Here is a 56,381-nt window from a genome sequence, read left to right as displayed (position 1 = left end):
CGTGCTGTTCGTGTCCGCCGGCCTGGACCACGCCGCCCTGACCGCACCCGCGCGCAGGTCCCTGGACGCCTTCCTCGACGCCCACGGCCTGGTCGGCCGGGGCGCGAGGGGAGCGGCCCTGAACGCGGCGGCGGACCGGCTGGCCGTCAAGCCGGTCGAGGGCAACACGGACGCGAACGGCGTCGTACGAACGGAGAACACCGGCCGCGTCACGCACGACGCTCCCGCGCACGCCTTCGTCTACACCCCGCTGTGGTTCACCGGCCTCGGACCCGGTGTGCGGGTGGAGCAGTCGTACGCGACCGGGAATCCGCTCGTCTCCGGGCACTGGCGTCCGCTCCGGGACGGCACCGGCGGTCCCGCGGCGGCAGCGGGACAGGCCTCGGTGGTCAGCGGCGGCCGGACGGTCCTGTTCGGCACCGAACCACTTTTCCGAGACCACCCCAAGGGGGAATTCCCGCAGGTGGCGAGGGCATTGTTCACAGTGGCACACAGCGGTTCAGTTGAGGAGAGCGGATGACGCAGGAGATCCACGGCACCGTAGCCGACGGCTTCGAGGGAGTGCGCGAGGAGTTCGCCGCGTTCGTGGCCGCGGAGCGCCCCGACTACGAGGGCCAGCTGTGCGCCTACGTTCACGGCCGCAAGGTGGTCGACCTGTGGGCGGGGACGGAAGCGGACGCCCTCTACGGCGTGTTCTCGTCCACCAAGGGAGCCGCCTACCTGGTCGTGGCCCTCCTCGTTCAGGACGGCACGCTCGAACTGGACCGCAAAGTGACGTACTACTGGCCGGAGTTCGCGGCCGAGGGCAAGGGCACGCTGACCCTGCGCGATCTGCTCGCCCACCGGGCGGGCGTGGTCGGCACGGACAGCGGCTTCACCCTCGCGGAGCTGGCCGACGACCGTCAGCTCGCCGAACGCCTCGCCGACCAGCGGCCGTTCTGGCGTCCCGGTACGGCGTTCGGCTATCACGCGATGGTCAGCGGGGCGCTGGTGGGCGAGGTCGTACGCCGCGCCACGGGCCGCACGCTCCAGGAGGTCTACCAAGAGCGGATCCGCGCCCCGTACGCCCTGGACTTCCACCTGGGCCTGCCCGCGCCCCAGGAGCCCCGCTTCCGCACCACCCAGCCGATGGCGCCGACGCCGGCCCAGCAGGCCCTCCTCGACGCCACGCCCACGGGTCCCCACACGCTCGCCTCGATCGCCTTCAACCGCAACGCCGCGGAGCCGACCGACCTCGCCTCGCTCCCCAACATGCCGCTGATCCGCGCCAAGGGCCCGGCCTCGGTGGGCGGGGTGGCGTCCGCGCGGGGCCTGGCCGGGATGTACGCGGCGGCGATCAGCGAGGTGGGCGGGCAGGCGCCGCTGCTGAAGCCGGACACGGTGGCGGAGTTCGGCCAGATCCACTCGGTCGGCTACGACCTGGTGTCACGTGCCCACCGGTCGTTCGGACTCGGCTTCCAGATGACGGCCGACGTGGCGCACCCGTTCCTCGGTGCCGGGACGATCGGGCACAGCGGCGCGAGCGGCTCACAGGCCTTCGCGGACCCGTGGAGCGGCCTCGCGTACGGCTACACGCGCCGCCGTTTCGCCTTCCCGGGCGGCGCGGCCCCGGAGAACGACCGCCTGGCGCAGGCGGTCCACGGGGCGGCGCTCGCCCTCTGACGGACGGCACGGGCTGGCGCCCGGCACGGGCGGAGGCCGCACCCCACGTCCAAGGGTGCGGCCTCCGCGTACGCAACGACGGCGGTCAGGCCAGCGTCACGGTGATGTTCCCGCGGGTCGCCTTCGAGTAGGGACACACGTCATGGGCCTTCTCGACGAGCGACCGCGCCGTCCCCCGGTCCACCTTGGGAATGTCGGCGGCGATCTCGACGATGATCCCGAACCCGTCGCCGTTCTTGCCGAGGCCGACCTTCGCGGTGACGCTCGCCCCGGTGAGGTCGGCCCCCTCCTGGCGTGCGACGACGCCGAGGGCGCCCTGGAAGCAGGCGCTGTAGCCGGCGGCGAACAGCTGCTCCGGATTGGTCCCGGCGCCGCTGCCGCCCATCTCCTTCGGCGGGTTGACCACGACGTCGAGCTTGCCGTCATCGGTGGCGACCCGCCCGTCGCGGCCGCCCTCGGCGGTGGCGACGGCGGTGTACAGGACGTCGGACTGCTGGATGGGCATGCGGTGGTGTTCCTTCTGTCGTCCGCCGCGGCTCGCGCCCGGGCCGAGCGGATTCGGAAAAAACTTACCGCATGCCGGAAACCAGCAGAAGGTGTCAGAGCTTGACGATCATCTTGCCGGTGTTGTCACCGCGCAGGACGCCCAGGAACGCCTCGAGGTTGTTCTCGATGCCCTCGACGACGGTCTCCCGGTACTTCAGCTCGCCGGAGGCGACCCAGGGGGCGACCTCGCGCACGAACTCCGGCTGGAGGTCGTAGTGGTCCCCGACCAGGAAGCCCTCGATACGGCCGCGGGTCTGGATCAGGCGGGCGAGGTTCCTCGGGCCGGGGGCGGGCTCGGTGTTGTTGTACACGGAGATCATCCCGCAGACGGCGATCCGCCCGCCCTCGTTGAGGGACCCGATGGCCGCCTCCAGGTGGTCACCACCGACATTGTCGAAGTAGACGTCGATCCCGTCGGGAGCCGCGGCCCGCAGCTGCTCGCTCACCGGACCGTCCTTGTAGTTGAAGGCGGCGTCGAAGCCGTACTCGTCGACGAGCAGCTTCACCTTCTCGGCCGACCCGGCGGACCCGATGACCCGCGAGGCGCCCTTCAGCTTGGCGATCTGCCCGACCTGGCCGCCCACGGCACCGGCGGCACCGGACACGAAGACGGTGTCGCCCTCCTTGAAGGCGGCGGTGCGCAGCAGCCCCGCGTAGGCGGTGAGGCCGGTCATGCCCAGCACACCGAGGTACGTCGACAGCGGCGCGGCGTCCGGGTCCACCTTGACGGCGGTCTTCGCGGCCACGACGGCGTACTCGCGCCATCCGAGGAAGTGCAGCACGTGGTCGCCCACGGCCAGCCCCTCGGCGTTGGAGGCCACGACCTCGCCGACGGCACCGCCCTGCATGGCCTTGCCGAGCTCGAACGGGGCGATGTAGGACTTCGCGTCGCTCATCCGGCCACGCATGTACGGGTCCACGGAGAGGTACTTGTTCCGCACGAGGACCTGCCCCTCACCCGGCTGCGGAACCTCCGCCTCGACGAAGGCGAAGTCCTCGGGCTTCGGCCAGCCGACGGGGCGGCTGGACAGGTGCCATTCGCGGCTGACGGCGGGGAGGGTGGGGGTGTCGGTCATGATTCGCCTTTCCTCGGTGGTTCAGAGCAAATATTTCAGTACCTGAAACAACCATGCTCCTGAAAATTTCAGGTTGTCAAATAACCGGTACCCTCGATTCCATGGCCTCCACCACATCCGCCCCCCAGAACAGCCACCGCCCCGACCCGCTGGCCCTTGAGGTCATGGAGCTCATCGGGGAGGTCGTGGCGCGGTTCCACCAGGACTACGAGGAGGCGGCGGCGGAGCATGCGCTGACCGGGGCGCAGGCGCGGCTGCTGAGTCTGCTGTGCCTCGAGCCGCTGCCGATGCGCAGACTTGCCCAGCGGTTGAAGTGCGAGCCGTCGAACGTCACGGGGATCGTGGACCGGCTGGAGGCGCGGGGGCTGGTGGAGCGGCGGCCGGATCCCGCGGACCGGAGGGTGAAGGTGGCGGCGGCGACGAGTGAGGGGCGGCGGGTGGCCCGGAGTCTGCGGGACTCGCTGCGATTCGCCCGGGAGCCGTTGGCCGGGCTCTCCGAGGGGGAGAGGGTGGCGCTGCGGGATGCGTTGCGGGGGATGCTGGCGTGAGGCCGGGGTGGTGCCGGGCGTTTCCCGGTGCTGCGGGTTGGTGCTGAGGCCGGGCGTCGCGCAGCTCGGCGCGACGAGGTGCCGCTTCGGTGGGACGGGTGCCGCCCTCAGCGGCACGATGGTTCGCAGCTGACCCGCACGTGCTACGTGCACCACCACAGGAAGCGGTTGCAGGTCTCCGAGGGGGACGGTTCCGGTCTGGGGGGTGCGGTCGTCGGGGCCGCGGTCCGGGTCGGGGCCGGAGCCGGCCGGGCAGCCGTCGGGGCCGAGGTCGGGCGGCTGGTGGGCGGGGCCGCCGAGGCCGGGTCGGAGTCCTTCGGCTTCTCGTCGTCCTTCGCGTCCTCGGACTTGTCGGCCTTCGGGGACTTGGAAGGCGACGGGGAGGCGGATGCCGTGGACGAAGGGGCCACTGATGCTCCCTCAGCCCGGGCACCCTCGATTGGGCCGCCCGTCTCGCCCGCCTCCACCGACGCGTCGCCGTCCGCCGACTCACCCCCGGCCGCCGCCGGCTTCGGTGTCGACTTGGGCGAGTCCAGGCCGAGCTCCGCGAGGCTCAGCCCACCCGCCGCCAGCACGAACCCCGCCGCGACGAACAGCGTCCGGCGCCGCCGGCGGCGGTGCGCCGCGGCCTTCCGGTCCCGCCGGCTCGTCCCGCCACCCGGGCCATCGGCGACCGGCCCGTGCCCGCGCCCACGCCGTCGGGCAGCCCGCCCCGACGGTTCGCCGTCAGCGTCGTGCTCACTGTCCGGCCCGTCCGCCCCGTCCGACCCGTCCGAGTCGTCGTGAACGCCCTCCGGGCCCTCGTGAACGCCCTCCGGGCCTTCGGGAACGGCCTCGTACCCGCCGTACTCCGGCTCACGCCAGCGCAGCGCATCGGCTGAGGTGCCACACCCGGGGCAGGCGAGCGCGCCGTTGAGGTGCCGTCGGCACGGGTCGCAGTAGTCCATGACGCGGGAAGATTAAGTTCCGCGCCGGTCACGTTCCTAGATCCAGCTGTGAAGGTTCTGTAGGGACACGCCGCCCCCCATGGTTTCGAAACTGTCGAAACCGTTATGCGCGCGACCCATTGACACTCACACCGCCCCGTCTTTACTGTCACGCCAGCATTTCGAACGTGTGCCGAAATCTCGAACACGTCGAACTGAATGACAGACGGAACTGAGCCGACGAAGCTGCGAGGGAAAACCGCCGTGCGCATCACCGGAATCAGCACACACGTGGTCGGGACGCCGTGGCGCAACCTGACGTACGTCCAGGTGCACACCGACGAGGGCATCACCGGAGTCGGCGAGACCCGGATGCTGGGACACACCGACGCCCTTCTCGGTTACCTGAAGGAGGCCGAGGCCAATCACATTCTCGGCTCCGACCCCTTCGCTGTCGAGGACCTCGTCAAGCGGATGAAGTACGGCGACTACGGCCGTGCGGGCGAGATCGTGATGTCCGGTATCGCCGTGATCGAGATGGCCTGCTGGGACATCAAGGGCAAGGCCCTCGGCGTCCCCGTCTGGCAGCTGCTGGGCGGCAAGGTCACCGACAAGGTCAAGGCGTACGCCAACGGCTGGTACACCACGGAACGCACCCCGGAGGCGTACCACAAGGCGGCCCAGGGGGTCATGGAGCGCGGTTACCGGGCGCTCAAGATCGACCCGTTCGGCACCGGCCACTTCGAGCTGGACCACAAGGAGACCCTGTACGCCGTCTCCCTGATCGAGGCGGTCCGGGACGCCATCGGCCCCGAGGCCGAGCTGATGCTGGAGATGCACGGCCGCTTCTCCCCCGCCACGGCCGTACGCCTGGCCAAGGAGCTGGCGCCGTTCAAGCCGGCGTGGCTGGAGGAGCCGGTGCCGCCGGAGAACCTCAAGGCCCTGGAGAAGGTCGCCGCCAAGGTCGACATGCCGGTCGCCACCGGCGAGCGCATCCACGACCGGATCGAGTTCCGCGAGCTGTTCGAGAGCCAGGCCGTGGACATCATCCAGCCGGACGTCGGCCATATCGGTGGTATCTGGGAGACCCGGAAGCTCGCGGCGACGGCCGAGACCCACTACATGCTGGTGGCCCCTCACAACGTCGGCGGCCCGGTGCTGACCGCCGCCTCGCTCCAGGTCGGCTTCACCTCCCCGAACTTCAAGATCCTCGAGCACTTCAACGACTTCGCGGACGCGGAGATCAAGAAGGTCGTGAAGGGCGCGCCGCAGGTGAACCCGGAGGACGGCTGCTTCCACCTGTCCGACGCCCCGGGTCTCGGCGTGGAGCTGGACGTCGACGCCGCCGCCGAGTTCCCGCAGCAGCAGGCCCGCTTCGACCTGTGGGCGGACGGCTGGGAGCAGCGCAAGCCCAAGGGCAGCCAGTGACCGTCCGGCCCCCGGAAACCCGGAACCGGCAACCGAAAGCTTCGAAACTCCCAGGAGCGACGTGAGCACCGCCGTAGTGATCGACGCCCCGGGCGAGCACCGTCTCGTCCCGCACGAGCCCCGGCAGCCCGAGGCCGGCGAGGCACTCGTCCGTGTCCACGCCTCCGGCATCTGCGGCAGCGACCGCGAGGTCTACCAGGGCAACCGTCCCGAGGGCTACGTGCGCTACCCGCTCACCCCGGGCCACGAGTGGTCCGGGACGGTCGAGGCCGTGGGTGCCGGTGTCCCGGGGTCCCTCGTGGGCCGCAAGGTCGTCGGTGAGGGCTTCCGCAACTGCCAGGTCTGCGACCGCTGCCACGCGGGCGACACGACCCTGTGCACGGCCGGCTACGAGGAGACCGGGTTCACCCAGCCGGGCGCGATGGCGGCCACGCTGACGCTCCCCGCCCGTCTCCTGCACGCCCTCCCGGACGACTGCGACCTCACGGCCGCGGCCCTCCTGGAGCCGGCCGCGTGCATCGCGGCGGCCGCGCTGAAGGGGAACGCCCAGCCCGGCGAGCGCGTCGCCGTGGTCGGCACCGGCACGCTCGGCATGTTCGCCGTGCAGTTCCTCAGGGCGAACTCGCCGGGCGAGCTGCTGGTCGTCGGCACCCGCCGGGACCGGGAGGCGCTGTCGCGGCAGTACGGCGCGACGGACTTCCGGACGAAGGACCAGGAGCTCCCGGACGACTTCGACGTGGTGATCGAGACGGCCGGGTCCGCGGACGCCGCGAGGATCTCCGCCGCCCTGCTCCGGCGCGGCGGCCGGCTGGTCCTGACCGGCATCCCGGCACCGGGGGCCGACGGCCTCGACCCGACCGATCTCGTCGTACGGCAGCTGGAGGTGCACACCGTCTTCGGTGCTCCGCCGGACGCCTGGGCGCACACGGTGCGGGTGTTCGCCGCCGGTCTGCTCGACCCGCTGCCGCTGGTGACGCACGAGCTGCCGCTCTCCGAGTTCCCTCAGGCCATCGAGCTGGTGGGAGCCGGTGATCCGAAGGTGGGCAAGGTATTGCTCCGCCCCTAGACGTACGCCGGTACGGGGGCAACCTGACGGCTCCCGTACCGGCGTACACCCAGCCTTGCCGTACCCAGAGCCGCGAACCTCGTCCGAAATATCGAACCGAAGGACATTCCTGTGACCGACGCTTCCGCCACGGCAGCCCGCAGGCCCGGTGAGCAGGTGCTCACCACACTGGGCCTGAACGCGCCCGCCCCCGACCCCGCCGACACCTCGCCGCACTCTTTCCCCGGCGGCGGCCGCTGGCGCACCGAGATCCCCTCGTGCGAGGGTCCCGAGGCACTGGCGGTGGTCCTGAAGGAGGCCTCGCGGCTGGACGTGCCGATCCACCGGATCAGCCAGGGCAGCGGCGTGTGGATGCTGACCGACGCCGAGATCACCGAGATGGTCGAGTCGACCGGCGAGCGCGACATCGAGCTCTGCCTGTTCACCGGCCCGCGCGGCACGTGGGACATCGGCGGGTCCACGCGCACCGACTCGCGAGGGGGCGGACTGCGCGCCCGCGGCCACGACGCCGTCGCCGGATGTGTCGAAGACGCCGTCCGGGCAACCGAGTTGGGCGTCAAGTGCCTGCTCGTCGCCGACGAGGGCGTGCTGTGGACGCTGCACCGGGCGAGAGCCGCCGGCATCATCCCGGCCGACACGACCCTCAAGGTGAGCGCGCTCATCGGGCCGGTCAACCCGGCGGCGTACGCGGTGTACGAGCGGCTCGGTGCCGACTCGGTCAACGTGCCGAGTGATCTGACGCTCGATCACCTCACCGAGATCCGCCGGGTGTCGGGCGCTCCGATGGACATGTACATCGAGGCCCCGGACGACCTCGGTGGCTACGTCCGGATGTACGAGGTCGCCGAGCTCATCCGCCGCGGCGCACCGCTCTACCTGAAGTTCGGCCTGTCCAAGGCGCCCGGGATCTACCCCTACGGGCACCACATGCGGGAGCTGACCCTGGCCACGGCCAAGGAGCGCGTACGGCGCGGCCGGCTCGCCCTGGACCTTCTGGCCCGCCACGGAGCCGACGGCGACATGGCGCCGCTCGGGTCGCGGCTGCCTGGCGATCTGCAACGGTTCGAAATCTCGTCATAACGTTCCGGCTACTCGCCTTCACAAAAGAAGACACAGCCGACCACAATCCGACACATCTCTTCTCGGTCTTTCCGGCCCGACCCTCCGGAGCGACTTCGCGCCTCCCAGACCGAGCCCTGCACACACATCAAGGATGATGATCATGCGTAACCGCAGAGCCGCCCTCGCCGCCATAGCCGGAGCCGCGTCCCTCGCCCTGACCCTGTCCGCCTGCGGGCAGAACAGCGAGGGCGGCAGCGAGGAGAGCGGGGACAGCGCCAAGGGCGGCACCATCGGCATCGCGATGCCGACCAAGTCCTCCGAGCGCTGGATCGCCGACGGAAACAACGTCAAGAAGGACCTGGAGTCCAAGGGCTACAAGACCCAGCTGGTCTACGGCGAGGACGACCCGGACCAGCAGGTCTCACAGGTCGAGAACCTGATCACCCAGGGCGTCAAGGCGCTGATCATCGCGGCCATCGACAACAAGTCGATGAACAACGTGCTCCAGCAGGCCAAGGACGCCAACATCCCGGTCATCTCCTACGACCGCCTGATCCTCGGCACGCAGAACGTCGACTACTACGCGTCGTTCGACAACGAGAAGGTCGGCGAGCTCCAGGGCACCTACATCGTCGACAAGCTCGGCCTGAAGGACGGCTCCAAGAAGGGCCCCTTCAACATCGAGCTGTTCGCCGGCTCCAACGACGACAACAACACGCGCTACTTCTTCCAGGGCGCGATGAACGTCCTCCAGCCCTACATCAACAAGAAGCAGCTCGTCGTCCGCTCCGGCCAGACCAAGCTCAACCAGGTCACCACCCTGCGCTGGGACGGCGGCACCGCCCAGAAGCGCATGGACGACATCCTGACCTCGGCCTACAAGCGCGAGCGGGTCGACGCGGTCCTCTCCCCCTACGACGGCATCTCCATCGGCATCCTCTCGGCGCTGAAGTCGGACGACTACGGCTCCAAGAGCAAGCCGCTGCCGATCGTCACCGGCCAGGACGCCGAGCTCGCCTCGGTGAAGTCGATCATCGCCAACCAGCAGTCGATGACCGTCTACAAGGACACCCGCCAGCTCGCCAAGGTCGCCTCGAACATGGTCGACGCGCTCCTGAACGACAAGAAGCCCGAGGTCAACGACAGCAAGACCTACGACAACGGCTCGAAGGTCGTCCCGGCCTACCTGCTGGAGCCGGTCGCCGTCGACAAGACCAACTACCAGAAGGAAGTCGTCGACTCCGGCTACATCAAGGCAAGCGACCTCTAAAAACCGCCGGCACACTCTGATTGGAAGGCACGACCATGGCGGGACCCGTCCTGGAAATGCGCTCGATCGTCAAGACCTTTCCCGGCGTCAAGGCGCTGTCGGACGTCACGCTGACCGTCCAGCAGGGCGAGGTCCACGCCATCTGCGGGGAGAACGGCGCCGGTAAGTCGACCCTGATGAAGGTCCTCTCCGGCGTCCACCCGCACGGCACCTACGAGGGGGACATCCTCTTCGAGGGCGAGGTCTGTGAGTTCAAGGACATCCGGGCGAGCGAGCAGCGCGGCATCGTCATCATCCACCAGGAACTGGCGCTGTCGCCGTACCTCTCCCTCGCGGAGAACATCTTCCTCGGCAACGAGCACGCCAAGGGCGGGTTCATCGACTGGAGGGAGACGCTGCGGCACGCCACCGAGCTGCTGCGGCGGGTCGGGCTAAGCGACCACCCCGACACCCGCGTCGCCGACATCGGCGTGGGCAAGCAGCAGCTCGTGGAGATCGCCAAGGCCCTGTCGAAGAAGGTGAAGCTGCTCATCCTGGATGAGCCGACCGCGGCCCTGAACGACGAGGACAGCGACAAGCTCCTGGATCTCATCCTGGAGCTGAAGAAGCAGGGCATCACCTCGATCATCATCTCCCACAAGCTCAACGAGATCCGCAAGGTCGCCGACTCGGTGACGATCCTCCGCGACGGCCAGACCATCGAGACCCTTGATGTGAAGGCCCCGGAGACCACCGAGGACCGGATCATCAGCGGCATGGTCGGCCGCGACCTGGAGCACCGCTTCCCGGAGCGGTCGCCGCACCAGCCCGAGGAGGGCGTGGCGCCCGCCCTGGAGATCCGGGGCTGGACCGTGTTCCACCCGATCGACCAGCAGCGCAAGGTCGTCGACGACGTGTCCCTGACGGTGCGGCGCGGCGAGATCGTCGGCATCGCGGGCCTGATGGGCGCCGGCCGCACCGAGCTCGCGATGAGCGTCTTCGGGCGGACCTACGGCCGGTACGCCGGCGGCTCGGTCCTCAAGGACGGCACGGAGATCCGTACGAAGTCCGTCCCCGAGGCGGTCAAGCACGGGATCGCGTACGTCACCGAGGACCGCAAGCACTACGGCCTCAACCTCATCGACACCATCAACCGCAACATCTCGCTGACCGCCCTGGGCAAGGTCGCCAAGCGCGGTGTGGTCGACGAGCACGAGGAGCGGCAGGTCGCCGAGGGCTTCCGCAAGTCCATGAACATCAAGGCGCCGACCGTCTTCGAGCCGGTGGGCAAGCTGTCCGGCGGCAACCAGCAGAAGGTCGTCCTCAGCAAGTGGATCTTCTCGGGTCCGGACGTGCTGATCCTGGACGAGCCGACGCGCGGGATCGACGTCGGTGCCAAGTACGAGATCTACACGGTCATCGACCAGCTGGCCGCCCAGGGCAAGGCGGTCGTCTTCATCTCCTCCGAGCTGCCCGAACTGCTCGGAATGTGCGACCGCATCTACACGATGGCCGCGGGGCGGCTGACCGGTGAGTTCTCGCGGGCCGAGGCCTCACAGGAATCGCTGATGCGTCAGATGACGAAGGACAAAGAGGTATCCCGATGAGCACGGACGTGACCGCCAAGACGCCGGCCCCCGCGCCGCCCGGCAAGGGAGGGGCGGCCACCGGCGACGGACTCCTGCAACTGGTGCTGGACGGCATGCGCCGCAACATGCGGCAGTACGGCATGCTGATCGCGCTGGGTCTGATCGTGGTGCTGTTCGCCGTGTGGACCGACGGCGACCTGCTGCTGCCGCGCAACGTCTCCAACCTGGTCCTCCAGAACAGCTACATCCTGATCCTCGCGATCGGCATGATGCTGGTCATCATCGCGGGCCACATCGACCTGTCGGTCGGCTCGCTGACGGCGTTCGTCGGGTCGATGGCCGCCGTGTTCATGGTCAAACAGGACATACCCTGGCCCCTGGCCGTGGTGCTGTGTCTGGCGGTGGGCGCGGCCGCGGGTGCCGTCCAAGGGTTCTTCATCGCGTACGGCGGCATACCGTCGTTCATCGTGACCCTGGCGGGCATGCTGATCTTCCGCGGTCTGACCGAGATCTTCCTGGAGGGCCAGACCCTCGGCCCCTTCCCGGAGGGCCTCCAGAAGGCCGCCAACGGCTTCCTGCCCGAGGTCGGCCCGAACACCAACTACCACAACCTCACGCTGCTGCTGGGCTTCGCGATGATCGCTCTGGTGATCTTCCAGGAGGTCCGTGACCGCAGGCGGCAGCAGGAGTTCAACCTGGACGTCCCGCCCGCCAAGCTGTTCCTGCTGAAGCTGGTCGCGATCTCCGCCGCGGTGCTGACGCTGACCATGCTGCTGGCCAGCTACAAGGGCGCCCCGATCGTGCTGCTCGTGCTGGGCGTGCTGCTCGTCGGCTTCGGCTACGTGATGCGCAACGCCATCGTCGGCCGCCACATCTACGCCATCGGCGGCAACCTCCCGGCGGCCAAGCTGTCGGGTGTGAAGGACAAGAAGGTCACCTTCCTGGTCTTCCTGAACATGGGCATGCTCGCGGCCCTGGCGGGTCTGGTCTTCGCCGCCCGCTTCAACGCGGCCTCTCCCAAGGCCGGCCTCAACTTCGAGCTGGAGGCCATCGCGGCCTCGTTCATCGGCGGCGCGTCGATGAGCGGCGGTGTCGGCACCGTCCTCGGCGCGATCATCGGTGGCCTGGTCCTGGGCGTGCTGAACAACGGTATGAACCTCGTCGGCATCGGCACCGACTGGCAGCAGGTCATCAAGGGCCTGGTGCTCCTGGCGGCGGTCGGGTTCGACGTGTGGAACAAGCGCAAGGTCGGTTCGTAAGTCGGACCGGGGCCCCGTCGGAAGGCGGGGCCCGGTTCTTTCCCACGCAGTTTCTCAATGAAGCGGAGCCGCACATGGAACTGAACAGACGCACGGTCATCGCGGGAGCGGCGGCTGCGGGCTTAGGAGCCACCACGCTCGGCGGCACGGCACACGCCACGGGAGGAAGGAAGCCGGTGAAGACGCTCTTCGGCAAGCTCGCCGACGGCACCAAGATATACAGCTGGTCGCTGGAGAACGGCGGCACCCGCCTGAAGGTGCTCTCCTACGGCGGCATCGTCCAGTCGCTGGAGATCCCCGACCGCCGCGGCCGCTACGCCAACGTCTCCGCGGGCTTCGACAACATCGAGGACTACGTCGCCGAGAGCCCGTACTTCGGCGCGCTGATCGGCCGCTACGGCAACCGCATCGGCCAGGGCAAGTTCACCCTCGACGGCAAGAACTACCAGCTCTCCGTCAACGACGGCGAGCAGAGCCTGCACGGCGGCGCCAAGGGCTTCGACAAGCGCGTGTGGGACGTCGAGCCGTTCACCAAGGGCTCCGACGTCGGCCTGCGCCTGTACTACACGAGCGTCGACGGCGAGATGGGCTACCCGGGCACGCTCAAGACGAAGGTGACGTACACGCTCACCAAGCACGGCGAGTGGCGCATCGACTACGCGGCCACCACGGACAAGGCCACCGTCGTCAACCTCACCAGCCACGTCTACTTCAACCTGGCCGGCGAGGGCAGCGGCACGATCGAGGACCACGAGCTCCAGATCGCGGCCTCCCGCTACACACCCACCGACTCGGGCCTGATCCCGACGGGCGAGCTGGCCAAGGTCGCGGGCACCCCCTTCGACTTCCGCAAGGCCAAGCCGATCGGCCGGGACATCCGCGTCTCCCACCCGCAGCTGGTGACCGCCAAGGGCTTCGACCACAACTGGGTCCTCGACAAGGGCATCACCGCCCGCCCCGAGCACGTCGCCACCCTGCGCGACCCGGCCTCCGGCCGCACGATGAAGATCGCCACGAACGAGCCGGGCCTGCAGTTCTACTCCGGCAACTTCCTCGACGGCACGCTGACCGGCCCGTCCGGCCGCACCTACCGGCAGGGCGACGCGCTCTGCCTGGAGACGCAGCACTTCCCGGACTCCCCGAACAAGCCGTCGTTCCCGTCGACCGTGCTGCGGCCCGGGCAGACGTACCGCACGACGACGGTCCACACGTTCGGCTGCTGACCCACTGCCGACCGGCCGCTGACCGTCTTCACAGGTGGCACACAATTTTCTGAGGGAAGCCTCAGTGGTTGAACAGCGTCACCGAAGCCTCCGTATGTAAGGGCGGCCCGCGCTCCCCCGCGCGGGCCGCCCTTAAACGTCGGGTCCGGCCGTCCCCAACGGGCCCGCCCTATACGGAGGTTCCATGGCCGACAACGTCACGTCGCTGTTCCGCAGCACCGCGGCGCACAGCCCGTCGATGGCGGCGTTGACACGTGAGGGCGGCGACGGCGCCGGGCCGGTGGACTTCTGTATCCCGTGCAACCCGTACTTCCCCACCCCGGCCATGTTCGACGACATGTCAGCCAGACTGCGCGACATCATCACGTACTACCCGAGCAGCGCCGACACCATCACGGCCGAGCTGTGCAGCCTGCTCCAGCTGCCGCCGCAGTGCGTGGCGATGGGCAACGGCTCCACCGAGCTCATCACCTGGATCGACCACCTGCTCGTCCGCGAGTCCCTGGCCATCCCCGTCCCCACCTTCGGCCGCTGGACCGACCAGCCCATGGAGACCGGCAAGCGGGTCGACATGTTCCCGCTCCAGGAGTCCAGCGGCTTCGCCCTCGACCTCGCGCAGTACGCCGAGTTCATCCGCGCCCGGGGCACGCGCGTCGCCGTCATCTGCAACCCGAACAACCCCGACGGCGGCTTCCTGCACAAGCACGCCATCGTCCAGTTCATGGACGCGATGGCCGACCTCGACCTGATCGTCATCGACGAGTCGTTCCTGGAGTTCGCGGACGCCGAGGCCGAACCGTCCGTCGTCCAGGAGGCGATGCTGCGGCCCAACGTCATCGTGCTGCGCAGCCTCGGCAAGAACTTCGGCCTGCACGGCATCCGCTTCGGCTATCTGGTCGCCAACCCGGCGCTCGCCGGGCGCGTCCGCTCCATGCTCCCGAAGTGGAACCTCAACTCCTTCGCCGAGCACGTCGTCTTCATGCTCAAGGAGCACGGCTCCGAGTACGCGCAGAGTCTCCAGCAGGTGCGGCGCGACCGCCTCGACATGGCCAGCCAGCTCTCCTCCCTGCCCGGGCTCACGGTCTACCCGTCGCAGGGCAACTTCCTCTTCGTGCGCCTCCCCGTGGGTGCCGAGGGCACCGTGGTCCGGGACCGGATGCTCACCGAGCACCGGATCCTGGTCCGCGAGTGCGGCAACAAGATCGGTTCGTCCAGTCGCTTCCTGCGTCTCGTGGTGCGCCCCCAGGTGGACGTGCGTCGCCTGGTGTCCGGCCTGGAACAGGTGCTCTACGGGACGTCCAGGAGGGGAGCCGCCGTACCCGAGCTGGGCAATGGGACCAGCTACAGCTCGGGTACGGCGGCAGTGGACCGTCTGGTGAGCGAGACGAACGGATCCGGCATGCGGGGCCTTGCCGCTCAGGCCGTCGGTGCGGGGGGCCCGGGGCTATCGGCCCCGGGCACCGGTACCGGCATGCCGATGCCGGCGGCTGCGCAGGTCGGGCAGGTTGGGCAGGTCGGGCCGATGGGTCACGTCGGACAGATGGGGCAGCAGCAGATGCCGCAGGCTGTACCCCAGCCGGTGCCTCAGCCGGTGCCTCAGCCGGTGCCGCAGGCCGTGCCGCAGCCGGCGCCCCAGCCCATGCCGCAGCCGGCGCCGCAGCCCATGGCCGCGCCGTCGCCGCCGCTGGTGCCTGCGGCGCAGGCACCGGTTCCGACCCCGGCCCCCATGCCCACGCCTGTGCCCGTGCCTGCCGCTACCGGGCCCACCCCGCCGGGTGTTCCCGCGCGGGGTGGGTTGACCGCCGCGCAGGTCAGGGGGACGAACGGGCTGTCGCCCGCGCCGGCTACGGGGTGGCCGGGGGCGCAGGCCTGGCCCAACGCGGCGGGAATGGGGCAGGCCGGGTAGCGCCTTCTCGCCGTAGGTGGTGTCCGGGCGCGGCGGGTGCGGGTCCGTTGTGGCTTGTCGCGCCCACGCGGCGGAGCCGCAGATCAAACACGGCCCCGCGCCCCTGGGGACGTCGTACTAAGCCGGGTTCAGCCTCCACTGTTGGCAGGCGTTGCTGAGCCACGACCACTGGCGTACGTCTGCGCTGTCCGCCGTCGAGCAGTCGGCCACGTCGGCCACCTTGCCGGTGGCCTGGTTGGTGATCCGGACGTAGCCGCTGTCGGTGGCTATGAACCGGAATCGCTGGCAGGTGTTGTTCAGCCAGGACCACTGGCGCAGGTCGGCGCCGTCGGCGGTCGAGCAGTCGGCGGTGTCGAGGGCTTTGCCGGTGGCGACGTTCACGAGCCGGTGGGTGTCGTCGCCCAGGTCCTCCAGGCGCCAGCGCTGGTTGGTTCCGCCGTTGCAGGTGTACTGCACGACGTTGGCGCCGTCGGCCGACGAACTGCCCGCGACGTCCAGGCACTTGCCGCTGTTGCGGTTGGAGACGGTGTAGGTCGTGGCGGCGGACGCCGGTTCGCCGGACGGGCCGGGCATGCTCGCCCCGAGCCGGACGGGCGTGCCGAGGTTCGGGGTGCCGTCGGAGTTCCAGGTGAACTTCTGGGCCCGGGCCGTACGGCCGTTGTCGCAGCCCTCGGAGGCGGAGTCGTTGGCGTGGTAGACGATCCAGTTCTCGCGGCCGTCCGGTGAGGTGAAGAAGCCGTTGTGGCCGGGCCCGTACACCCCGTTCGCGTCACTGCGCTGGAAGACGGGCGTGGACTTCTTCGTCCAGGAGGAGGCGGACAGCGGGTTGGAGCCGGTGAGTTCCAGTTGCCCGAGTTTGTAGTCGGGCGTCCAGCAGCCGCTCGCCGAGTAGATCAGGAAGGTCCGGCCGCCGCGTTGCAGCACCTCCGCGCCCTCGTTGACGGTGCCGCCCTGCCGTTCCCAGGCGTGCGTCGGCGTCGAGATCGTCGAGTAGGAGCCGCTGACGGTGTACGGGTTGGACATCGGCGCGATGACGAGGTTCTGCGTCCCGCCCGTGATCGCACTGCCCAGCATGTACAGCCGGCCGCCCACGTTCATCAGGCTCGGGTCCAGCATCCAGGCGGAGTTGAGCTGGCCCTTGTAGGTGTAGGGGCCCATGGGATCGGACCCGGCGCTCTCCAGCACATGGCTGCGCTGCGTGGGGTTGTAGTCGGACACGTTCTGCCCGGCGACGTAGTACAGGTACCAGCGGCCGCCCACGAAGTGCAGCTCCGGTGCCCAGATGTTGCAGCACCGCGAGGCGGCGTCGCCCTTCCACACCTGCACGCTGGGCGCGGTGGCGAGCCCGGCGAGGGTGGCGGACTTGCGGATGGTGATGACGTCGGTCCAACTCGTCGTCACCAGGTAGTAGTTGCCGTCGTGGTACGAGATCCAGGGATCGGCGCCCTTGACGGACTTGACCGGGTTGGCGAACGAGGCGGCGCTCGCGGTGGGCTGGCCGATGCTGAGGGCGAGCAGCAGTGCGGCCAGCAGGGTCAGTAGGCGACGGGCCATCCGCTGCTCCAGTTCAGGAGGTTCACGCCGAGCTTGGGCGTGCCGTTGTCGTTGCCGTCGTAGTAGTGGTAGACGATCAGATCGCCGTCGGCGTCGTTCATGATCGACTGGCCGCCCGGGCCGATGACGCTGCCGTGCGACTCCAGGACGGGCGTACCGCCGTTGTTCCGCAGGTCGACGCCGTTCTTGTCGCGGTACGGCCCCGTGACACTGGACGCGCGGCCGACCTTGACCTTGTACGTCGAGCTGGTGCCGTTGCAGCAGGTGTCGTACGAGGCGAAGAGGTAGTAGTACCCGTTCCGTTTGACGATGAAGGGCGCTTCGACGGCCTTGGTCCCGGTGGGGCGGGAGGCGAGCGAGTACCGGGTGGTGTTGGAGGAGAGCTGCTTCCCGGTGGAGGGGTTGATCTGGATCATCTTGATTCCCGTCCACCAACTTCCGAAGGACAGCCACCACTTGCCGTCGTCGTTCACGAAGAGGTTCGGGTCGATGGCGTTGAAGTCGCTGGAGGAGTTCGACGTGTAGACCGTGCCCTGGTCGGTCCAGCTGCCCGGCCGGCCGGTGCTGGAGGTCGCGAGGCCGATGGCGGAGGTGTTCGAGCCGAACTTCGAGACGGAGTAGTACATCAGGTACTTGCCGCCGTGGTACGAGATGTCCGGCGCCCAGGCCTCCGGCACGGAGGAGTAGTTCCGCCACCAGCCGGGCCTGCTGGAGAAGGCGTCGCCGCCGTTCCGGAAGGCCGTACGGTCACCGGACGTCTTGCTGGCGATGCCGCCGCCGGTGGCGTAGAGCAGGTACTCACCGGACGAGGTGCGGATCATCGACGGGTCGTGCGTGACGATGTCCCCGGTGACCCGGCCGGGGTTGGGGTACGCCGACGCCGCGCTCGGCATCAGGGCGAGCAGTACGGCGGTGGGAAGGGCGAGCAGGGCGGTTCTCTTGCGCAGGATGGAGCGGCTCATACGGTCCTCCTTGCGGTGGGGGTGTCAGTGCCGACCGATGCCTTCGAGATGACCGGCATATCGAACAGCGCTCGCAAGTTCGAACGGAACCTAGAATCGAACCACTTGCGCGTCAATGGTCTGCGCAGCATCAGCACTCGCACCGCCCCGCCGCCCGACCCGCACCTCACCGGACGGGCGTGGCCGCCTACAGGACGCGCAAGGCCTGGACGGCATCACGTTCGCGCCTGGCCAGCGCGTGCAGCACCGCCTGATCGCCGTGCCGGTCGCGGGCGGCCGCGACGAGCACGTCCACCGCGATGGCGAGTGCGGCTTCAGGCGCCTGGCAACGAACACCCACACTCAAGGCCAGGTCATCGAGATGAACCGCCAGTTCGACACAACGGGTCTGGAGATAGCCGTCGAGCAGCATTTCCTCTCCTGGCCGGTGGAGGACGGCCACCCGCCGATCGGCCGGCTCCTCGTCCAGCCGCCGCGCCAGCCGCCGCCACGCAGCCTGCGCCTGCTCAGCCACGACGGCGGGACCGGCTGCGGCCGTCTCCTCGCTCCGCGCCCGCACGCCGACGTTGAGCGCGGAGTCGGGCACGGACGTGCCGACGAGCCTGGCGTAGTAGCGCACCGGGGACACCGGTGCCGCGCCGACCACCTCACCGTCGAGGAACCACTCGACCTGCAGAACGCTGCGCGCGAGGTGACCGGCCAGTCCGCCCACCGACATCCCCGGCAGCACGGACTCGCCTTCCCAGCAGCGCGCCACCTCTTCCGTCGCCAGCAGCTGCACACCCCGTTCGGCGGCCAGTAGGTACGCCTGCCGTATCTCCGTAGTCATGCCGGACATCTTGGCCGCGCGAAGATCACAGCGGACAGGGCTGTCCGCATGGTGAACAGAAAGATCAACATGTGGACTGTCGCTCCGTAAGCTGGTCCCGCTCGTCACCGCCGCCCCCCGAACTCCCACGCATGCACCTCGACCCCGGCATACCGCCCCCGCGTCAGGACACCGCGCGCCGTCTCCCCGTCCGGGGCCCGGACCAGCGCTGCCGTGCCCAGCCAGGCGGAGCCGTCGTCGGACAGCAGGGGGCCGTAGGCGATCAGGTCGTTCGAGTCGGGTGGCGTGTCGAGGTCGGGCGTCGCCGGGGCCGGGCCCAGTCCGAGAACGAGGTAGCGGTTGCCGGTCGTCGGGCCGCCTGGGAAGTCCCCCATGGTGCGGCCCAGGAGGTTGTGCCAGCGGCGCAGCAGGACGCCCCGGTACACGCCCGCCTGGTAGTTGGGCTCGTCGAAGGCGAAGGCACGGGCGCCGGCGGGGTCGGGCAGGTCGAGGATGTGGACGCTGCCGGTGGGCGTTTCGCCGTCATCGGCGAAGGTCGGGCCGCGGGCGATCATCTCGGCCGCGTACTGGTCCATGTAGGACCAGTGCCGCTCCAGCAGCTCGCTGCGCAGCGGCAGTGAGCCGGGACGATCGCGGTGGCAGCAGAAGAACTCCATGCACAAGGACCCTTCCCAAGGTCCGGCAGCAGCTCAAGCGGTTTCTGGCTTGGGTGTCGGCGTAAAGTCGGTCCGGCAGCAGCGCCGGTTCGATTCGGGGGGATCATGACGGCAGTTGACGGGACGCCCGTCGTCTTCGTGCACGGGACGCGGTTCAGCTCGGGGCAGTGGAGTCCCCAACTGGCCGCGCTGCGGGACGAGTTCCCCGTGGCCGCGGTCGATCTGCCGGGGCACGGGTCCCGTTCCGCCGAGGCCTGGAGCCTGAAGGCGGCCGTGGAGGTCATCGCCGACGCCGTGGAGTCGCTCGGGTGCGGGCCGGCCCTGGTCGTGGGGCACTCGCTCGGCGGTTACGCCTCGCTGGAGTTCGCGCGGGTTCGCCCGGAGCGGTTGCGCGGGCTGGTGCTCGCTGGGGCCAGCGCCTCGACTCGTGGGGCGTGGGCGGCGCCGTACCGGTGGGTCGCCGGGCTCGTGCCGCGGCTGCCCGCGGACCGGCTGGCCGAGTGGAACGACTGGTTGCTGCGCAGGACGTATCCGGCCGAGGTGGTCGAGGCCACGATCCGGTCCGGTTACGCCTTTCACGCCCTGCCCGCCGCCTGGGGCGAGGTGCTGGGGCGTTTCGACGCGGGTGCGATGCGTCATGTGGCGGCTCCGGTGCTCATTCTGAACGGCGAGAAGGACAGCGTCTTCCGGTCCGGCGAGGCGGAGTTCGCCCGGGCGCATCCGCGCGCCCGCGTCGAGCTGGTCCCGAGAGCCGGGCATCTGGCGAACTTCGACGATCCGGACGCCTTCAGCGACGCGGTTCGCCGGTTCGCCCGACAGCTGGGCACCAGCACGTGAACGGGGCGGCCCACCGGCCCGGTGGGCCGCCCCTCATCCCGTCAGGACTTCCCCGGGCACTCCTTCCACGCCATGTGGTACACCGTGCTGATGTCCCCGTCCGTCGAGTCCATCGTCATGAAGCTGACCTTGTCGGCCGACTGTGTACCGGCGTTGACCCGGATCTCGGTGTTGATGTTGAAGTTGCGCTGGACACCGCAGGGCGCGTAGACGAGCTGGGCCCAGTCCGTTTCGTCGGTGGCCTGCCAGTTGTCGTTGTACGGGCCGCTGAAGGGGTGGCTCCGGTGCGCCGTGCTCGGGGAGCCCTGGAAGTAGTACGAGGCCCGCTGGGTGGCGCTCGCTCCGCGCTGGAGTGAGGCGAAGCCCCGGTAGTCGGCGCTGGCGATGGCGTACGTGAAGCCCTGAGGCACGTGGACGATCAGGCTGAGCTGGCAGTTCTTGCGGAACGCGGTCGGGTCGGAGCCTCCGCCGGCCTGAGCGAGGTAGTCGCTGTAGGTCACCGTGAAGGCCGTGTTGTCCTCGGAGACGGCGACCGCCGCCGTGCCCTGCGGACAGCCGGAGCCGTTCACCGTGGCGACCTTGATGACGATCTTGTCCGGGGGCGGGTCGACGAACCCGGAGGACGGGGATTGTGCGGGGAGTGCGCTGGTGAGGAGCGCGGCGATCGCGCCGCTCAGAAGCAGGCCACCGGCCATGGTTCTCCCATCCGTTCGTGGGGGGTGGAGCGTGGAGTGGACATGGGCATGTCAAGACGACAGCGCATGCGCACCCGGCCTGTGACCATTCCATGGAGGAGCTGTGAAGGCCGGGAGCGGTCGCATCGTACGCAGGGCGGGAGGGGTCGGCCAGGGCGGTCTCCGGCCATTCACAGTGGCGGGATCACACCAGGGGAAGGGGTGCGCGGCCCGTCCGCACGGGGCCCGTCCGCACCAGCGGTACCGGCGGGCGCATAAGGTGCGTTATTCAGTGCGTCAGACCAGGACACCCCGAGGACGCGATGAGGATCACCCACCGGCTCCCCCGTGGACGCGGCCCGTCACGGGTCCTCCCGAGCCGCGGCCCGTCACGGGTTCTCCCAGGCCGCCGGTTCCGCCGCCAGCCGCTCCACCGGCTCGGGCAGCGCGCCGGCCGCGAGGTCGGCGATCGTCACGCCCTCCAGGATCCTGCGCACATTGGCCCGCAGGGCGATCCACAGCGGCAGCAGCGGCTCGGCGGTACCGGTGTAGGCGAGGCCGGTCGGGCGTTCGCCGCGTACCGAGACGATCGGGCCGTCCACGGCCCGGATCACGTCCGCGACCGTGATCTCCGCGGCCTCCCGGGCCAGCCGGTAGCCGCCGCCCCCGCCGCGCCGGCTGCCGACGACACCGCCGCGCCGCAGATCGCCGAGGATCCCCTCCAGGAACTTGTGGGGGATGTCCTGCGCGGTGGCGACGGCCTCCGCCTTCACCGGCCCCTCGCCCTGCCGGACGGCCAGCTCCACGACCGCTCGTACCGCGTAGTCCGCACGTGCCGAGATCCTCATACGGCCATTGTCGCGGTCGGCCTGTGGACAATGACGCACCAGCACCACGTAAGCACCACGTACGGCACGGCAGCACAACAGGAGGCGCTCCCTTGGAGCTCAGCAGGCGTACCTTCCACGCTCTCGCCGGCACGGCCGCGCTCGGCTTCGCGCTGACCGGCAGCGGGTCGCCGACCTCCGCCAACACGGCACGGAGCGTACCCACGGGCCCGCCGCCACCGGTGCCGGGCGCGGACGGCCGGCGGCACGAGGTCGGCTTCGACCGGTACTCGCTGCTGGTCGACGGCCGCCGCCTGGTGCTCTGGTCGGGCGAGATGCACCCCTTCCGGCTGCCGAGCCCGTCCCTGTGGCGGGACGTGCTGGAGAAGATGCGTGCCCACGGCTACAACGCGGTCAGCGTGTACGTCGCCTGGAACTACCACTCCCCCGCCCCCGGCCGGTACGACTTCACCGGTGTGCGCGACCTGGACCTGTTCCTGCGGATGGCCGCCGAGACCGGTCTGTACGTGATCCTGCGGCCCGGCCCGTACATCAACGCGGAGGTCGACGCCGGCGGCTTCCCCGGCTGGCTGACCGCGACCGAGGGCACGGCCCGGACCTCCGACCCGACGTATCTGCGGTACGTCGACGAGTGGCTGTCCGCCGTCAACGCCATCGTCGCCAAGCGCCTGTTCACCCGGGGCACGGGCACGGTCCTGCTGTACCAGATCGAGAACGAGTACGACGCCCACGTCGACGAGCCGGCCGGGCGCGCCTACATGTCGTACCTGTACGAGAAGGTCCGCGCCGACGGCATCGACGTGCCGCTGTTCCACAACGACAAGGGGCGCAACGGCGCTTGGGCGCCGGGGTCGTTCGGCACGGGCGGGGAGAAGGGGCGCTGGCTGTACGGGTTCGACGGATACCCGGAGCCGGACGAGGTGCCGCCCGACTGGGGTCACTTCGGGACCGGCGGGGCGAAGGGCGGGGCCACGGCCAGTCCGCGCACGCCCGGGTTCGTGCCCGAGTTCGGCGGGGGCTGGTTCGACCCGTGGGGCGGGTCCTGGTTCGACGGCAAGGGGTACGCGGAGTCGCGCCGGACCCGGGACGCGGCGTACGAGCGGCGCTTCTACCTCACCAACCTCGCCAACGGCATCACGCTGCACAACGTCTACATGACGTACGGCGGCACCTCCTGGGGCTGGCTGCCCGCGCCGGCCGTCTACACGTCGTACGACTACGGCGCGGCCTTCGACGAGGCCCGCAACGCCACCCCGAAGCTCGCCCCCATGCACCAGATCGGGCAGTTGCTGCGGTACGTGCCGGACCTCGCCAGGCTGAACCGGGCGAAGGCGGTGCGCGCCACCGACGAGCGGATCAAGGTCTACCACCTGGCCAACCCCGACACCGGCGCCCACTTCTACGTCCTGCGCAACGACTCCGGCGAGGCGGTCACCTCGACGCTGCCGGACGCCGGGATCGACGTGCCGGTGACGGTCCCGGCTCGGGACGCCAAGCTGATCGCCGCCGGGCTGAAGCTCGGGAAGCGGACGCTGGTGCACGCCACCGTGCAGCCCATGCTGAGCCTGACCGCCGGGCGCCAGGAGATCGCGGTGTTCGCGGGCCGGCGGGGCGATCTGGCGCAGGTCGTCCTGGACTGCGCGGACGAGCCGACGCCGATGCGGCTGGACGCGGAGCCCGCGTGGTCCTGGAACCTCGGCAAGCTCAACGTCACCGCTCCGCTCGGCGCCGGCGGGCTGAGCCGGGTGCGGGTCGAGGGCGACGGCGTGGACACGACGATGCTGCTGCTGTTCGCCGACGACGCGACGGCCCTGCGGCTGTGGCCGTACGAGACGCCGTCCGGTCCGCTCCTGGTCTACGGCCCGGCCCTGCTGCGGTCGGCCGAGCTGCGCGGCTCCACCGTCCACCTCACCGGCGACACCACCGCGCAGACCGGCCTGGAGGTGTGGGGGCCGCGCGGGATCACCCATGTCACGTGGAACGGACGTCCGGTGCCCACCCGGATCAGCGCCTCCGGCAGTCTGCTCGCGCTGCGGCCGCTGCCCGGCGTGGCCCGGCCGGTGCTGCCCGCCCTAGACGGCTGGCGGCGGAGGACCGAGAACCCGGAGGCCGAGCCCGGCTTCGACGACTCCGGCTGGACGGCGGCCGACAAGAAGACGTCGTTCAGCACGACGCCCGTGCCGGACGGGCAGCCCGTGCTGTTCGCCGACGACTACGGCTTCCACTACGGCGACGTCTGGTACCGGGGCGAATGGACCGGGGAGGGCGGCATCGAGTCGGTCTCCCTCGACTACAGCACGGGCACGCAGGGTCTGCTGATGGCCTGGCTGGACGGTGTGCCGCTGGGCACGCACCGAATGCCGGTGCCGGACAAGGACCGGGCACGGCAGGGGACGTGGACCGCGAAGGCCGCCTTCGCCCTGCCCGAGGAGCTGCGGAAGCGGTTCCGTGAGGACCGCGGCGGGAGCGGCGACCGGCACGTCCTGTCCGTGCTCGTCCGGCGGATGCAGCACGACATGGACGGCAAGGCGCTCGACACGCACAAGGCCGCGCGCGGGCTGACCGCCGTCACCTTCGAGGGCGCCTCCCCCGAGGTGACCTGGCGGATCCAGGGCGCCGCCGCCTCCGACCCGGTGCGCGGGCCGATGAACAACGGCGGGCTGTACGGGGAGCGCGAGGGCTGGCATCTGCCGGAGTACGACGACGGGGACTGGAAGGACGCCGGACTGCCGCGTGCCGACCGGCGGCAGGGCGTCACCTGGTACCGGACGGACTTCCGGCTGGACGTCGACCCGGGCGTCGACGCCTCCGTCGGGCTCGTCCTCGACGACGACGACCCGGAGCGGGCCTACCGCGTCCAGATCTTCCTCAACGGCTGGAACATGGGCCAGTACATCAACGACGTAGGGCCGCAGCACACGTTCGTGCTGCCGAACGGGGTCCTGCGCACACGTGGTGCCAACACACTGGCGCTGGCGGTGCTGTCGGACGGGACCACACCGGCGGGGCCGGGGCAGGTGCGGCTGACGCTGCTGGGGGCCGCCGCCGGAGGGGTGCCGGTCACACCGGTGTGACCGGATCGAGCCGTCCCCGTGCATTGCCTTCTCCGGCAGGCTGGGCCACCGTTTGGCCTTTCAGGGCTGCCGACAGGGAGGGGAACCCTCGTGCGAAGACGGCGTTTCATCGGTGGGTTAGGCGGAGTGGTCGGGGCCGGGCTCGGGCTCGCCTCGATGCGGGGCGGGGCGGCCTGGGCGGCTCCCGGTCTCCTGGGTGAGGCCCGCGAGTGGCAGGCCGTCGCCGCCCCGGAGGCCGGCCCGGCCGCGCAGTTGCTCGATGTGGCGGCCGCGGGCCCGGACCTCGCCTGGGCCGTGGGCGAGGAGGGCCGCAGCGGCAGCGCCCGGGGAACGGCGCTGGCGCTCGTGTGGGACGGCACGGCCTGGCAGCGCACCGACCCCGGCTTCAGCGGCTATCTCGGCTCCGTCGCCGCCGCGTCCGACGGCCGCGCCTGGGCCGTCGGCACCGACACCTCCGGCACCGCCCGGCTGCTCGCCGGGGACGGACCGGCGTGGCGGGAGGCGGACTTCCCCGGGCGCGGGGCGCCCGGCACGTCCCTCGCCGCCGTCACGACCGGCCCCCGGGGTCACGTCTGGGTCTCCGGCCGGAACAGCGACGGCTCGGTGCTGCTGCACGGCCACCGGGGCAAGTGGACCTGGCTGGAGGCACCCCCGGCCACGACCAGCATCCCGCCCTACGGCATCCACCGCGCGCCCTGCGGCGACGTCTGGGTCTACGGCAGCGAGCTCGTCGCCCGCTGGGACGGGGCGGCCTGGACCATGCTGCCGGCGCCCGGCGGGATCCGTGCCGGCCTCACCGGGCTGCTCCCGGTCGCCCGCGACGACATCTGGATGACCGGCTACGAGTACGGCATCGGCGGCCCGCCCGGCAAACCCCCCGCCGTCCGGCTGCTGCACGGGGACGGCACCGGCTGGGAGTACCTCAAGGCACCGTTCGGCGTGGGAGTGCTGACCGGCATCGTGGGCGACGCCCAGGGGCGGCCCGACCGTATCTCCGGGTGGGACTTCTGGGACCAGACCCGGGCCCACTACCTGCGCTGGGACGGCACGGCGTGGGTGAGCGAGCGGGGGCCGGTGGCCACGACCCCCGTCGTCATGAACGCCCTTGCGACGGTGCCCGGCTCGGACGGCTACTGGGCGGTCGGCACCACCTCGCCCCCGCCGTCCCCGACCGCCCAGCCGCGCATCGAACGCTGACGCGTCGGACCGGCCGTCACGCCAGCCGGATCACGTTCCAGGACAGCGGTTCCAGGACGGCGCTCAGCGTGCCGTCCTGGAGGGCCGTGCCGTCGACCGCGTGCGGGGCGACCCGCTCGGGGTCGTCGAGGGTGTTGCGGGCGTCCGGGTCGGCGTCGGCGAGGGCGCTGTGCTCGACGACCGACGACAGGTCGAGGCCGTTCAGCGCCACCTCCAGCGGCAGCGGCTCGGTGCGGCCGCGGTTCACCGCGAAGACCGTGACCGTGCCGTCCTCGGCGCGTACGGCGGTGGCGTGCAGCAGGTCCGTCTCGCCGAACTTCCTCGTCTCGTACGTCGGCGAGTCCACGCGGACGTCGAGGACCTGGCCGCGGCCGTACCGGGCGGCCTGGGCGAAGGGGAAGAACGTCGTCTGCCGCCAGGCCGGGCCGCCCGGCTCGGTCATGATCGGCGCGATGACGTTGACGAGCTGGGCGAGGCAGGCGACCGTGACGCGGTCGGCGTGCCGGAGCAGGGCGATGAGGAGCGAGCCGAAGACGACGGCGTCGGTGACGCTGTAGTTGTCCTCCAGGAGGCGGGGGGCCTCGGGCCAGTCGTCCTGCTCGAAGGTCTTCGCGCGGGCCTCCCACTCGGGCAGGTACCAGACGTTCCACTCGTCGAAGGAGAGATTGATCCGCTTCTTCGACTTGAGCTTCGCGCCCACGTGGTCGGCGGTCGCGACGACGTTGTCGATGAAGGACTCCATGTCGACGGCGGAGGCCAGGAAGGAGTCGATGTCGCCGTTCTCGGGCCAGTAGTAGGCGTGCAGGGAGATGTAGTCGACGAGGTCGTACGTCTCCTGAAGGACGGTCGCCTCCCACTCGGCGAACGTCGGCATGGACTGGCTGGAGGAACCGCAGGCGACGAGTTCGACGCCGGGGTCCATCTGGCGCATGGCCCGGGCCGTCTCGGCGGCGACCCGGCCGTACTCCTCGGCGGTCTTGTGGCCGGTCTGCCAGGGGCCGTCCATCTCGTTGCCGAGGCACCACAGCCTGATGCCGAAGGGGTCCTTGTCTCCGTGGCCGGCACGGAGGTCGGACAGGGCGGTGCCCTCGGTGTGGTTGGCGTACTCCTGGAGTTCCAGGGCTTCCGCGACGCCTCGGGTGCCGAGGTTGACGGCCATCATGGGTTCGGCCTGAGGGCCGATCTTGCGGAGGAAGTCGATGTACTCGGAGAGGCCGAAGCGGTTGGACTCCGTCGAGTGCCAGGCGAGATCGAGGCGGCGGGGGCGTTCTTCGGCCGGGCCGACCGAGTCCTCCCACTTGTAGCCGGAGACGAAGTTGCCGCCGGGGTAGCGGACGGCGGTGACGCCGAGTTCGCGGACGAGGTTCAGGACGTCCTGGCGGAGGCCCTTACCGTCGGCTGTGGGGTGGTCGGGTTCGAAGATGCCGGTGTAGACGCAGCGGCCGAGGTGTTCCACGAAGCTGCCGAAGAGGCGGGGGTTTACTTCGCCGATCGTGAAGGCGGGGTCGAGGGTGAAGCGGGCCTTGTGCATTTTCGCCTTTCGGAGTGGGTGGTTCGTTTCGTGGGCGGCTGCGGGTGCGCGGGGGCTGGTCGCGCCCACGCGGCGGAGCCGCAGATTGAGCACGGCCCCGCGCCCCTGAAGGGCGCGCTTACTGCCCGGCCAAGCCCGTATGGGCCACGCCCGCCACTATCTGCCTCTGGAAGAAGACGAAGACGATGATCAGGGGCAGGCCCGCCATCAGGCCGCCGGCCATGAGCTGGGCCCATTGGATGCCGTAGGAGTTCATGACGGTCGCGATGCCGTTCGGCATGGTCATCAGGTCGGGGTTGTTGGTCACCATGTACGGCCAGAGGAAGTTGTTCCACGAGGCGATGAACGTGAAGATGCCGACCGCGGCGAGGGAGGGGCGGGAGAGCGGGAGGACGATGGTGAAGAAGACGCGCCAGCGGCCCGCGCCGTCGATGAAGGCGGCCTCCTCCAGTTCGCGCGGGATGCCCTGGAAGAACTTGTAGAGGATGTAGACCATCGCGGCGGGTGCGCACTGCGGCAGGATCATGCCCCAGTAGGTGTCGACCATGCCCATCTGCTGAACGGTGGTGAACAGCGGCACGCCGAGGACGGCGGGCGAGATCATCAGGCCGGCCATGACCAGGCCCATCAGGGGCTTCTTGCCGCGGAACTCGGTGCGGGCGAAGCCGTATCCGGCCAGTGCGCTCACCAGCAGCACCACGGACGTGACACAGACGGAGACGACCACGGAGTTGACGAACCAGTTGGTGATGTTGCCGGTCTCGAAGAGCGCCTTCCAGGCCTGGCCCGTCCAGTCCTGCGGGAGCCAGTGCGGCGGGACTTCGACGGCCTCGGTCTCCGACTTGAGGGACGTGAACAGACCCCATGCGAACGGGGCGAGGAAGACGGTCGAGACGGCAGCACCGAGCAGCGTCAGCACGATCTGGCTGGGGGTCCACGCCTTGCGGGGCTTCACCGGTACGGCGGTGGTCATCGGGCGGTCTCCTCACGGGTGCGCAGCAGCCACATCCGGGCGAGGGCGACGGCCGCGATGATCACGAAGAAGATGACGGAGATCGCGGAGGCGTAGCCCACGCGGTAGCTGGTGAAGCCCTCTTCGAGGGTGTACTGCACGAAGGTGCGGGTCGATCCCTCGGGCCCGGGGAGGAAGTCCATCATCACGACGGCCTGGTCGAAGACCTGGAGCGAGGCGAGGATCTGAAGGGCGACGACGAGGCCGGTGATGTTGCGCAGCATCGGCAGGGTGATGTGGACCATGCGGTGCCAGGCGTTCGCGCCATCCAGTTTGGCGGCCTCGTACAGGTGGCCGGGGATGCCCTGGAGCGCGGCCAGGTAGAGCAGGAAGCTGAAGCCGACCGTCCACCACAGGGTCTGGATGACGATGGCGAGCATCGCGTACGACTTGTCGTTCAGCCAGGGCGTCTCGATGCCGAAGACGTGATTGATCATTCCTGTGCCGGGGTTGAAGAGCCACTGCCACAGGTTGGCCGCGACGGTGGACGGCAGCAGGAACGGGGCGAAGAAGCACAGCCGCCACAGCCACTTGCCGCGCTCGATGTGGTGGGCGAGCATCGCGAGGAGGAAGGCGAGGACCGTGATGCAGGGGACGACCAGGAGCGTGAAGTACGCGCTGTGGCCGAGGGAGTCCCACACCAGCGGGTCGTCGAGGGCCTCGCGGTAGTTGTCGAGGCCGACGAAGCTCGCGCCTTCGCCCGAGATGTTGGCGTCCGTGAAGCTGAGGTAGACGCCGCGCAGCAGCGGCCAGATCACGAAGAGCGTGAACAGGACGAGGAACGGGGCCACGAACCAGCCGCCGTGCTGGAAGCCCTGCCGTCGGCGGAGGGTGGCGCTGCCGGCGGCGGTCCTGGCTCGGGCGGGTGCGGCGATGGTCTGGGCGCTGGTCGCCATCACGCGGCCGCACCTCCTTCCGCGGCTGTGTGGCCGTCCATGGGGTTCTTCATGGCGAGGAGTTGGGTGAGCGCGCCCTTCATCCGGCGGGCGGCGGTCTCCGGCTTGGTCGAGCCCATCGTCGAGGCGGCGACGATCGGGCCGACGCGCTGGGCGAGGATGCCGGTGGAGCCCGCGAACCACACCTTGGGCTCGGTGGCCTGGTGGTCCATGGCCGACACGTACTCGCTCTGCGGGTTCAGCTCCTTGTACGCGGCCGTGGAGAGGGTCGGCGTGTACGCGGGGATGTGGCCGCCGGCGGCCCACTGCTGGGCGTGCCGGACGACGTAGGCGGCGAGTCGGTGGGCGGCCTCGTTGGTGGCGCCGCCGCGGTCGGACTGGTGCGGCAGGACGAAGGCGTGCGACTCGGCGTGGGTGGCCTGCTTGCCGAAGACGGGCGGCAGCGGGGTGGCTCCGTAGTCGAGTTTGGCTCCGGAGTAGACCGGCACCGACCAGTTGCCCTCCCAGACGAAGGGGGAGCCGTTGAGGAACTGCTCGGCGCCGGCGGCGCCGGCGAAGCCCGGGTCGGAGTATCCGTCGGCGATGTGCCTGCGCAGGAACTGAAGGACCTGGGTGGCCTTGCCGGTGTCGAAGGTGACGTCGGTATGGGCGGCGTTGAACCAGGTGCCGCCGAGCTGGGTGTAGAAGGCGACGAAGAACCACCACTGGAAGTTCTGGTCGTTGGCCCACAGACCGATGGTCTGGAGCCCCTTCTTCGTGGCCTTCTTCGCCTCCTTCAGCACGTCGAACCACTCGTCGGCGGAGGTGACGGGCACGATGCGGCCGTCGTCGCCGAGCAGCCCCGCCTTCTTCAGCACGTCCTTGCGGTAGAAGCAGAGCTGGACGTGGATGTCGAGCGGGAGGGCGTAGAGCTTGCCGTCGATGACGGCGCGCTTCCACAGCGCGGGGTTGAAGTCGGCTTCCCGTACGCCGTACTTGGCGAGCAGGTCCACGTCCCAGGGGTCCAGGAAGCGGCCGGGTGAGAAGCCGGTGACCCGGCCCAGGTGCATGACGCCGAGGTCGGGTGCGCGGTTGCCCGCGGCGGCCATGGCGAGCTTGGTGTAGAAGGGGCTGCCCCACTGGAGGGTGGAGTCCTTCACCGCGATGTCCGGGTTGGCCTCACGGAAGGCGTCCAGCATCGCGATCATGTTGGACCCGTCGCCGCCGCTGAAGAGGTTCCAGTAGCGCACGCGGGTGTCGGCGTCGGCGGCGAGTGCGTCGGCGCCCGTGCCGAGCGCGGCGAAGCCGAAACTGCTCGCGACGAAGAGTCCTCCGAGCCCGCCGAGAAGCTGCCTGCGATTCAGGTCAGGTCGTCCCATGCCCTGCCCTTGCTGTCGTGTTCGATATATCGGTAGGTGCTCGTGACTTCGAACGGGACCGTAAGTTCGAAGCGCTTGCGCGTCAATGGCCGGTCCGGAACTTGGGGCACGACTTTCGGGCAGAAACGGTCGTTCTCCGCTGAACTACCGGCGTCGGATCGCATGACGCGAAAGCTTTCGGGCGCGTAGTCTCGGAGGCGCGGCCAAGCCGTCGGCCGGCGGTGAGAAGGGGGAGCGATGGGCATCGCGGGCGGGCGGATCAGGGCGGCCCGGGTCATCGCCGCGCTCAGGTGGTCGCGGCGCGGGTCCGCCATGCGCGGCCTGGCCGCCGGGCTCGCCGCCGCGGTCCGGGCGCGGGAGCAAGTCCCGTCCGATGTGCGGTCGTTGTGCCGGGCGCTGTGCGAGGAGATGAGCGCGCGGCGGGGCGGGCGTCCCGTCGAGCTGCGCTTCGAGCGGTTCCCCGACGAGATCGAAGTGACCGGTCTGTGGGTGGAGTTCCAGGACTTCGACCTGGTCATCGTCGAGGAGCGGGCCGAGGCGGTACAGCAACTGGTCATCCTCGGGCATGAGTTGTGGCATCTGCACGCGGGACACGGGCATCACCACGGGGCGGGTGCGGCGGCGGCCCACGCGTTCGCCGACCGGCCGGGGTGGGAGGACGTCGCGCTGGGCGTGGCCGCCCGCAACGGCTCCCGGGAACGGGACGAGGCCGATGCCGATGCCTTCGGCCATCGGCTGGCGGCGGGGTGCCGGGCGCTGCTGCCGGGCGGGCGCGGCCCGGACGTGCCCCTCGAACCCGTTCAGCGGTCGCTGGGCTACCGGCCGCGAGGAGGTGCGGCACCGTGACGACGGTGGCGCTGACCCCGGCCGAGTTCGTCAACCAGTTCTACCCGAACTTCTGGTGGATCCCCGCGGGGGTCCTGGCCGCCGCCCTGGCCATCAAGCTGCCGAGCATCATCCGGCTCTGGAAGGACCCGATGCTGCGCGCGGTCGGCGGGCTGCTGCTGCTCGCCTGTGCGGTGTTCGTCTTCGTGGCGCCGTCGACGATCGCCCGGGTCAACCGGCTCACCGGCGTGGCGAACTTCTCCGGGCCCTGGGTCTACTCGCTGCTCACCGCGTTCTGCGCCTTCTGCCTGCTGCTGATCATCTCCTGGCGCAACGGCCTGTCCGACCGCTCGGACCGCACCCGGCGCGCGATGCGCGGGGTCGTGGCGGTCTATTCGGGTGTGATCGTCGCGATGTGGGTGCTGTTCGCCCTCGCGGACGTGCCGGTGGAGCGGCTGCGGGATCTCGACACGTACTACGCCAACACCCCGTACATGCGCGAAGTGATCGTGCTCTACCTGCTCGCGCACACCGTGGCCGCGCTGGTCACCAACGGGCTGATCTGGAACTGGGTCCGCACCGACGGGCTCGACTCGCTGCTGCGCTGGGGGCTGAAGTTCCTCGGCGTGGGCTACGCGGCGCAGTTGCTCTTCGACGCCGCCAAGATCAGTGCCGTGGTGGCCCGTTGGTCGGGGCGGAACGTGGACTGGCTGAGCACGGCCGTCGCCCCGCCGCTCGCCTGCCTGTCCGCCGTGCTCATCGCGGTCGGCTTCATCCTCCCGCACGCCGGGCAGTACCTGCACGGCCGCTGGCACGTCCGGCTCGCCCACCACGAACTGCGGCCGCTGTACCTGCTGATGAGGACGGTCAACGGCACAGGGGTCCCGTTCCTGCTGCGCGCGACGCCGGAGCTGCGGCTGGTCCGCCGGGAGACGTTCATCCGCGACGTGCTGCTGCCGCTCGCCCGGCACATCGACGAGGACCGGCGCGAACGGTTCCACGACGCCGCCCTCGCGCTCGGCCACCCGCCCGACCTGGCGAAGGCGCTCGCCGCCACCGCGGCGATCCTGGACGCGGCCGACGCCAGGAACCGGACACGGGAGGACGACGGCACCGGTGCCCGTGACACCACGGACCTGCTGCGCGAGATCGGCGCCGTGTCCCGGGTCCTGCGCCGCACGGAGGACCTCCGGGCGGTCCGCGCCCTGGCCCGTGACCACACGGACGGCAAGTCGCTCACCGGCTGACCGCGCCCCCGGGTCGCCCCCGGCGGCCACGGGCACGACGGAATGCACGGACGCGACCCGCACGGGGGCCGCGCACGGAACGTGAAGGTACGGTGAGAGCCGTCCGGGGCGAGGCCTGCATGGCTCGAAACCGGTGCCGGCGGACGGGTGTTGTGCGCCGCGCGGCTGTGGCCGGACGACGGGGAATGCCCTCAGGGCAAAGGAGCCTTCATGGCTGAGTGCGGGGAGTCGCATGTCGCGTAGAGCTGTCGTCATCGGTGCGGGTCTGGCCGGCATGCTGGCCGCGGCGGCCCTGTCCGCCGTCGCGGACGAGGTGGTCGTGCTCGACCGCGACGATCTGCCCGAGGGGCCGGAGCACCGCAAGGGCCTGCCGCAGGGACGTCACGCGCATCTCCTCATGGCCGGCGGCCTGGCCGCCATGGAGGACCTGGTGCCGGGCGTGAGCATGCGCAAGCACCTGCTCGCCGCCGGAGCTCACGAGATTCCGCTCGGCTCGGGCATGGTCGCCCTCACGCCCGAGGGCTGGTTCCGGCGCTGGCGTCACCCCGGACCGCGGATGCTGACCTGCACCCGGGCCCTGCTCGACTGGGCTGTGCGCGGCGCTGTGCTGGACAACACCGGGGTGGTGATCCGCGGGGCGCGGGTGCTGGAGCTGACGGGGTCGCGGCAGCGGGTGACCGGGGTCCGCCTGTCGACCGCAGCCGGTGAGGAGGAACTCGCCGCCGACTTCGTGGTGGACGCGAGCGGACGCGGCTCGCGGATCGTGACCTGGCTGGCCCGGCTGGGCGTCGACGACGTGCGCGAGAAGACGGTGGACGCCGGCCTGGTGAACGCCACCCGTCTCTACCGCACCCCCGAGGGGGCCGGGCGTTTCCCCCTGACCATGGTGCAGGCCGACCCGTATCAGGGACGGCCCGGCCGCAGCGGCATGGTGCTGCCGATCGAGGGCGACCGCTGGATGGTCAGCCTCGCCGGCACGCGGGGCGGCGGTGAACCGCCGTCCGACCCGGACGCGTTCCACCGGTACACCCTGGACCTGCCCGACCCCATCGTGGGCCGGCTGATCTCCGGCGCGGAACCGCTCACCGAGGTGCATGTCAGCCACAGCACCAGCAATCACCGGCGGTACCTGGAGAAGGTCCGCTGCTGGCCCGACCGCCTCGTCGTCCTCGGTGACGCGCTGGCCACGTTCAACCCGGCCTACGGACAAGGCATGTCGGTGGCCGCGCTGGGCGCCCGGGAGCTGGACCGCGAGCTACGGCGGTCCGGCCTCGGCGAGCCCGGGCTCGCCCGGCGTGTGCAGCGGCGGGCGGCCAGGCCGGTGGAGGCGGCGTATGCGATGGCGGTGAGCCAGGACGTCTGGTACCCCGGGACGCGTGGGGGCTCGCCCGGGGTCGCCGACCGTCTGGTCACCGCCTACACCCGCCGCATGATCCGCACGGCGACCGGGTCGTACACGGCGGCGTCGGCGGTCTGGGACGTGATGAGCATGACGACGGGACCGACCCGGTTGCTACGGCCCTCGACGGTCCTGGCGACGCTGAGCGGGCCGCCGTTGCCGGCGGCGGTGGGGGCGCCGCTGACGGAGGACGAGCGGGAGGTCCTGCGGCGGCTGGACCGCACGGGACGCTGAGGCAGGACGGTCAGGTCCGGACTGGTCCGCTCCGGTCCGCTCCGGTCCGCTCCGGTCCCCGTCCGTGTAGTCACGTGCGGACGTCCGGGGGCCCGGCCGCCCTCGTCCCGCCCCTGGTCAGCCGGCGAACGCGGGCTGTGCCAGGCCCTTGCCCGCCCCGGGCACCACGAACAGCGAACCCGCCAGCGCGGGCGGCTCGGCCAGCCCCGCACGGGCCGTGGTGATGTACAGGTCGGTCAGATCGGGCCCGCCGAACGCGCAGGCCGTCACCAGCGGCACCGGCAGCTCGATCACCCGGTCCAGCTCACCGCCGGGTGTGTACCGCCGCACCGCCGAGCCCTGCCACAGGGCGACCCACACGCACCCCTCGGCGTCCACGGTCAGCCCGTCCGGGAAACCCGCACCCTCCTCGATCCCGGCGAGGGTCCGCCGCCCGGAGATCCGCCCGTCCGCGTAGTCGAAGACGTCGACCCGCCGGGTCGGGGAGTCGATGTAGTACATGAGCCGCCCGTCGGGGCTCCACCCCGTGCCGTTGCTGACGGCGACGTCGTCGAGCACGACCTCCACGGCGCCCTCGCCGGTGACGCGGGACAGCGTGCCGCCCCCCGGCGCCTCGTCGTAGCGCATCGTGCCCGCCCACAGCGCGCCGTCGGGCGCGACGGCGGCGTCGTTGGCGCGGCGGCCCGGGACCGGCTCGTGATGGAGCCAGCGGAAGCCGTCGTCGGCGTCGAGGAGTCCGATGCCGTCGCGCAGGTTGAGCACCAGCCCGCCCCCGGCCCGCGGCTTGACCGCGCCCACGTGCTGTTCCGTCCGGCGGACCGTGCGGCGCCCGGTGACCGGGTCGTAGGTGTGCACCCGGCAGCCGAGGATGTCGATCCACAGGAGCCGGCCGGCCGCCGCGTCCCAGGTCGGCCCCTCGCCGAGCTCGGCCTGGGCCCGTACGGCGACCTCGTACGGCGTCGTCGTCATGCCGGGCTCCGGTGACCGAGGTGCTCGGACAGCTCGGCGGCGCCCTTCGCGGCGAGCTGTTCCAGCTCGGCGCGGCGGTCCTCGCTCCAGCGGATCATGGGCACGGAGATCGACAGGGCGGCGACGACCTGGCCGGCGCGGTCGCGGACCGGTGCGGCCACGCAGCTCACGTCCGGGTTGGACTCGCGGTTCTCGACCGCGATGCCCCGCTCACGGATCTCGGCCAGGGTCTCGCGCAGGGCGGCCGGGTCGGTGATGCTGTTGGGGGTCATCGCGACCAGCTCGGCGCCGTCGGGGAACCGCGCGGCGAGCTCGTGCTCGGGAAGGGAGGCCAGCAGCATCTTGCCGACGGAGGTGCAGTGGGCGGGCAGCCTGCGCCCGGCCGCCGACACCATCCGCACGGCGTGCGTGGAGTCGACCTTGGCGATGTAGATGACGTCCGTGTCCTCCAGGATCGCCACGTGCACCGTCTCGTCGCAGGTCTCGGCGACGGACCGGGCGACCTGCTGCCCCTCGGCGGCGAGGTCGAGCTGCTCGGCATAGCGGGCGCCCAGCTGGTAGGGGCGTACGCCGAGCCGGTAGCGTCCGGGCTGGCCGGGCATGGGGACGATGTACTTCCGGGCGGCGAGCGTGGTCACCAGCTCGTGCACGGTCGTGCGCGGCAGCTGGAGCTTGCGCACGATGTCGGGGGCGGAGAGCGTCCCGTCCCCGTCGAGAAAGAGCTCGAGAATGTCGAGAGCCCGGGTCACGGCTGGTACGAGGCGTCCCACGACCGGCCCCCTCCCTATATGTCTCAGGCGCCTGTGTTCGCGATATCAACGTTCGAGATATCAACAGGCGATCGGCATGACGAACACAGGCTAGCCATAGAGGTTTGCCCGGGCAATGGGCAGAGGCAGACCGGCACCGGTTTCCCCTGCGTACCGACAGGGGAAGACCGGCGCCGGCTGCCGGGTGCGCCGGGCCGTGGATCAGGGGAAGTCGGCCCTGGCCTTGCTGACGAGACGGGTCAGGTTGCCGCCGCCGGCGATCGCGTTGTAGTTGCCGAAGACGCCGCCGTTGGCGCCGGCACTGGCGACTCCGACCACGAAGGGGCCCTCGGGCCAGAACCCGAAGACGGGGCTGCCGGACATGCCCTTGAGGAAGTCACCGGTCTTCGTGATCAGCATGCGGCCGCCGCCGAGGTCGAAGTCGTCCTCGTCGAGGAAGAAGCCGGTCTGGAAGTTCGCCGCCGTGGCGTGCAGGAGCGGCTCGTAGGCGATGTTGAACCAGTTCGCGGTCTCGTTGTCCCAGCCGGCGTCGTACGTACGGCAGCCGAGCGACCCGAAGGCGTCGCCCAGCCTGCTGTCCAGCACGACGACCGCGTAGTCGTCGTCGGCGTTGCTGTACGTCACGTCCACGATGTGCTCGTAGGCCATGATGTGGGTCGCCCCGGCGGTCGCGAGCTGGGTGGAGCCCTGGACCATGCTCACGGAGACGGTGAGCTGCTGCCAGTCGATGCAGTGGCTGGCGGTCAGCACGTGCCGCGGGCCGATCAGCGCCCCGGATCCGCCCTTCGAGCCGGAGAAGACGTGACAGGCGAGCACCCAGGGGAAGGAGCGGTCGTCGTAGACGCGCCGGCCGTCGGGGTTGAAGACCAGGAGCGGCTCCAGTTCCTGTGCGGCGAAGACCAGGCGGGGAGGTTCCCCGATCTCGAAGCGGTTCGGTTCGAGCCGGATCTCGCGCTGGTTGTCCGGCATCGACGGCTGCAGCTCGACCGCCGGCTGGTCCTCGGCCGTCGGGGTCTTGACGGGAACGACCGTGCTCCTGGGCAGCTCCACGGGCTTGTAGCCGTTGGGGTCGGGGGCGCTGTGCTGGGGGACGTGCAGCTGAGAGGTGCGGATTTCCGCGGCGGAGAGCGGAGGGCGGTTCGAGTCCTGGTTGCCAGGCATGAGAGTGCTCCACGGGGGAGGGTGCCGCTGAGAGGGGCGCGGGGCTGTCGGCGGCGCCGGCCCGCGCCGGGCATCGGGGGCGACCCGATGAAGTTGAATGTTGTGCCGTCCTGTTGAGGACTCCGCACGGGTTTCGGCCCGGCGTTCTTTTTCCATCAAACCTCGGATCGCCCCGTCCCGCATACGCACATCCGGGGCCGTACGAGAGGGAGATGAGGGTCCGCGCGGGGGCCGGTGCGGCCCGCCCCGCTGCGGTTGCGGCGGTCTGTGCCGCGTGCGTCACTGGCGGAGACCCCACCTTCTCGCTTCGAGGGGCACCACCATGTCCGATCTTCTCCCCCACCGCATCGGCGCCGTCTGGTCCGACTTCTGCGCCGTCTCCCCCAGCCCCGAACTGCGCGAGCGGTTCCAGGAAGAGCAGCAACGCGTCGAGTCCGCCTCGTCGCTGGGCGGCCGTTACGTCATGGGCGGCGGGCCGCGCTACCCCGGACTCGACGACGGCATGATCAAGCCGGCCGACGAGTACCCCATCGGCACACCGCGTGAATCCATCGCCGCCGCGGCGGCCGAACGCGCCCCGCTCACCGGGGCCATACGCGTGGTCGTCATCCTCGCCGACTTCTCCGACAAGGAGATGACGGCCAGCCAGGAGCACTTCGAGAAGCTGTTCTTCTCGCTCGGCGACATGCCGAACGGCAGCGTCCGGGAGTACTTCCGGGAGGTGACGCACGGACTGGTCGACATCGTCGGCGAGGTCGTCGGTCCCGTGCGGCTGCCGAAGAAGCTCTCCTGGTACGCCAACGGCAACTTCGGCATCGGCCGTCCCTCCGGCGACCCCAGGGCGCAATTCATGGCCCGGGACACCGCGGTCACCGCCGACCCGCAGATCAACTACGCGCCGTACGACAACGACGGCAACGGCTTCGTCGACGCCTTCATCGTCGTGCACGCCGGAAGGGGCGGTGAGGTCACCGGCGACTCCGGGGACATCTGGTCGCACAAGTGGGTCCTGCCCAGTGCCTACAACGCGGACGGTGCGCGGATCTTCGCCTACCTCACCATTCCCGAGGACGCGAAGATCGGTGTGTGCGCCCACGAGTTGGGGCATCTGGTGTTCGGCTTCCCGGACCTGTACGACATCGACGGCACGTCTGAGGGCATCGGCAACTGGTGCCTGATGGCGGGCGGTTCGTGGGGCATGGGTGGCGAACGGCCGACGCACCCCTCGGCCTGGTGCAAGGTCGACCAGGGCTGGGCGACGGTGGCCAACGTCACCGGCTCCACGAGCCTGTCACTGCCGGACGTGAAGAACAGCCACCAGGTGCACCGGGTGTGGACCGGCGGGCTGCCGGGCAGCGAGTACTTCCTGCTCGAGAACCGCCAGCGCACCGGCTACGACACCTCACTGCCCGGCGACGGCCTGCTGATCTGGCACATCGACGAACACCAGCCGGACAATGGAGTACCGGCAACACCTCGTTCGGTGCGGCCACCGCTCCGAGTTCGCACTCGCACGCGGGCGCCCCGACCGGTGTCTCCGTCACCAACATCTCCGTGTCCGGCCCCACGATGACGGCCACCGTCGATGTCACCGTACCGGGCCCCGTCCACATGCCGGTCCACGCCGGCGCCTCGCGCTCGGAGCCGGCCACCGACGTCGGTCTGCCCGAGCTGGTCCACGCCCTCCAGGCCCGGCTTGAGGCGCTGGAGCGGACGGTGAGCGGCGAGGCTCTAAGGCGGGAGGCGTTCGCCGAGGCGGGTTCCCGGCCGGAGTTCGACGGCGCGCCGGGGGCGGTGGAGGCGGCCGCGGGCGGCAGGCTCCATACCTATCGCCGCTCCTAGGAAGCGCGGAGGTGACCACATGGTGCAGGCGATCGAGAACCTCACCGCGCTGACCGCCCGCCTGGTCACCTCGGAATCGCATGCGCAACTGGCGGGCTGGGACCGGCTGGTCGTCGACGTGCTCGATGCCCGGCCGGTCGCCGGCTTCGCCGACCTGCTGTCCCGGTACGCCGGTGAGCGGCTGGAACTCGCCGCACCGAGCCGGCTCGTGGCGGGCCTGGCCCCGGGCACGGTCATCCGGCTCAGGGCGAGACTCGCCGGCGGCCGGGCGATGGCGGAGAAGCAGCCGCCTCCGGGCATGTTCGTGACGGAGCCGCCCCGCTGAAACCCGTACTCAAGTCCGGCCCCGCCGCCCCCGCACCGCCCCCAGCTCCCCCCGCAACCGCTGCGCCCGCAGCACCAGCTCCAGTTCGAAGCGCCGGTCGGGGTCGTCGATCTCGTCGCCCCACAGTTCGCGGATCTGGCGGAGGCGGTAGCGGACCGTCTGGGGATGGACGCCGAGGCGGGTCGCGACCTCCGGTGCTCCGCCCCGGGTCTCCAGCCAGGCCAGGAGGGTCTCCGCGAGGCGGCGGCCGTGGGTGGGGCCGCAGTGGGTGAGGGGGGCCAGGCATCTGAGGGCCAGGTCGTCGATGAGTTCCTCGGGCTGGAGGAGGACCAGCGCCTCGGTGTGCTCGGTGCAGTAGAGGACCTCGCCCGAGGGGAGCAGGTCCCGTTCCATGAGGCGTACCGCGGCCTCGGCCCAGCGCAGCGACTTCGCCGCGTCGGCGAGCGGGACGGGCGGGCCGATCGCGCCGGACCAGCCGGCCAGGGCCCGGTGCAGCAGTTCGGGGCGCCCTGCCGCGTCCGGCTCGGGCACGACCATGCGGGGCTGCTCGTACTCCATGTCGAGCAGCACCCCCTGGCCGACCGCGGGGGCCATGGCCTCCCGGGCGGGGCGCAGCAGGACGCCGACCGCGACCTTCTCCGGCAGGGGCCAGCCGATCCGGGCGGCGCGTTCGGTGAAGGCCTCGGTGGGGTCGCCGCGGTGGTGCTCGGCCAGCAGGAGTTCCATCAAGCGGCGCTGGAGGCGCAGGCGTTCGCCGGCCTGGCGGGCCGCGGCCTCGGCGTAGCCGCGTACGGACTGGTCGACCAGGCCGTCCAGGTACTCGTAGCCCGCGTCGACGAGTTCGTACATCGCCGGGGGCGGGATCTCCACGCGCTGGCCGATGTCGGCGAAGCGGCGCCAGGCCAGGCGTACGCCCATGCGGTAGATGGCTTGGAGGGAGTCGAGCGAGCGGCCGTTGAGCCCCTCGCCGCGGCCGAAGTCCTGGAAGACACCGGGCGGGACGGTGGGACGGCCCTCCGAGTGCTCCAGGTGCTGCACGAAGACCTCGATGGCGCGGCGGATGCCGACCAGGGCCATGGGCTCGCCGGAGTCGTCGAGGACGACGGGCAGATGCGGGTACTCGCGCTGGATCTCGCGGAGGATCTCCTCGGCGAGCGCGGGTGCCTCGGCCATGGCGATCGCCGCGAACCGGCGCACCTGGAAGCGCGGTACGTCGTGCCAGGCGGAGCGCGTGGTGACGGTTCCGGTGCGGGCGGCCGTCACCGTCAACTCCCCTGCCCGGTCTGCTCGTAGGTGATCAGGGGGGTGTTCGGCTGGTCGGGTGTGGCTTCGAGCAGCGCGACGACGCCCAGCGCGGCGCCCACGGCAAGGGCGGCGGCGAGCGCGACGGTCAGCGCGGCAGCGAGCAGTCTCGACATCGCAGGGTCAGCCTCTCTGTCCGGATTCGTCCGGAGATCGTCCGGAGGTTGCCCCACCCCGGCACCCCGTCCCTGCCTGTCGCGCCCCAGTCTCGACAAGCATTGACACCCCGTCAAGAGCCGCCTACGGTTCCCGGCCCAGCCGCACGCGCTGTTTTCTCCGCCGTGCCGGCCCTCTCGTACGTCGAGCCGTCCCAAGCCACTGGAGTGCCCGGATGCGCCGTACAACCTCTCCATTTTCCCTGATCCTGCTGGGTCTCGGCACGTTCCTGCTGGCGCTGGCGCCACTGCTCGCCTGGTACGTGCAGCCGCGCGCCGCGGTGAACCCGATCGACATCGACACGACCGCCGTCTACACCGGCCGGGGCAGCGTCTTCGACACTGACCGGATCGAGACGGTGCCCGACCGGAAGATCACGGTGACCCAGCGGGTGCGGGGCAACGTCGAGGACAGCGAACGCAGCGGCAACGCCGTCTGGGACGTGACGACCACGGTCGACACCGACAAGTCGCTGCCGGCCGCCGATCCGCACGACGCGCTGGACTTCACGCCGCACCGCTGGGTGATGGACCGGAAGACCACCCGGCCCGTGCACTGCTGCGGCGAGAAGCCGTACATCGAGGGCGAGGCCTACCTGAAGTTCCCCTTCGACGTGCAGAAACGCTCGTACCAGTGGTGGGACAACACCCTCGGCGACACGGTCGTGCTGCGCTACCGGGGCACCGAGAAGGTCCAGGGCTACACGGGCTACAAGTTCACCGGCTCCGTACCGCCGACGAGGACCGGCACGCGGATGGTCCCCGGCAGCCTCGTCGACCAGCCCGGGCGGCCGCAGGTGCTGGCCGAGGAGTGGTACTCCAACCACGGCTTCGAGCTGGTCGTCGACCAGGCCACCGGCCGGGTGATCTACGCGCAGACCGGACCCAGGCGGACCCTGCGGGCGCCGGGCGGGAAGAAGGACGCGGCGGTGCTGCTGGACAGCCGGAAGGTCTCGTTCACGACCGAGACGCAGAAGGAGGCCGTGCGGCAGGCGAAGCGGGACAGCGGTCAACTGCGCCTGGTGGGTACGACGTTGCCGATCGGGGCCGGTGTGGCGGGTGTGCTGCTCGCGGTGGCGGGTGGCGTTCTGGTGGCGCGTGGGCGGAAGGAGCCGGAGCAGCCCACTCCGTCCGATACGTCCAGTACGCCCCAGCCCACCCTCACGATGTGATGTGACGTCAGCTCTAACAAAGCCCGAAATTGTCACGTCGGTGAGTAGCCGTGGAGAACGTCCGGGCGAAAACTGTCCAACCCCACCCGAGCACAACCCGTCCACACTCCCCTCCCAGGAAGGGCTCAGGCCCCCCACAGCAAGACCCCCAGAGCCAGACCTGCCCCCACGCTGAGTTCCGCACCCCGAGACGAGTTGGAGCACCCATGCCCCAGCACGTGCCGTCCCAGCTGCGTGCCGCGTCCCCCAGCGCGCCGCAGCACCTTCCGGCGCTTCCCCCACATCCGCGCCGGATCGTCTTCCTGGCCCATCGTGATCTGGACAATCCGTCCGCCGGCGGCTCCGAGCTGCTGGTCGACAAGCTCGCCGACGGCCTGACCCGGCTCGGCCACCAGGTGACCCTGCTGTGCGGGGGCCCCGCGGCCTTCCGGGACTACCGGGTCGTGTCGGCGGGCGGCCCGTACGGGCACTACCTGCGCGCCCGGTCGGCCTTCGCCCGCCAGGTCGGCGACTGCGACCTGCTGGTCGAGGTGTGCAACGGCATGCCGTACCTGGCGCCGCTGTGGCACTCCGGGCCCACGCTGTGCCTGGTCAACCACGTCCACACCGACCTGTGGAAGATGCGCTTCGGCGGGCCGCTGGCGCCTGCCGCGCGGATCGGCCGAAGACTCGAACACTGGGCCCTGACCGGGGCGCAGCAGCGGAGTCTGCTGGTCGCGGTCTCCCCCTCCACCGCCCACGCGCTGCGCGCGATCGGCGTCGAGCGCGACCGTATCCGGGTCGTGCACAACGGCGTCGAGGAGCCTGCGCCACGGGCCGAGCGCTCCCCCGAGCCGTTGTTCGTCGCCGTCGGCCGGCTTGTCGAGTACAAGCGGATCGATCTGCTGCTGCGGTTGTGGGAGCGGGTGCGGCCGGTCACCGGCGGGCGGCTGGTCATCGTCGGGGACGGACCCGAGCGCGGAAGACTGGAGCAACTCGCCGGCCCCGGTGTGGAGTTCACCGGCTATGTCTCGGAGGCCGAGAAGCACCGGCTGCTGTGCGCGGCCTGGTTGCTGCTGCACCCTTCCGCCGTGGAGGGGTGGGGCCTGGTCGTGACGGAGGCAGCGGCGCGGGAGACGCCGACCGTGGCCTTCGACGTGCCGGGGCTCAAGGACTCCGTGGTGGACGGTGAGACCGGAGTTCTCGCGCGCGGCGAGTCCTCGTTCGCCGCCGCGTGGTGCGCGCTCGGCCTGTCCGGGCCGCGGCGGGAGCTGATGGGCAAGGCGGCCCGGGAGCGGGCGGCGCAGTTCCGGTGGGACCGGACCGTTCGGCAGTTCCGGGCGGTGGCCGCGGAGGCGGTGAGGGGCTGGGCTCCGTGATACCGCCCAAGCGCCCACGCGGCGGAGCCACACGTGTCACAGCCGCGCGCCCCCATGGGAGCGACCCCTCCGTGCGCCGGTCCCTCGCCCTGTTCCGTGCCTTCCTCCACGAACAGGACGATCCCGAGAGCTGCTACTCGCTGCTCGCCCGGGACGCCGCCGACCAGGTCGAGGCCTACGACGGGCCCGTCGCCGGACGTACCGTCGTCGACGTCGGCGGCGGCAGCGGCTACTTCACCGAGGAGTTCCGGCGACGCGGAGCGCACGCGTTCCTCTTCGAGCCTGACCTGGCCGAACTCGGCGGGAAGCCCCCCGAATCGGCCGTCGTCGCCGACGGGTACCTGCTGCCCCTGCGGGACGGCGTCGCGGACGTCACGTTCTCCTCCAACGTGCTGGAGCACGTGGCCGACCCGGAGACGTTCCTCAGTGAACTGGCCCGGGTGACGCGGCCCGGCGGGCTGATCTACGTGTCGTTCACCAACTGGCTGTCGCCGTGGGGCGGGCACGAGTGGGCCCCGTGGCACTACTTCGGTGCCGAGCGGGCCCGGGCGCGCTATCTGCGGCGGACCGGCAGGCCCGCCAAGCACACGCTCGGCGAGAACCTCTTCGCGGTGCACATCGGATCCACCCTGCGGCAGGTGCGTGCCCGGGACGACGTCACGGTCGTCTCGGCGCGCTCCCGCTACTGGCCGTTCCTCGCGGAGGCCGTCGTCAAGGCGCCCGGCATCCGTGAGTTCGCCACCTGGAACCTCCTCCTCATCCTGCGGCGGTGTCCTACATGACAACCACGGTCCAGGCTCCTCCACCGGCAGCCGTCCCCACCACCGCGACCGCGGCGGGCCCGCCCGAGGGCCCGAGGTCGCGGCGCTGGCTGCTGGGTTTCTGGGCCGTGGTGTTCGTGCTGCTCCTGGCGGTGCAGCCGGGACGGCAGACGTTCGACACCAAACTCGGGGTGACGGTCGACCCGGGCCAGTTCCTCGCCGACCTGGGGCAGTTGTGGCACGACCGGGCCGGATTCGGCGGGATCCAGGACCAGTACGTCGGCTATCTGTGGCCCATGCTGCCGTTCTACTGGCTGTGCGACCTCGTACAACTGCCGGTGTGGCTGGCGGAGCGGCTGTGGATGTCGCTGATCGTGTCCGTCGCCTTCTGGGGTGCGCTGCGGCTGGCCGAGCGGCTGCGGGTGGGCAGTGCTGCCTCCCGGCTGCTGGGTGCCGCGGCGTACGCGCTGTGGCCGGTGTTCACCACCGTCATCGGCTCCACGTCGGCCGCCGCGCTGCCCGGCGCGTTCCTGCCGTGGGTGCTGCTGCCCCTGACGAACGAGCGGTACGCCGCCCGGGTCGCGGCCCTGCGGTCGGCGCTGCTGGTGCCGTTCATGGGCGGCGTGAACGCCTCGGCGACACTGGCGTCCCTGCTGCCGGTCGGGCTGTATCTGCTGTCCCGGCCGCCCGGCCCGCGGCAGCGCAAGCTGATCGCCTGGTGGGCTCCGGCCGTGATCGTCGTGACGGCCTGGTGGTGGGTGCCGCTGCTGCTGCTCGGCGTCTACGGCGAGAACTTCCTGCCGTACATAGAGACGTCGCAGACCACGACGGACACCATGGCGGCGACCGAGGCGCTGCGCGGCGCCGGTAACTGGGTCGCCTACCTGCACTTCGGTGAGGCGTGGCTGCCCGCGGGGTGGGCCGTGGCCTCGTCGGTCGTCGTGATCGTGTGCTCGGCGCTGGCGGCCGGGCTCGGTCTCGCCGGGCTCGCCCGGCGGGACATGCCCGAGCGGCGGTGGCTCGTGCTGACGGTGCTCGTGGCGGCGCTGGTGCTGCTCGCCGGGTACGGCGGAGCGTTCGGGGCGCCGTTCCACGGGGTCGTGCAGGGCTGGCTGGACGGCTGGCTGTCGCCGTTCCGCAACATCTACAAGTTCCAGACGGGCCTGGCGCTGGCGTTCGTGCTGGGCCTGGCCCATCTGGTGGGTGTGGCCGCCGAGCGGCGCGGGGCCCGCCCGGTGCGCGGCCGGCGCTTCGCCCCGCTGGTCGCGGCGGTGCTGATCCTGCCGGGGCTGCTGTGGCCGTACCTCAACGGCTCGATCCTCAACCCCGGTTCCTTCCAGAAGCTCCCCACCTACTGGCAGGCCACGGCCGACTGGCTGGAGAAGTACTCGCCCGACTCGCGCGCCCTGGTCGTCCCGGCGACCGCGCACGGCGTCTACACCTGGGGCTCGCCCATCGACCAGCCGCTCGACGTGCTCGCCGAGTCGCGGTGGGCGCAGCGCGACTACGTCCCCTTCGGCACGCCCGGGAACCGGCGCGCGATGGACGCGGTCGAGCAGGCGCTGCTGTCCGGTGCCGAAGTCCCGGGCCTCGCCGACTACTTGAGCCGGGCCGGGCTGTACTACGTCGTCGTACGCAACGATCTCGACCCCGACCAGATCGGCTATGTGCCGACGGCGACCGTCAAGCGCACCCTCGAACAGTCGGGGTACGAGCGGGTGACGGGGCTGGGGCCGGTCATGACCGGCGGCCGGATCGCGCAGGACGCCCCGCTCCAGGTCGAGGGACTGTACGCGCAGCAGCGGGCGGTGGAGATCTACCGGCCGGCCGGCCAGGACGTGGTCCGGCCCGGGCAGGCGGGACTCATGCCGGTCTCCGACACGGCCGTGGTGTCCGGCGGCCCGGAGGCGCTGCTGCCGCTGGCGTCCCGGCTGCGCGGGCGGGCGGCCGTCCTCACCGGCGACAACCACCCGGGGCTCGGCACCCCGGCGGTGCAGGTGGTGGGCGACGGGATGCGGCGCGCCGACACCCGGTTCGGCGTGGTCAACGCCGGTACGTCGTACACGTACACGCGCGACGAGCGCAACGCGCCCGACGCCCAGCAGGACCCGGGCGAGAAGCCCCGCCAGATCCTGCCGACCGAGGGCGCCGAGCACCAGACGGTGGCCGAACTGCGCGGCGCCCGCTCGGTGACGGCCTCCTCGTACGGCAACTGGCTGTTCCACCTGCCGCAGTTCGACCCGGTGAACGCCTTCGACGGCAACCCGGACACCGCGTGGACGGAGGGCTCGCCGGACACGCCGGACGGACAATGGCTGCGCATCGGCTTCACCGGCTCCTACGACATGCCGTCCTCCTTCAAGGTCACGCCGCTGCCACAGGAGGGCGTGCGGGCGGCGGCGACGAAGGTGCGGGTGGAGACGGAGAAGGGCGAGCGGACGAGCTTCCTGAGGCCGAACGGCACGGCGCAGAGCGTCAAGGCGCCCGAGGGCGGCACCCGGTGGATGAAGCTGACGATCGTCGACTCGGTGGAGCGCCGGGCCGGGCTCACCGGCGCGGGCTTCTCCGAGATCGACCTGCCGGACGTGCAGGTGACGCGGCTGCTGCGGCTCCCTGCGGACGCGGACGACGCGACCGCGGCCGCCACGGTCGTCTCCCTGCACCGGGCCTCCGACCCGACCGGCCTCTCCGCGACCGGCACCGAGGCCGGCCTGCACCGCCGCTTCGCGACACCGGCCGCCGGAACGTACGAGGTCACGGCGAGCGCGGTGCCGGTGCCGGGCGAGGAACTCGACCGGCTGCTGTACGAGGTCGCGCCGGAGCAGCAGTCCCGGATCGTCGCCACCGCCGACTCCACGGCGAGCCTCGGCGCGGGCCTCGCGGCACGCAACCTCACCGACGGCGACCTGACGACGGCGTGGGTCGCGGGCGACCGGCCGACGATCCACCTGAGCTGGGAGGGCAAGCAGCCGGTCGGCGAACTCGTCCTGGCCCCCGCGGGCGGTCTGTCCGCCCGCGCCTCCCAGGTGCACATCAGCTCCCCGGACGGCGCGACGATCGCCGGCGTCGACGAGAACGGCTGGGTCCGCTTCCCGCCGATCACCACCGACCGGCTCGACATCACGATCACCGAGACGGCCCCGCTGACCCTGCACAACCCGGTCGCCGACGAGAAGCTGCGCCTCCCGGTGGGCCTCACGGAGGCGTACATCCCCTCCCTGGACCAGTACCGCACCCCGCAGCCGGACGGCACCCGGAAGTTCTCCCTGCCGTGCGGCAAGGGCCCCGACGTGGCGCTGGACGGTGAGCTGTACCAGACGGGCGCGAAGGGCACCGTGCGTGACCTGGTGGAACGGCGGTCCGTCGAGGTGACGCTCTGCCAGGAGGGCCGCAGCGACCGCGAGGTGCAGCTGTCCTCGGGCGACCACCGGCTGGAGGGCGGCGACGCCGGCCCCCTCGCGCTGACCGACGTCACCCTGACCCGCGGGACGGTCCCGGAGGCCGCCGCGGCCGGGCGTGAGCTGCGGGTCCGGGACTGGCTGGGCGACCGGCGCGAGGTGTCGGTCGGCTCGGGCGCGGCCTCGTACCTGACGACGTACGAGAACTTCAACGACGGCTGGAAGGCCACCCTGAACGGCAAGGAGCTCACCCCGCTGCGGCTGGACGGCTGGCAGCAGGGCTGGCGGATCCCGGCCGGGGCGGGCGGCGCGGTCAAGCTGTCCTACGAACCGGCCACCACGTACGACGCCGGGCTGATCGGCAGCGGCGCCGGCATCGCGGTGCTGCTGGGCCTGGCGCTCTGGCGCCGCCGCGCCCCCAACCCCGACGCTCCGCAGCCGGCCCCGCCGCTGCCCGGCCTGTGGCTCGGCACGGTGGCGCTGACGCTGGCCGGGGCGGTGATCGCGGGGTGGCTCGCGCTGCTGGTCCCGGCGCTGGCGCTGCTCGCGGCCAGGCGGCACGCGCTGCTGGTGCCGATCGCGTTCGCGGCGCTGGCGGGGGCGGGCATCGCCGCCGCGTTCGGGGCCGGGGAGCCGGTGGGCGCGGGCGAGGGAGCGTTCGGCCGTACGGCCCAACTGCTGGCCTTGATCGGCTTGTTCGCGGGACTGGTGAGTCTGCGGGAGGGGCCCTCCTCCGAGGCGCCGACGCAGCAGCTGCCCAGGACGACGGACACGGGGAAGGGCGAGCCCGCATGACGGCACCGGTACGCATCCCGTTCCCGGTGGTGGACGAGGTGTCCCGGCACTGCTTCCAGGAGGAGGAACCGGAGACGGTCCACATCGAGGTCCACCTCCCCGGCCCCGTCGACCGGATGCGTCTGCGCAAGGCGTTCACGGAGGCCCTGCACCGGCATCCGCGCATTCTGATGCGGGAGGCGAAAGGGCCGTGGTACCGGCGGCGGTACGAGTGGGAGCTGACGCCGGAGCCCGATGTGGAGGTGGTGACCTTCGCCCCGCCGGGGCCGCGGGCGCTCCAGGACGCCAGGACCCGGGCCCTGACGGAGGCGCCACCGCTGTCGGTGTCCCCGCCGATACGGCTCGAGGTGGTGGACTCGGTCCTCTTCCTCACCATCAACCACACCGCCCTCGACGGCCCGGCCTGCCTCCGCGTCCTGGCCACGGCCGCCGAACTCTACGGAGGCAGGGACAACGCCCCCGCGGCACCCCCGGTCCGCCCCGCGGAGCCCCGGCAAGAACCCTCGGACACTCCGACCAGCTGGTCACCCCCCGCACGGGTGGCGCCGGGCACCCCGGACCCCTCCCCCGGCAACGGCATGCTGGTGACGGAACTCCCCCTCCCCCACCGCCCCAAGGGCTCCCCCTACACCGTCAACGACCAGCTCATGGTCACCACGGCCCTGACCATCGCCCACTGGAACAGGGAGCACGGCGCCCGGCCCCGCCCCCTGCGCATCACCATGCCCGTGGACGACCGTCCCCGCGACACCACGATGCCCATCGGCAACGGCACCCGCCTGGTGGAAGTCCCCTTCGCCCCATCCGAGTTGGACCGCCCGGACATGTCCGCCCTGCTCCGGCGCACCGCGGAGCGGACCCGGGCGCTGAAGGCCCTCCCCCGCCCCCAACTGGGCCACGGCGCCGCCCTCCTCACCGCCCCCTGGGCCCCGGTCGCCGCCCGCGCCGCGCTCACCCGCGCCCTGCGCCGGGCCGCCGCGCCCTGGACGTCGACCACCTTGCTCAGCAACATCGGCCGTATCCCGTACCCGCTGGACTTCGGGGAGGAGACGGGCCGCGCGCACGCGGTCTGGTTCTCGGCGCCGGCCAGGATGCCGCGCGGCCTCACCGTGACCACCGCCTCCACCGCCGGCCGCCTCCACCTGGCCCTGCGCTGGTCCCGGGCCCTGCTCAGCCACGGCGACGGCGCCCACCTCCGCGACCTGTTCGAGCACTATCTGCACACCACGGAGGTGAGCCCGTGACGAGCGCCCCCGCCCGGCCCCCCGAGTTGCGTGACTTCTACGAGAACCCGGCCGTCCCCGTCTCCTCCGGCACCCCGCGCAGCATCCGCCAGGCCCGCATGCTGGCCGCGGCCCTCGGACCGGCCACGACCGGTGACGCACGGACAGTCCTCGACATCGGCTGCGGGGACGGCACCGCCGCGGCCGTCGCCGCGCCCTTCCTCCCCGGCCACCGCGTCATCGGCGTCGACTGGTCGCAGGACGCCCTCAGGCGCGCCCGCACCCGCATCCCGTACGCGGTCCGCGGCGAACTCACCGGCGGCGGACTGCCGTTCGCGGCGGAGTCGGCCGACGCCGTGCTGTTCAGCGAGGTGATCGAGCACCTGGTCGACCCGGACGCGGCGCTCGACGAGATCCGCAGGATCCTGCGGCCCGGCGGGCATCTGATGCTGTCCACGCCGAACCTGGCCGCCTGGTACAACCGCGCGTTGCTGCTCGCCGGCGTCCAGCCGGTCTTCTCCGAGGTCAGCCTGCGCGGCATCCACGGCCGCCCGGGCCGTGAGGTCGTAGGACATCTGCGCCTCTACACCGCCCGCGCGCTGCGGGAGTTCGTCGCCGCGTCCGGGTTCACGGTCGTGGCGCTCGAGGGCGCTCCCTTCCACGGCGTACCGCGCCCGCTGCGGCCGCTGGACCGGCTGGCCTGTGCCCGGCCGCAGCTCGCGTCGATCCTGCTGCTGCACGCCAGGAGGACGTAGCCCATGTGGTGGGGAGTGGCCGCGGCCCTGCTGGCGAACACCCTGTACAGCCTGGGCTTCGTGCTGGAGAAGCGGGCGCTCACCTCGCTCCCCGAGGTGAGCATCCGGCAGCCGGCCCGGCTGTTGCGCCTCGTCCTCGGCAGCCCCCTGTGGATCGGCGGCTCCCTCGCCCTGGCCGCCGGTTTCGCCGCGCAGCTCGTCGTCTACCGCACCCTCCCGATCGCCGCCGCGCAGGGCATCTTCGTCTCCGGCCTGGTGCTGCTCGTGCTGCTGTCGGCCCGGCTGCTCGGCGAGGAGACGAGCGGCCGGGAGCGGTACGCGCTGGGTGCGATCCTGCTCGCCCTGCTGATGGTGGTGCTGTCGCTGCGCGAGGGCTCCGACACCGTCAGCCAGGACGCGCCGTACCAGCTGATCCTGCTGGTGTGCGTGCCGTCGCTGGCGGCCGGGCTGTGGCTGTACGGCTCCGCCGAGCGGCGGGCCCGCAACCGGCACCGGCGGCCGACGACCGGCGTCGAGTACGGGGTGGCCGTGGGCCTGCTGTACGGCGTCAGTTCGCTGGCCATCAAAGGCGTGTCGAGCCATCTGACGACCAGCGGGATCGGCGGTGCGGTGCTGGACCTGCTGAGCTCCCCGTATCCGTATCTGCTGCTGTTCACCGGTGTGTTCGGCCTGGTGATGTCGCAGGCGGCGCTCCAGCGCTGCCGGGCCTCGCTGATCGTGCCGGTGTGCACGACCGTGACGTCCCTGTTCACGGCGGTGCTCGGCACGCTGTCGTTCGGCGAGGCCCTGCCGGACGAGCCGCTGCGGCTCGCGCTGCGGGTGGCGGGCACGGCCCTGGCGGTCGCCGTGCTGCTGACCATGCCGAAGCACGACCCTGCTCCCCAACCCCCCGCACCAGCCAAGGAGTTGGCCTCCCCATGAAGCCCGACGACCCGCTGCTGAAGATCCTTGCCTGCCCGCTCGACAAGGGCCCGCTGCATCTGCTGGCCGAGGAGGCCGGGCAGGAGGAGGCGCTGTACAACCCGCGGTTGCGCCGCCGCTATCCGATCGTCGACGGCATTCCGCAGCTGCTGCCGTCCTCGGGCGAGCAGGTCCCGGACGACGAACACGAGGAACTTCTCCAGAGGATGGCCCCATGACCAGCCTGGCAGCCCGCCTCGCTCCCCTCCTGCCCACCCGTCTGGTGGCCGCGACGGCCCGGGCGCTCTACCCACGGTTCGAACCGGAGCTGGCCCGGCTCGCCGAGCTGTGCCCGCCGGACTGCGGTACGGCGGTGGACGTCGGCGGCTGGTACGGGCCCTGGACGCACAGGCTGTCCGGTCTGGCCGAGCACGTCGTGACGATCGAACCGGTGCCCCATCTGGCCCGGCTGCTGGCCGCCGCCGTCCCGCCGAACGTACGGGTGATCCGTGCCGCGGCCTCGGACCGCCCGGGCATCGCCCGCCTGTGGCTGCCGCCGGACGACTCCGGTGACCGGGGCGTGTCGTCGCTGGTGCGGCGTGACATCCACGGCCGGGCGCTGGACGTCCCCTGCGTCACGCTGGACGAGCTGGGCTTGCGGAACGTCGGCTTCATCAAGATCGACGTGGACGGCAACGAGCCGGCGGTCCTGCGCGGCGCGACGGGCCTGCTGGCCCGCGACCGCCCGGCCCTGTTCGTGGAGCTGGAGTCCCGCATCCAGCCGATCGGCCCGGTGGTGACGTACCTGTCACTGCTCGGCTACGACGGCTGGGTCCTGCCCGGCGACCGGTGGGTGCCGCTGGCGAAGTTCCCCCTGGAGGCGCACCAGGCGGACGCCTCCTACGTGGTCTCGCACGGCCTGCTCCGCCGCGTCCTGCCGTACAACGTGCTGCGCGGCCCGCGCTACGTCAACTCGGTGCTCTTCCTCCCGGACGGCCGCCGCCCGGGCACCGCGCCGGTGGGCGACGATGGTTCCCATGCCCTCCGGAAAGCGCCCCGCTAGCCCCTTCACACCGCTCGGCTTCCAGCTGGTGCTGCTGCGCCGCATGGCCGACCACAACCCGGATCTGGTGGAGGAGGCCCGTCACGAGCTGGGGGTCTCCCTCGCGGACATGCGCGAGGCCAACAAGCGCTGGCAGGCGATGGTCCGTTCCCCGCGGTCCCGCTCGTCCCTCTCCCGCTACCGCTCGGTGCTGGGCGAGCCCGAGTCCCGTACCGCCCGCCGGATCGGCGACCTGGACTGCGAGGCCTGGCTCTGGCCCCTCCCCCTCTGGCCCGACCTGCGCTTCGAGGTCCTGACCGCCCCGAACGGGGCGGTGTGGAACGAGTGGCTGGTCCGCGCCGCGGGCGCCGAGGGACCCGGGCTGCGCACGCTCGACGACCTCACCCCCTGGTCCTGCACGGTCGACGAGGCGGCCCGCGCCTTCGCCCCGGCCCGTCCTCTGGAGGGCACGGCCCCGACCCGCTGGGGTCTGGCGTTCACCGCGCCGGACGGGCAGGGCGTGCGGTGGGAGGTCGTCGCGGAGTTCACGTGGGGGCTGGTGCAGCGGGTGGCCGTCACCGGCCGTCAGGGCTGAGGCGGTCCCACCCGGTCGAGGGCCGGGAGGAACGGGGCGTCGCCCTGTGCCCGCGGCGCCCGGTGTGATCAGCCGGCGGCGGCCAGGACCGCCTCGACCACCCGCGGCACGGACTCCGGGTGCAGCCACAGGAACAGGTTCGGCTCGACCAGCTCCAGTTCCATCACGCACGGCTCCCCGTCCGCCCCGGTGACGAGGTCCACGCGCGCGTACAGCAGCTCCGCCTGCCCGGGTACGGCGGCCAGCGCCCGCTCGGCGACGTCGAGTTCGGCGGCGGTCGGTTCCCAGGGTTCGAGGTCGGGGTGGGCGACCTTGTCGGCGTCGTACGGTGTGCCCGGCGCGAGGACCGCGCCCTTGCGGCTGGCGTGCAGCAGGCGTCCGCCGAAGAACTGCAGGGCCCGCTCGCCGGCGGAGTCGATGCTGCGCACGTACGGCTGCACCATCGCCGTGAAGCCCTCGGCGTGCATCCGCTCGAGCTGTCGTAGGGCCGTTTCGTGCTCGTCGTGGGTGTAGCGGGCGGCGAAACGGGCGCCGGCGCCGGCGGTGGGCTTGACGACGTACTCCTGGTGGTCAGGGAGGTCGGCGGGCTCGCCGGGCGCTATGTACCGGGTGGGGACGACGGGCACACCGGCAGCCGCCAGATCCCCGAGGTACCGCTTGTCCGTGTTCCACCGCACGACCCCGGGCGGGTTGGCGAGCCGCGTCAGCGTCCCGCACCGCTCCACCCACGCCGCGAACTCCTCCGTCCGCCAGCTGTAGTCCCAGGTCGACCGGATCACGGCGAGGTCGAAGGCGCCCCAGTCGGCGCCGGATGCGTCCCAGGGCACGGCGACGGCCTCGGCACCGGCGTCCCGCAGCGCCCGCACCAGCAGGGGAAGGTCCTGGTCCTTGCCGGGCTCAGGACCGGAGTCGTAGGTGACGAGTGCGATACGGGGCACAAAGGGCTCCCTCTTCGGGCTGATCGGTTGATCGACCGGCAGGCTAACAACCGCTGCGGGAACCACAACAGCCCGCTTGACCTTCACCTTCGGTGAGCCCCCAGCATCGGTGGCGGAACCCGAGGGAGGTGGCGAGGTGCACCGGGACATGCTGACGATCGGCGCGTTCGCGAAGGCGTGCCGGCTTTCGCCGAAGGCACTGCGCCTGTACGACGAGCTGGACCTGCTGCGGCCCGCCCGGGTGGACCCGGACACCGGATACCGGTACTACGCGGTCGGGCAGCTGGAGCAGGCCCGGCTGGTGGCGTGGCTGCGTCGGCTGGGCATGCCGCTGGCCGAGATCCGCCAGGTGTGCCGCCTCCACGACCGCGACTCCACGTCCGCCGCCCGCGAGATCCGCGCCTACTGGGCGCGTGTCGAGGCGGAGACGGCGGTACGGCGGGACCTCGCCGCGTTCCTGGTCGATCACCTGACAGCGGACTCGCCCGAGTCCCGAAAGGACACCGCCATGCTGGAACTGCGTTACTCCGCCCACTCGGACACCGGTCGCGTCCGGCCCGCCAACCAGGACACGGCGTACGCGGGCGGCCGGCTGCTCGCCGTCGCCGACGGCTTCGGACCGGCGGGCGCACCCGCGAGCAGCGCCGCCGTGGAGGCACTGCGCTTCCTGGACACGGACGAGATCCCGGCCGGCGGGGTCCTCAACCTCCTGGAGGACGCCGTGCGGGGCGCGGCCCAGGCCGTCCGGGACGTGGCCGACGGCGCCGACGACATCGGCACGACCCTGACCGCGCTGCTGTGGACCGGTTCGCGGCTGGCCCTGGTGCACATCGGCGACTCCCGTGCCTACCTGCTGCGCGACGGCGAACTGTTCCTCATCACCCACGACCACACGGTCGTCCAGTCGATGATCGACGAGGGGCGTCTGACGCCCGAGGAGGCCGTCTCCCACCCCCAGCGGGCCTTCCTCCTCAAGGCCCTGACGGGCGACGGCACGCCCACGATCCCGGACTTCCGCCTGCACGACGCCCGCCCGGGCGACCGCTATCTGCTGTGCTCCGACGGCCTGTCGAGCGTGGTCCCCGAGGACCGGATCGGGGAGCTCCTCGCCCCGCCCACCGCCCCCGACGAGACGGTCCGGGCCCTGGTCACCGCGGCCAACGAGGCCGGCGGGCCGGACAACGTCAGCTGTGTGGTGGCGGACGTGGTGCAGAGGGGGGAGCGCACGGACGACCAGGGTTAGGACTCCTCCTACGACTCCTCCGGCTCCCAGTCCAGCAACCGCACCTTCGCCACCGTGCGGACGTGACGCCGCATGGCCGCGGCCGCCTGGCGGGGCTGCTCTGCGGCGATCGCGTCGAGGATGGCCTGGTGCTGGGAGAGGGAGCGGGACGGGCGGCCCGGCTGGCGGAGGGACTCGGTGCGGCTCTCGGCGATCTGCTCGGTGATGGAGCGCATGAACTCCGCGAGCAGAGCGCTGTGGGCCGCCGCCGTCACGGCCGCGTGGAAGAGCCGGTCGCCCTCGACGCCGTGACCGCCCGCCTCGATCTCCTCCGCCATGTGCGAGAGCGCCGAGCGCATCGCGTCCAGGTCCTCCTCCGAGCGCCGCTCCGCGGCCAGTTCGGCGAGCTTCGTCTCCAGCGCCTCCCGGGCCTCCAGTACGTCGGGCAGGCGCCGGCGGCGTTCCACCATCCGCTCGACCGGCTCGGTGTCGAGGCTGTCGCGCACGAGGTACGTGCCGCCCCCGTGCCGGGCCTCCACCAGGCCCTGGACCTCCAGCACCACGATCGCCTGCTTCACCGAGGCGCGGCTCACCCCGAGCCGCTGGGCCAGATCCCGCTCGGGCGGCAGCCGGTCGCCGGCGCGCAGGCCGCCCTCGGCGACGTACTGACGCAGCCGCTCCAGCACCTGCTCGTAGAGGCGCTGTTTGGCCATGGGGCGCAGGGCGTCGGTCATGAGTCCCCCTCTCGCCGGGAGCGTAACACCGGCCCCTCACGGTGGCCGAGTGGCTGAACCAATTGTTGCGCACCCCCTTGACGGACGTGCGGGCCGGACCCACGCTGTTCAGCCAACGCACCTCAAGTGGTTCAGCCACTCGGCCACTCTCCTGGGTGCTCCCAGCCGCTCCGGGGCCCAAAGACGGGAGCCCGTATGTCCCCCGAACTCATCTCGATCCTCGTCCTCGTCGTGGTGTTCGTCATCGCCACCACCCGTTCCGTCAACATGGGCGCGCTCGCCTTCGCCGCC

The 56,381-nt window shown here is 71.2% G+C and carries 52 protein-coding genes (2 of these 52 running past the window's edge); 32 read left to right on the top strand and 20 right to left on the bottom strand.

The window, feature by feature from the left end:
• Both QC385_RS27535 and QC385_RS27530 read left to right on the top strand, forming a co-directional pair.
• Window positions 1-520: the final stretch of a M14 family zinc carboxypeptidase gene (locus tag QC385_RS27535; protein WP_279544066.1), read on the top strand. It extends 2,054 nt beyond the left edge of the window; only the last 520 of its 2,574 coding nucleotides appear in the window; the start codon falls outside the window, past its left edge; its stop codon occupies window positions 518-520.
• Window positions 517-1,662, top strand: a complete 1,146-nt coding sequence (locus QC385_RS27530) for a serine hydrolase domain-containing protein (protein WP_279544065.1) — start codon at window positions 517-519, stop codon at window positions 1,660-1,662. The genes QC385_RS27535 and QC385_RS27530 overlap by 4 nt, the downstream gene beginning before the upstream one ends.
• 85 nt (window positions 1,663-1,747) lie before the next feature.
• Here the strand turns inward: QC385_RS27530 and QC385_RS27525 are convergent, their stop codons facing one another.
• Both QC385_RS27525 and QC385_RS27520 read right to left on the bottom strand, forming a co-directional pair.
• Entirely contained in the window at window positions 1,748-2,167 is a 420-nt protein-coding gene (locus QC385_RS27525) for an organic hydroperoxide resistance protein (protein ID WP_279544064.1), read from the bottom strand.
• A gap of 94 nt (window positions 2,168-2,261) precedes the next feature.
• Entirely contained in the window at window positions 2,262-3,284 is a 1,023-nt protein-coding gene (locus QC385_RS27520) for an NADP-dependent oxidoreductase (protein WP_279544063.1), read from the bottom strand.
• 101 nt (window positions 3,285-3,385) lie between these two features.
• Here QC385_RS27520 and QC385_RS27515 point away from each other — a divergent pair, with 101 nt between their 5' ends.
• Window positions 3,386-3,832 carry a MarR family winged helix-turn-helix transcriptional regulator gene (locus tag QC385_RS27515; RefSeq protein WP_279544062.1) on the top strand — a complete coding sequence of 149 codons (447 nt, stop codon included), beginning with the start codon at window positions 3,386-3,388 and terminating at the stop codon, window positions 3,830-3,832.
• Between the two features lie 143 nt (window positions 3,833-3,975).
• Here the strand turns inward: QC385_RS27515 and QC385_RS27510 are convergent, their stop codons facing one another.
• Window positions 3,976-4,779 carry an SCO2400 family protein gene (locus QC385_RS27510; protein WP_279544061.1) on the bottom strand — a complete coding sequence of 268 codons (804 nt, stop codon included), beginning with the start codon at window positions 4,777-4,779 and terminating at the stop codon, window positions 3,976-3,978.
• A gap of 243 nt (window positions 4,780-5,022) precedes the next feature.
• Here QC385_RS27510 and QC385_RS27505 point away from each other — a divergent pair, with 243 nt between their 5' ends.
• From QC385_RS27505 to QC385_RS27470, 8 genes are all read left to right on the top strand, one after another.
• Entirely contained in the window at window positions 5,023-6,186 is a 1,164-nt protein-coding gene (locus tag QC385_RS27505) for a mandelate racemase/muconate lactonizing enzyme family protein (RefSeq protein WP_279544060.1), read from the top strand.
• Between the two features lie 61 nt (window positions 6,187-6,247).
• Window positions 6,248-7,252, top strand: coding sequence for a zinc-dependent alcohol dehydrogenase (locus QC385_RS27500; protein ID WP_279544059.1), 1,005 nt, complete (start codon window positions 6,248-6,250; stop codon window positions 7,250-7,252).
• Between the two features lie 111 nt (window positions 7,253-7,363).
• Window positions 7,364-8,332, top strand: coding sequence for a hypothetical protein (locus QC385_RS27495; RefSeq protein WP_279544058.1), 969 nt, complete (start codon window positions 7,364-7,366; stop codon window positions 8,330-8,332).
• Window positions 8,333-8,474: 142 nt separating this feature from the next.
• Window positions 8,475-9,584: a multiple monosaccharide ABC transporter substrate-binding protein gene (gene chvE, locus QC385_RS27490; RefSeq protein WP_443033008.1), complete on the top strand. Its 1,110-nt coding sequence runs from the start codon at window positions 8,475-8,477 to the stop codon at window positions 9,582-9,584.
• 35 nt (window positions 9,585-9,619) lie between these two features.
• Complete coding sequence (mmsA, locus tag QC385_RS27485; RefSeq protein WP_279544056.1) at window positions 9,620-11,170, top strand: multiple monosaccharide ABC transporter ATP-binding protein; 1,551 nt, start codon at window positions 9,620-9,622, stop codon at window positions 11,168-11,170.
• On the top strand, window positions 11,167-12,411 hold the full coding sequence (mmsB, locus tag QC385_RS27480) for a multiple monosaccharide ABC transporter permease (protein ID WP_279544055.1): 1,245 nt from the start codon (window positions 11,167-11,169) through the stop codon (window positions 12,409-12,411). The genes mmsA and mmsB overlap by 4 nt, the downstream gene beginning before the upstream one ends.
• A gap of 74 nt (window positions 12,412-12,485) precedes the next feature.
• Entirely contained in the window at window positions 12,486-13,634 is a 1,149-nt protein-coding gene (locus tag QC385_RS27475; protein ID WP_279544054.1) for an aldose epimerase family protein, read from the top strand.
• A gap of 184 nt (window positions 13,635-13,818) precedes the next feature.
• A complete protein-coding gene (locus QC385_RS27470) occupies window positions 13,819-15,540 on the top strand; it encodes an aminotransferase class I/II-fold pyridoxal phosphate-dependent enzyme (RefSeq protein ID WP_279544053.1) in 1,722 nt (573 codons plus the stop codon).
• 117 nt (window positions 15,541-15,657) lie between these two features.
• On the opposite strand, the gene QC385_RS27465 is transcribed toward QC385_RS27470, so the two are convergent.
• The 4 genes from QC385_RS27465 to QC385_RS27450 form a co-directional block, all read right to left on the bottom strand.
• A complete protein-coding gene (locus QC385_RS27465) occupies window positions 15,658-17,094 on the bottom strand; it encodes a family 43 glycosylhydrolase (protein ID WP_279544052.1) in 1,437 nt (478 codons plus the stop codon).
• The gene (locus QC385_RS27460; protein WP_279544050.1) at window positions 17,076-18,056 is read right to left on the bottom strand and encodes an arabinan endo-1,5-alpha-L-arabinosidase; all 981 of its coding nucleotides are present in this window, start codon (window positions 18,054-18,056) and stop codon (window positions 17,076-17,078) included. The genes QC385_RS27465 and QC385_RS27460 overlap by 19 nt, the downstream gene beginning before the upstream one ends.
• Window positions 18,057-18,243: 187 nt before the next feature.
• Window positions 18,244-18,885, bottom strand: coding sequence for a maleylpyruvate isomerase N-terminal domain-containing protein (locus QC385_RS27455; protein ID WP_279544049.1), 642 nt, complete (start codon window positions 18,883-18,885; stop codon window positions 18,244-18,246).
• Window positions 18,886-18,989: 104 nt separating this feature from the next.
• Window positions 18,990-19,541 (bottom strand): YciI family protein, encoded by a 552-nt coding sequence (locus QC385_RS27450; protein WP_279544048.1) that lies wholly within the window; start codon window positions 19,539-19,541, stop codon window positions 18,990-18,992.
• A 105-nt stretch (window positions 19,542-19,646) separates the two neighbouring features.
• Between QC385_RS27450 and QC385_RS27445 the strand changes: the two genes are divergently transcribed.
• A complete protein-coding gene (locus tag QC385_RS27445; protein WP_279544047.1) occupies window positions 19,647-20,378 on the top strand; it encodes an alpha/beta fold hydrolase in 732 nt (243 codons plus the stop codon).
• A 41-nt stretch (window positions 20,379-20,419) separates the two neighbouring features.
• Here the strand turns inward: QC385_RS27445 and QC385_RS27440 are convergent, their stop codons facing one another.
• Both QC385_RS27440 and QC385_RS27435 read right to left on the bottom strand, forming a co-directional pair.
• Window positions 20,420-21,073 (bottom strand): DUF4360 domain-containing protein, encoded by a 654-nt coding sequence (locus tag QC385_RS27440; RefSeq protein WP_279544046.1) that lies wholly within the window; start codon window positions 21,071-21,073, stop codon window positions 20,420-20,422.
• Between the two features lie 368 nt (window positions 21,074-21,441).
• Window positions 21,442-21,900, bottom strand: a complete 459-nt coding sequence (locus QC385_RS27435; RefSeq protein ID WP_279544045.1) for an RrF2 family transcriptional regulator — start codon at window positions 21,898-21,900, stop codon at window positions 21,442-21,444.
• 92 nt (window positions 21,901-21,992) lie between these two features.
• On the opposite strand from QC385_RS27435, the gene QC385_RS27430 reads away from it, so the two are divergent.
• Both QC385_RS27430 and QC385_RS27425 read left to right on the top strand, forming a co-directional pair.
• Complete coding sequence (locus QC385_RS27430; RefSeq protein WP_279544044.1) at window positions 21,993-24,974, top strand: glycoside hydrolase family 35 protein; 2,982 nt, start codon at window positions 21,993-21,995, stop codon at window positions 24,972-24,974.
• 90 nt (window positions 24,975-25,064) lie between these two features.
• On the top strand, window positions 25,065-26,171 hold the full coding sequence (locus tag QC385_RS27425; RefSeq protein WP_279544043.1) for a hypothetical protein: 1,107 nt from the start codon (window positions 25,065-25,067) through the stop codon (window positions 26,169-26,171).
• A 16-nt stretch (window positions 26,172-26,187) separates the two neighbouring features.
• Here the strand turns inward: QC385_RS27425 and arfA are convergent, their stop codons facing one another.
• The 4 genes from arfA to QC385_RS27405 all read right to left on the bottom strand — a co-directional run bounded on the left by arfA (window position 26,188) and on the right by QC385_RS27405 (window position 30,968).
• Window positions 26,188-27,702, bottom strand: a complete 1,515-nt coding sequence (arfA, locus tag QC385_RS27420) for an arabinosylfuranosidase ArfA (RefSeq protein ID WP_279544042.1) — start codon at window positions 27,700-27,702, stop codon at window positions 26,188-26,190.
• Window positions 27,703-27,820: 118 nt separating this feature from the next.
• On the bottom strand, window positions 27,821-28,675 hold the full coding sequence (locus QC385_RS27415) for a carbohydrate ABC transporter permease (protein ID WP_279544041.1): 855 nt from the start codon (window positions 28,673-28,675) through the stop codon (window positions 27,821-27,823).
• On the bottom strand, window positions 28,672-29,610 hold the full coding sequence (locus QC385_RS27410) for a carbohydrate ABC transporter permease (protein WP_279544040.1): 939 nt from the start codon (window positions 29,608-29,610) through the stop codon (window positions 28,672-28,674). Before QC385_RS27410 ends, QC385_RS27415 begins: the two co-directional genes overlap by 4 nt.
• Window positions 29,610-30,968, bottom strand: a complete 1,359-nt coding sequence (locus tag QC385_RS27405) for an extracellular solute-binding protein (RefSeq protein WP_279544039.1) — start codon at window positions 30,966-30,968, stop codon at window positions 29,610-29,612. Before QC385_RS27405 ends, QC385_RS27410 begins: the two co-directional genes overlap by 1 nt.
• A gap of 237 nt (window positions 30,969-31,205) precedes the next feature.
• Between QC385_RS27405 and QC385_RS27400 the strand changes: the two genes are divergently transcribed.
• The 3 genes from QC385_RS27400 (at window position 31,206) to QC385_RS27390 (ending at window position 34,673) form a co-directional block, all read left to right on the top strand.
• Window positions 31,206-31,814: a toxin-antitoxin system, toxin component family protein gene (locus QC385_RS27400; RefSeq protein WP_279544038.1), complete on the top strand. Its 609-nt coding sequence runs from the start codon at window positions 31,206-31,208 to the stop codon at window positions 31,812-31,814.
• A complete protein-coding gene (locus tag QC385_RS27395; RefSeq protein ID WP_279544037.1) occupies window positions 31,811-33,040 on the top strand; it encodes a DUF6545 domain-containing protein in 1,230 nt (409 codons plus the stop codon). The genes QC385_RS27400 and QC385_RS27395 overlap by 4 nt, the downstream gene beginning before the upstream one ends.
• 232 nt (window positions 33,041-33,272) lie before the next feature.
• Complete coding sequence (locus tag QC385_RS27390) at window positions 33,273-34,673, top strand: FAD-dependent oxidoreductase (RefSeq protein WP_279544036.1); 1,401 nt, start codon at window positions 33,273-33,275, stop codon at window positions 34,671-34,673.
• 117 nt (window positions 34,674-34,790) lie between these two features.
• Here QC385_RS27390 and QC385_RS27385 read toward each other — a convergent pair whose 3' ends face one another.
• The 3 genes from QC385_RS27385 to QC385_RS27375 form a co-directional block, all read right to left on the bottom strand.
• A complete protein-coding gene (locus QC385_RS27385; protein WP_279544035.1) occupies window positions 34,791-35,642 on the bottom strand; it encodes an SMP-30/gluconolactonase/LRE family protein in 852 nt (283 codons plus the stop codon).
• Window positions 35,639-36,412 carry an IclR family transcriptional regulator gene (locus tag QC385_RS27380; protein WP_279544034.1) on the bottom strand — a complete coding sequence of 258 codons (774 nt, stop codon included), beginning with the start codon at window positions 36,410-36,412 and terminating at the stop codon, window positions 35,639-35,641. Before QC385_RS27380 ends, QC385_RS27385 begins: the two co-directional genes overlap by 4 nt.
• 201 nt (window positions 36,413-36,613) lie before the next feature.
• Complete coding sequence (locus tag QC385_RS27375) at window positions 36,614-37,573, bottom strand: trypsin-like serine peptidase (RefSeq protein ID WP_279544033.1); 960 nt, start codon at window positions 37,571-37,573, stop codon at window positions 36,614-36,616.
• 322 nt (window positions 37,574-37,895) lie between these two features.
• On the opposite strand from QC385_RS27375, the gene QC385_RS27370 reads away from it, so the two are divergent.
• Genes QC385_RS27370 through QC385_RS27360 form a run of 3 tightly spaced genes read left to right on the top strand, consistent with a single transcriptional unit; the run spans window position 37,896 to window position 39,740 of the window.
• Window positions 37,896-39,146, top strand: a complete 1,251-nt coding sequence (locus QC385_RS27370) for a M6 family metalloprotease domain-containing protein (RefSeq protein ID WP_279544032.1) — start codon at window positions 37,896-37,898, stop codon at window positions 39,144-39,146.
• Entirely contained in the window at window positions 39,128-39,415 is a 288-nt protein-coding gene (locus tag QC385_RS27365) for a hypothetical protein (RefSeq protein ID WP_279544030.1), read from the top strand. The genes QC385_RS27370 and QC385_RS27365 overlap by 19 nt, the downstream gene beginning before the upstream one ends.
• A 19-nt stretch (window positions 39,416-39,434) precedes the next feature.
• Window positions 39,435-39,740, top strand: coding sequence for a hypothetical protein (locus tag QC385_RS27360; RefSeq protein ID WP_279544029.1), 306 nt, complete (start codon window positions 39,435-39,437; stop codon window positions 39,738-39,740).
• 9 nt (window positions 39,741-39,749) lie between these two features.
• Here QC385_RS27360 and QC385_RS27355 read toward each other — a convergent pair whose 3' ends face one another.
• Both QC385_RS27355 and QC385_RS27350 read right to left on the bottom strand, forming a co-directional pair.
• On the bottom strand, window positions 39,750-41,003 hold the full coding sequence (locus QC385_RS27355; RefSeq protein WP_279544028.1) for a PucR family transcriptional regulator: 1,254 nt from the start codon (window positions 41,001-41,003) through the stop codon (window positions 39,750-39,752).
• Window positions 41,004-41,005: 2 nt separating this feature from the next.
• Window positions 41,006-41,158, bottom strand: a complete 153-nt coding sequence (locus QC385_RS27350; RefSeq protein WP_167533774.1) for a hypothetical protein — start codon at window positions 41,156-41,158, stop codon at window positions 41,006-41,008.
• A 215-nt stretch (window positions 41,159-41,373) separates the two neighbouring features.
• On the opposite strand from QC385_RS27350, the gene QC385_RS27345 reads away from it, so the two are divergent.
• From QC385_RS27345 to QC385_RS27300, 10 genes are all read left to right on the top strand, one after another.
• Entirely contained in the window at window positions 41,374-42,369 is a 996-nt protein-coding gene (locus tag QC385_RS27345) for a DUF3068 domain-containing protein (protein WP_279544027.1), read from the top strand.
• Between the two features lie 206 nt (window positions 42,370-42,575).
• Window positions 42,576-43,727: a glycosyltransferase family 4 protein gene (locus tag QC385_RS27340; RefSeq protein WP_279544026.1), complete on the top strand. Its 1,152-nt coding sequence runs from the start codon at window positions 42,576-42,578 to the stop codon at window positions 43,725-43,727.
• Window positions 43,728-43,798: 71 nt separating this feature from the next.
• On the top strand, window positions 43,799-44,509 hold the full coding sequence (locus QC385_RS27335) for a class I SAM-dependent methyltransferase (protein ID WP_279544025.1): 711 nt from the start codon (window positions 43,799-43,801) through the stop codon (window positions 44,507-44,509).
• Window positions 44,506-48,681, top strand: coding sequence for an alpha-(1->3)-arabinofuranosyltransferase (locus tag QC385_RS27330; protein ID WP_279544083.1), 4,176 nt, complete (start codon window positions 44,506-44,508; stop codon window positions 48,679-48,681). Before QC385_RS27335 ends, QC385_RS27330 begins: the two co-directional genes overlap by 4 nt.
• A complete protein-coding gene (locus tag QC385_RS27325; protein ID WP_279544024.1) occupies window positions 48,678-49,925 on the top strand; it encodes a condensation protein in 1,248 nt (415 codons plus the stop codon). Before QC385_RS27330 ends, QC385_RS27325 begins: the two co-directional genes overlap by 4 nt.
• A complete protein-coding gene (locus QC385_RS27320; RefSeq protein ID WP_279544023.1) occupies window positions 49,922-50,659 on the top strand; it encodes a class I SAM-dependent methyltransferase in 738 nt (245 codons plus the stop codon). The genes QC385_RS27325 and QC385_RS27320 overlap by 4 nt, the downstream gene beginning before the upstream one ends.
• Window positions 50,660-50,674: 15 nt before the next feature.
• Window positions 50,675-51,580, top strand: coding sequence for a hypothetical protein (locus QC385_RS27315; RefSeq protein ID WP_279544082.1), 906 nt, complete (start codon window positions 50,675-50,677; stop codon window positions 51,578-51,580).
• Window positions 51,577-51,798 carry a Trm112 family protein gene (locus QC385_RS27310; RefSeq protein WP_010042297.1) on the top strand — a complete coding sequence of 74 codons (222 nt, stop codon included), beginning with the start codon at window positions 51,577-51,579 and terminating at the stop codon, window positions 51,796-51,798. The genes QC385_RS27315 and QC385_RS27310 overlap by 4 nt, the downstream gene beginning before the upstream one ends.
• Entirely contained in the window at window positions 51,795-52,622 is an 828-nt protein-coding gene (locus QC385_RS27305; protein WP_279544022.1) for an FkbM family methyltransferase, read from the top strand. The genes QC385_RS27310 and QC385_RS27305 overlap by 4 nt, the downstream gene beginning before the upstream one ends.
• Complete coding sequence (locus tag QC385_RS27300; protein WP_279544021.1) at window positions 52,588-53,196, top strand: hypothetical protein; 609 nt, start codon at window positions 52,588-52,590, stop codon at window positions 53,194-53,196. The genes QC385_RS27305 and QC385_RS27300 overlap by 35 nt, the downstream gene beginning before the upstream one ends.
• Window positions 53,197-53,264: 68 nt before the next feature.
• On the opposite strand, the gene QC385_RS27295 is transcribed toward QC385_RS27300, so the two are convergent.
• Complete coding sequence (locus QC385_RS27295) at window positions 53,265-54,134, bottom strand: ATP-grasp domain-containing protein (protein WP_279544020.1); 870 nt, start codon at window positions 54,132-54,134, stop codon at window positions 53,265-53,267.
• Window positions 54,135-54,282: 148 nt separating this feature from the next.
• Between QC385_RS27295 and QC385_RS27290 the strand changes: the two genes are divergently transcribed.
• Window positions 54,283-55,377: a MerR family transcriptional regulator gene (locus QC385_RS27290; protein ID WP_279544019.1), complete on the top strand. Its 1,095-nt coding sequence runs from the start codon at window positions 54,283-54,285 to the stop codon at window positions 55,375-55,377.
• Between the two features lie 8 nt (window positions 55,378-55,385).
• Here the strand turns inward: QC385_RS27290 and QC385_RS27285 are convergent, their stop codons facing one another.
• On the bottom strand, window positions 55,386-56,090 hold the full coding sequence (locus tag QC385_RS27285; protein WP_279544018.1) for a FadR/GntR family transcriptional regulator: 705 nt from the start codon (window positions 56,088-56,090) through the stop codon (window positions 55,386-55,388).
• Between the two features lie 195 nt (window positions 56,091-56,285).
• On the opposite strand from QC385_RS27285, the gene QC385_RS27280 reads away from it, so the two are divergent.
• Window positions 56,286-56,381, top strand: partial view of an SLC13 family permease gene (locus tag QC385_RS27280; RefSeq protein WP_279544017.1) — the 5' portion only. It continues 1,272 nt past the right edge of the window; the window shows 96 of its 1,368 coding nt (coding positions 1-96); its start codon is at window positions 56,286-56,288; its stop codon lies beyond the right edge, outside the window.

Origin of the sequence: Streptomyces sp. DH10 (assembly GCF_029813805.1) — a bacterium.
Taxonomy (GTDB): Bacteria; Actinomycetota; Actinomycetes; order Streptomycetales; family Streptomycetaceae; genus Streptomyces; species Streptomyces coeruleofuscus.
Note: the sequence above shows the minus strand (reverse complement) of the source record. Positions and strands in the feature narration are given on the sequence as shown.

Excerpts from the sequence above, each read along its gene's own strand:
- QC385_RS27530 (WP_279544065.1), top strand. The coding sequence starts at position 517 with ATGACGCAGGAGATCCACGGCACCGTAGCCGACGGCTTCGAGGGAGTG.
- QC385_RS27525 (WP_279544064.1), bottom strand. The coding sequence starts at position 2,167 with ATGCCCATCCAGCAGTCCGACGTCCTGTACACCGCCGTCGCCACCGCC.
- QC385_RS27520 (WP_279544063.1), bottom strand. The coding sequence starts at position 3,284 with ATGACCGACACCCCCACCCTCCCCGCCGTCAGCCGCGAATGGCACCTG.
- QC385_RS27515 (WP_279544062.1), top strand. The coding sequence starts at position 3,386 with ATGGCCTCCACCACATCCGCCCCCCAGAACAGCCACCGCCCCGACCCG.
- QC385_RS27510 (WP_279544061.1), bottom strand. The coding sequence starts at position 4,779 with ATGGACTACTGCGACCCGTGCCGACGGCACCTCAACGGCGCGCTCGCC.
- chvE (WP_443033008.1), top strand. The coding sequence starts at position 8,475 with ATGCGTAACCGCAGAGCCGCCCTCGCCGCCATAGCCGGAGCCGCGTCC.
- mmsA (WP_279544056.1), top strand. The coding sequence starts at position 9,620 with ATGGCGGGACCCGTCCTGGAAATGCGCTCGATCGTCAAGACCTTTCCC.
- mmsB (WP_279544055.1), top strand. The coding sequence starts at position 11,167 with ATGAGCACGGACGTGACCGCCAAGACGCCGGCCCCCGCGCCGCCCGGC.
- QC385_RS27475 (WP_279544054.1), top strand. The coding sequence starts at position 12,486 with ATGGAACTGAACAGACGCACGGTCATCGCGGGAGCGGCGGCTGCGGGC.
- QC385_RS27470 (WP_279544053.1), top strand. The coding sequence starts at position 13,819 with ATGGCCGACAACGTCACGTCGCTGTTCCGCAGCACCGCGGCGCACAGC.
- QC385_RS27465 (WP_279544052.1), bottom strand. The coding sequence starts at position 17,094 with ATGGCCCGTCGCCTACTGACCCTGCTGGCCGCACTGCTGCTCGCCCTC.
- QC385_RS27460 (WP_279544050.1), bottom strand. The coding sequence starts at position 18,056 with ATGAGCCGCTCCATCCTGCGCAAGAGAACCGCCCTGCTCGCCCTTCCC.
- QC385_RS27455 (WP_279544049.1), bottom strand. The coding sequence starts at position 18,885 with ATGACTACGGAGATACGGCAGGCGTACCTACTGGCCGCCGAACGGGGT.
- QC385_RS27450 (WP_279544048.1), bottom strand. The coding sequence starts at position 19,541 with ATGGAGTTCTTCTGCTGCCACCGCGATCGTCCCGGCTCACTGCCGCTG.
- QC385_RS27445 (WP_279544047.1), top strand. The coding sequence starts at position 19,647 with ATGACGGCAGTTGACGGGACGCCCGTCGTCTTCGTGCACGGGACGCGG.
- QC385_RS27440 (WP_279544046.1), bottom strand. The coding sequence starts at position 21,073 with ATGGCCGGTGGCCTGCTTCTGAGCGGCGCGATCGCCGCGCTCCTCACC.
- QC385_RS27435 (WP_279544045.1), bottom strand. The coding sequence starts at position 21,900 with ATGAGGATCTCGGCACGTGCGGACTACGCGGTACGAGCGGTCGTGGAG.
- arfA (WP_279544042.1), bottom strand. The coding sequence starts at position 27,702 with ATGCACAAGGCCCGCTTCACCCTCGACCCCGCCTTCACGATCGGCGAA.
- QC385_RS27415 (WP_279544041.1), bottom strand. The coding sequence starts at position 28,675 with ATGACCACCGCCGTACCGGTGAAGCCCCGCAAGGCGTGGACCCCCAGC.
- QC385_RS27410 (WP_279544040.1), bottom strand. The coding sequence starts at position 29,610 with ATGGCGACCAGCGCCCAGACCATCGCCGCACCCGCCCGAGCCAGGACC.
- QC385_RS27405 (WP_279544039.1), bottom strand. The coding sequence starts at position 30,968 with ATGGGACGACCTGACCTGAATCGCAGGCAGCTTCTCGGCGGGCTCGGA.
- QC385_RS27400 (WP_279544038.1), top strand. The coding sequence starts at position 31,206 with ATGGGCATCGCGGGCGGGCGGATCAGGGCGGCCCGGGTCATCGCCGCG.
- QC385_RS27390 (WP_279544036.1), top strand. The coding sequence starts at position 33,273 with ATGTCGCGTAGAGCTGTCGTCATCGGTGCGGGTCTGGCCGGCATGCTG.
- QC385_RS27385 (WP_279544035.1), bottom strand. The coding sequence starts at position 35,642 with ATGACGACGACGCCGTACGAGGTCGCCGTACGGGCCCAGGCCGAGCTC.
- QC385_RS27375 (WP_279544033.1), bottom strand. The coding sequence starts at position 37,573 with ATGCCTGGCAACCAGGACTCGAACCGCCCTCCGCTCTCCGCCGCGGAA.
- QC385_RS27370 (WP_279544032.1), top strand. The coding sequence starts at position 37,896 with ATGTCCGATCTTCTCCCCCACCGCATCGGCGCCGTCTGGTCCGACTTC.
- QC385_RS27360 (WP_279544029.1), top strand. The coding sequence starts at position 39,435 with ATGGTGCAGGCGATCGAGAACCTCACCGCGCTGACCGCCCGCCTGGTC.
- QC385_RS27350 (WP_167533774.1), bottom strand. The coding sequence starts at position 41,158 with ATGTCGAGACTGCTCGCTGCCGCGCTGACCGTCGCGCTCGCCGCCGCC.
- QC385_RS27345 (WP_279544027.1), top strand. The coding sequence starts at position 41,374 with ATGCGCCGTACAACCTCTCCATTTTCCCTGATCCTGCTGGGTCTCGGC.
- QC385_RS27340 (WP_279544026.1), top strand. The coding sequence starts at position 42,576 with ATGCCCCAGCACGTGCCGTCCCAGCTGCGTGCCGCGTCCCCCAGCGCG.
- QC385_RS27330 (WP_279544083.1), top strand. The coding sequence starts at position 44,506 with ATGACAACCACGGTCCAGGCTCCTCCACCGGCAGCCGTCCCCACCACC.
- QC385_RS27325 (WP_279544024.1), top strand. The coding sequence starts at position 48,678 with ATGACGGCACCGGTACGCATCCCGTTCCCGGTGGTGGACGAGGTGTCC.
- QC385_RS27310 (WP_010042297.1), top strand. The coding sequence starts at position 51,577 with ATGAAGCCCGACGACCCGCTGCTGAAGATCCTTGCCTGCCCGCTCGAC.
- QC385_RS27305 (WP_279544022.1), top strand. The coding sequence starts at position 51,795 with ATGACCAGCCTGGCAGCCCGCCTCGCTCCCCTCCTGCCCACCCGTCTG.
- QC385_RS27300 (WP_279544021.1), top strand. The coding sequence starts at position 52,588 with ATGGTTCCCATGCCCTCCGGAAAGCGCCCCGCTAGCCCCTTCACACCG.
- QC385_RS27290 (WP_279544019.1), top strand. The coding sequence starts at position 54,283 with ATGCTGACGATCGGCGCGTTCGCGAAGGCGTGCCGGCTTTCGCCGAAG.
- QC385_RS27285 (WP_279544018.1), bottom strand. The coding sequence starts at position 56,090 with ATGACCGACGCCCTGCGCCCCATGGCCAAACAGCGCCTCTACGAGCAG.